Here is a 57,671-nt window from a genome sequence, read left to right as displayed (position 1 = left end):
TTCAACGACCTCGACTTGCACCTACCGGAGGCGAATCTTCAACCCGACAACCATGCGCCGTTAGCGCCGGTGCGTCGTGTCGGATTCAAAAGGAAGACTTCTCGCCTCGCATCGAGTGGCGAGATCATGAGCGATGGACCTTGCTTGAAGATGTGCCTGAGTCGCAAATGAACAGCGACCTTGCGGCGCACCTCTGAGGTGTATGTCGCTTCCGGAGTCGTCACGAGACGTTCGCTAGCGCTCCGCGTCTGTCTGGTCTGATTCGCACTCGGCCGGATGCAGCCGGATCGACGACGCGGTCCATCGCCGGTTCAGCAGCATCGGGCCGGGTTCGGCCACAACCTGCCGTTGAGCAGGCGGTCGACCTGCCATTGGCGCGGCTGCACTACTGCGCTAACGGCCATTGCCAGCGTGCAGCAACGAACGGGTGTGATAGGTCGCGCTCAGACGGTTGTCCTGCTTCGATACCTTCTTGATTCATACAAATTGGATGAATCGGCGATCGGCCAGAATGCGCCACTAAACGCGGCCTCACTACCGACGTCCGACAGACAGTTGCCCCGCCGGAATCGGACATTCACCAACCGCTGCGTGAATCCGCCATCAGTGCAAGCGGACCCACGGGAATTCAATCACGCGTTATCGCGTGACCTGAGATACCGCTGCGGACTCGCTCCGAGCGCCTTCCTGAACATCGAGGTAAATGCGCTCGGGCTTTGGTAGCCAAGTTCAGTTGCAACCGTCGCGACCGGTGTGCCCAGCGCAAGCCGCGCGACCGCCTCAACCAGCCTGAGCTGCTGCCGCCATTGACCAAAGCTAAGTCCAGTTTCGTCACGGAAGAGCCGCGCCAGCGTTCGCGTGCTGGCACCAACCCGTGCACCCCAAACGTCAATCGTCTCGTTGTTTTCGGGACGCAGCAGCAGTTGTTCGCAGACAGCGCGCAGCCTGCGATCGTCCGGTAGCGGAAGGGTCCCGCTCAACGCTGGCAAAGCCCGGTGCAGCTCGAACAGGAAGAGCGGAAGAGCGAGCTCGGTGCGCCGCGTATCGCTGTCACCGGTGGCCACGGCCAGGGCCACCAGCAACGCGTCCAGCAGATGGCCGATCTGCACCACCTTGCACTGCGTCCAGGACCTGAACTGCGTCGCGCCTGCCACGTCGATGTATGCCGTGCGCACCGTCACATCGCCGATTGCGTGAAGCTCGTGGAGCATACCGGCGGGCATCCAGATCGCCTGAAACGGCGCCAGGGTCCAGATGCCATTCGGCGTCAGTGCCCGCGCCACGCCGCGCGTGACATAGATGAGTTGCGCTTCCTCATGGGCGTGCCATGGATCCCGAAAGCCGTCCTCGAGATCCCACATGCGAGCGACCACAGGATTTTCCGCATCGGTGCGGATCGGCAGAAACCGTTGTCGCCAGACCGGTTCCAGATTTTCAGACTTTTCCGTTTTCATCGAGTTTCAGCAACAAATTGGCACGATCGCGATAGAAGTTGTCATTACGTCGGGTATCGGTCGCATGTAAGCTTTCATTCATTGGACCGGGTAGTAAGTCCGGCATTTGGATCGTAATGATTCGCATTCTTGCATAAAATGTTGCCCGGCCCGGCAGCCTGGTAACGGACACCGCACGGGCGCGAACAGAGACAGGTCCATCCACAAGCCGGCAGGCCACTGGCCGCCGCGCATGAAATCCCCCTCGCAATACAGTCCGCCGTGCGACGCACGCGTCGCGGCAGCGCGCTTGCGCCTTGCCGACGCGCTGAAGCGGGGGATGCATGCAGTCATTGGGTACCGATGAGACGGCCTCATAGCGGGCGACTCATTGGGCTCGCGAGCAACCGAAATGGGCGATTTCACGGCCAACTGGTCGCCGGAACGCCCCACAACAAGGCACGTCCGACGGGCGGCCACACGCTATTGGAGAGCAAGCAAGGATGGAATGGGCAACCAGCACGCGCATGCGCGCGATTTCTGCCGCTGCGGGCATAACGTTCTACGTGGCGTCGGGTCACGCGTGGGCGCAGATGGATGCGCGGCAAGACGCAAGTCCGGACAAGAAGTCCCTGCCGCAGGCATCGGGTGAGGCCAACCCCAGCAGCGAGACCCTGCCCGCAGTTTCGGTTTCGGCCAATGCCGGCAAGGACGCGGCCGTCGGCCTGGTCGGCCGCCGCAGCGCATCCGGGACGAAAACGGACACGCCCATCAACGAAATCCCGCAGACGATCAACATCGTCACGGCCGAGCAGATCGAGATGACGCGCGCCACCGACATCAATCAGGCGCTGCGCTACGTGCCGGGTTTTTCCACCTATAGTTCGGACAACCGTTCCGACTGGTATTCCGCCCTGCGCGGCTTCACGCCCACGCTCTTCGTCGACGGTCTCTCGGTGCCCAACACGATCAACCTCGCGAGCTGGCGCGTCGACCCGTACATGATCGAAAGCCTGAGCGTGCTTCGCGGACCCACCTCGGTCCTTTACGGGCAAGGCGATCCAGGCGCTATCGTCGATGTACAAAGCAAGCTCGCCAATGGCGAGCGCATTCGCGAAATGGAAGTGCAGATCGGCAATTTCGCGCGCAAGCAGATCGCTTTCGATATCGGCGACAAGATCGACAAGGACGGCACGCTCTCCTGGCGCGTGGTCGGCGTCGCCCGTGACGGCAACGCGCAGATGGGGCCGAACGCCGATCAGCGAGTGGCGCTCTCGCCCTCCATCAAATGGCAGCCGGATGCCGCCACGTCATTCACGCTCTACGCGACCTACCTGCAGGACTGGACCGATACGGCAAGCAATTTCCTGCCCGCGAGTGGCACAGTGCAGCCCAATCCGAACGGCGTGATCTCGAACAATCTCTACGTGGGGGATCCGGACTTCGACCGCTACGGCAAGCGCCAGGCATCAATCGGCTACCAGTTCGAGCATCAGTTCAACAGCGTGTGGACGGTGCGCCAGAATGCGCGCTTCATGCATCTTTCTACCGACGACTGGTCGGTGTACGGCGGCGGCCTGGACGATGCCGACCCGACCATGGCATCGCTCACGCGCTACGCCGGCATCTTCCAGTTCAACTACAACCGTTTTGACATTGATAATCAGGCGCAGGCGAAATTCAGAACCGGCGAACTTGACCACACCGTGCTGGCCGGTTTCGAATACAACCGGCAGACGACGACCGACAGCGAGCAGCTCGCACTCGCGCCGGACCTGAATCTGTTCAATCCCGTCTACACACCGGTTACCGCCGCGATCTTCTCTTCACCCAACGCGTATCCACGGACCGACGTCAAAAGTTCAATGGACGCGTTCGGTGTCTACCTGCAGGATCAGATCAAATGGCGACGCTGGGTGTTCACGCTCGGCGGCCGCCAGGACTGGTCGATCGCGACGCAAAACGACCTGATCGGCGGCACCCGGCAAACGCAGGCCGATCACGCGTTCAGCGGGCGCGTCGGCGTGACGTTCCTCGGCGACTACGGTCTCTCGCCGTATGTCAGCTACTCGACCTCGTTCAACCCGCTGCTCGGCGTGAATATGGCTAACGGTTCGCTTCCCGAGCCCACGCGCGGACGTCAGGTTGAACTCGGCCTGCGTTGGCAGCCGCCCGGCAAGAATCTGATGCTCAACGCCGCGATCTATCAGATCAACCAGACCAACGTCGCCACGCCGAACCTCAACGACCCGACGCTGAGCACCTATGTGCAGACTGGCGAAGTGCGTTCGCGTGGGTTCGAGTTCAGCGCCGTGGGCAAGCTGACGAACAACCTGTCGATCATTGCGGCTTACGTCTATCAGGACGTGAAGAACGTAAAGGCCAACGATGAAACGCTGAACAAATGGCCGGTGGATATTCCGCGGCCGCGGCAGATGGCATCGCTCTGGGCGGACTGGACCTGGCATACCGGCGTGATCGCCGGGCTGGGCTTTGGCATGGGCGTGCGCTATCAAAGCTCGGTTGCGGGCGCAGCGGATAATTCCATCACTGTGCCGAGCTATACGCTCTACGACGCAGCCGTTCACTACGATACGCGCGACTGGCGCTTCGCGATCAACGCGACGAACATCTTCGATCGCCGCTACGTCGGTGGCTGTCAGTCGTCCGCCGTGTGCATCTACGGCAATCCGCGCACGGTCATCGCCTCAGCACGCTATAACTGGTAAGAACGGTCCGGTGATCTGGCGCAGTGCGGCCGGATCACCGTCACTCAGAAGCTGTTGCGAACCTGGTTAAACAAAGGCTTGAGACGCGTCCCGCAAATCAAGGCACACGGTCGTTCAAGCCGGTGCGAAAGTGACTGTCACCGACTGGCCGTCAACGAGACCACAAAATCCAGGAAGGCCCGCGTTTTTGCAGGCGGATGGTGCCGCGACGGGTACAGCGCATACAGCGGGAAGCGCTCGTCGGGCCAGTCCGGAAAGAGGTCCACCAGCTGCCCCTCGGCTAGCATCGCTTCAGCTCCAAGTTCCATGATCTGCGCAATTCCATAACCGGCCAGGCAAGCGCTCTGCATCGTGCCCACATCGTTGACGATGAGTCTGCCGACGGTTTTCACGGCGAGCTTCCTGCGTTTACGATGAAACTCCCATGTGAACGGCCGCCCCGTCTCCGGATCCCGGAATTCAATGCAGGTGTGGGTATCGCCAGCGAGCTCGGTGGGTTTCAGCGGCCGACCGATCCGTTTGATGTATGACGGCGAGGCTACTGTCACTATGCGCGTGTCCAGCAAGCGCCGCGCGACGAGGCTGGAGGCTTGAGGCTCGCCAAAGCGGACCGCAAGATCAAACCCATCGGCCACCATGTCGCCCAGCTGATCGCGCGTGATCAGGTCGAGTTGCAGATCCGGGTAGCTTTCGAGGAACGCTCCCAGGCCCGGCCCCAGAATGAGCCGCGAAAAGAACGGGTCGATGTTGACCCGCAGCCGCCCACGCACCGCGGTTGCTCCGGCGGACGCGGTGGCAGCCGCATCTTCCAGGCCAGCCAACAGCGGCATCACCCGCTCGTAGAAACGGCGCCCCTCGTCGGTGAGGGACACAGCGCGCGTCGTCCGGTCAAACAGGCGAATTCCGAGTCTTGCCTCCAGGCGCGCTACGGCGCGGCTCACGCCCGATTGCGACATGCCGAGCACCTCGCCCGCCGCGGCGAAACTGCCTGCATCGACAATGGTCGCGAATACGCTAGTGCCGTTGAGTATGCGTTCGTCAAACCTTTGCATACATGCTCTTTTGTCATTAATTAAATGATATTCATGATATCGCTTAATTTTCTTCGCATCCACACAATGGCATCCATTGCGGCAGTCGCTGCTTCCAATCAGGAGTCTTCATGTTTGCCATTACGGGAATCACAGGTCAGGTAGGCGGTGTCGTCGCACGCACACTGCTGGCCGCCGGTAAGGATGTGCGCGCGGTACTGCGCGACGCCGGCAAGGCGCAGAGTTGGGCGACGCAGGGCTGTGAGCCTGCGCTCGCGCGCATGGACGACACCGACGCGCTGCAGCGCGCGTTCGCCGGCGCCGAAGCTGCATTCGTGGTCCTGCCGCCGAATTTCGATCCCTCACCCGGCTTCACGGAAACCCGCAAGGTCATCACCGCCGTGCGCATCGCATTGGAGCGCGCGCGGCCGGGCCGGCTTGTCTGCATCTCGACCGTCGGCGCGCAAGCGCGCCAGCAGAATCTGCTCAGTCAGCTCGGTATCCTGGAGCAGGAACTGGGCGGTCTGGCGATGCCCGTCACTTTCCTGCGCCCGGCATGGTTCATGGAAAACGCCGCATGGGACGTGGCGGCTGCGCGCGATACGGGTGTCATCCAGGCCTTTCTCCAACCGCTGGATCGGCGGATTCCTATGGTCGCCACGGCCGATGTCGGTCGGGTGGCTGCTGAACTGCTTCAGGAGTCGTGGATCGGCAAGCGCGTCGTCGAACTCGAAGGGCCGCGCCGGGTTTCACCCAACGACATTGCGGCAGCGTTCACGCATCTGCTGGGCCGCTGCGTGCGCGCCGAGGCCGTGCCGCGCGAAACGTGGGAAGCGCTGTTTCGCGCCCAGGGCATGCGCAATCCGCTGCCGCGCATCCAGATGCTCGACGGATTCAATGCTGGCTGGCTCACGTTCGCTCACGAAAGCCGCAAGGGGCGGGTCGAACTCGATACGGTGTTGCGTGCGCTCGTCGAGCGGATGTGATGGACCGGGGCGCAAAGTCTGCACGCTTGCGACTACGAGCGTCTCCGCGATATCGGAAGCATCAAGGCTAGCGATTGCTCGCCGGAGAATTCCAATGTCCAGCCGAGTGGCTTCTCATGGCCGAACGTCGACTCACGCGTATCGCATGATTACGCTGGGGTGCGGCTGTGGGCGTACGACTCGGTGCGCCACGGATCGTGGCGTATGCGTGAGACCCGTTACCGGAGAGCGGTCGCTCGATTCTCTGGCAGGATGTCGAGCTCAATGCCGTGCTCGTCGATTGCACGCTACAGCACGCACGGTTCGCCACGCAGCGTCACGAACATCTCGTCTTGGCGCCACGTTGAACCGGGCTTGCGACGGGCGGCCTTGAACTGAAGGGCGAACCCTCGCGCTGAGTCAGCTTTCGCAAGAACGCGCACTTTGAAACCGCGGCACCACGACCGGCTCAGCGCGCCGCCCCGGGCGCGACCAGACCGCGACGCGCAATCGGCGTCGAAAAGACGATCGAGGTGCGCGTCTCCCCGTAGCCGTTAATCGAGCCGAGGAAGTGCTCCAGCTGTGCGAGGCTGCGCGACACCACGGTCACGATATATGAATCGGCGCCCGCCACATGATGGCATTCCAGCACTTCGGGCGCGCGGCGCAGCTTGTCCAGAAACGCTTTCTTACCCGGCTGCTGCACGGTAACGCCAATGATCGCGCGCACCGGATAGCCAGCCTGCGCCGGATCCAGCTCCGCGCCCACCGAACGGATCACCCCGGCATCCTTCAGGCGCTTGAGACGCTCCACCGTCGCGGGCACCGACAAGCCGGCGGCAAGCGCCAGCGTCTTCAGCGGCGCGCGGCCATCTTCCTGCAGCGCCATGAGCAGCGCCCAGGCTTTGGTATCGAGTTGCAAAGATTCGGTCATGACGCGCTTCAACCTGAAAAATCGAAAACAAAACCGATTTTCGCTGCGGGTTTTGTTCTGTGCAAGCAGGCGTGCTGGCCGGAAAATGTTCGACATGAATATCCTGCCGCCCTCCACTACCCTCGTGCTGTTCGGGCAATCGCTGCTGATCGGGCTGTCGATCGCCGCGCCGGTCGGCCAGATCGGCCTGCTCGCCATTCAGCGCACGCTGGATCATGGCCGCCTTGCCGGGCTGGCCACGGGACTGGGCGCGGCATTCGCCGACGCGGTCTACGGCGCGGTCGGCGCTTATGGCGTCAGCGGTCTGATCGCCTGGCTGCTGCGACTGAAGCCCTGGTTCGGTCTGTTGGGCGGTGCCTTCCTGCTTTGGCTGGCCTGGCGCATCGCCACCCAGCCCGCAGCGCGAAGCGGCGGCGAGCAACCGCCCGCAGGCACGTTGCTGCGCTACGTGGGCAGCACCTTCTTGCTGACGCTGTCGAACCCCACCACCATCCTGTCTTTCATGGCCGTGTTCGGCGCGCTGGCGGGCCACGCGCCGGCGGCATCGCCGTGGGTCATGGTGGCGGGCGTACTAAGCGGATCGGCGCTATGGTGGCTGATCCTGTCCATCGGCGTGGGGCGGCTGCGCCATTGTTTCGACGCCACCTGGCACCGCGCCATCAATCTCTGCTCGGCGGCGCTGCTGGCCGGGCTGGGCGTGTGGCAACTCGGCCAGTTCATCAGATAACCCATCAGGCAAGAGGCAACAGATAACGCATCAGGCGATTGAAGGCTAATTTGAACGAAGCCCTTTTCTCTTTTCCAATCCTCTGTTACGATCACGGCCCTACGTAGGGGAGTCGCCAAGCTGGCCTAAGGCACCGGATTTTGATTCCGGCATTCGAAGGTTCGAATCCTTCTTCCCCTGCCATCACATTCTCCCGGTCCACGGATCGAGCAGCCCGCTTCGGCCTTCGCCGAACATCGCTTTCCCAAGTGCATCAACCGCGAAATACGCTCCGCGATCCGGACCCTGTGGACACGGCACGCCGCCTGCCGCGAGTTGGTACACAATGCCGTCCATGAACTTGCAATCTGCGGATATTCCGATGCTCAATGAAACCGAACTGCGCGAACAGTATGCGCAACTCCAGCAGCGCGCATTGCGCGTGGGCTCGCACGGACAGTCGCGGATCGACCAACTGGCTGCGGCGATGCAGTCGCCTCCGAACGATCGCGCCGACGACTATCTGCGCCCGCTGAAAGGAGCGACTGACGATGCCATGGCGGCCGTCCTCAGCTACCACCGCGCGCTGCCCTTTCTCGAAACGGCGAACTCGCTGATCGAAAGCCTCGCGCAACCGTCCCCCAGCGCCGATGACGAAGAATGGCGCGACCAGTTGCTGTTCCGTCTAGCCGAGGTGCTGGAGGTCGCTGCCGATTTGATCTCGGAAGGCGAAGCGCAACTGGAGCACGGCGCGGGCGTCGAGCTGCCTGGCAGTTTCCTGTAATCGCGACAGAGTTCCATGGAGTCGTTGCGCGTGATCGGCGCGAGCACCACCTGACCTCGCAGATCGCCTCATGGCCGCGTTCGCGTCGCGTGATATTATTCACACGCGAACTAAATATCGAAGCTATCTGCTCTATCGACCCTATCGCCCCCTCCGGCACGCGCTCATGAAGCACCGCCTCGTCTATTTGCTGAACGTTGGACAGCGCCGGCTGCAACGCTGGTCCCAGGAACGCGCGGAGGGCAGCGGTGTGACTGCCGCCCAGGCCGGGCTGCTGTTTTTTCTCGGCGAACACAACGGCGCGTTGATGAGCGAGGCCGCAGCGGCGCTGGATCTGGGTGCGCCGGGCATGAGCGGCCTTGCTGCCCGCACGGAAAAATTGGGCTTGATCGAGCGGCGCGCCGACGAAACCGATGGGCGCGTCTCGCGCCTGTGGCTCACAGAAGCAGGAAGGTCTGCCCGCCAGCGTTCGAAGCTGCGTATGAAAGACCTGAACGCCACGCTGACCGATGGTTTCACGGAAGCGGAAATCGCGATCGTGGCGCGCTGGCTGAGCAGTCTGCAAACAAAATTCCCTCTCGCCGACGATCGCGACGCTTAAGCGCCGCTGCCGCTCACACGTTATCGATCAATGCGCTGAGATGCGCGAAAAATCCGGCTTGCGCTTTTCTGCAAAAGCCGAGAAGGCTTCCCTCGCTTCAGCGCTGCTCAAGCGCTCCTCGAACTTCTCCGTTTCACTGTCCATTTTCGCAATCAGCGTTTGCGCGTTGCGCATGAGCGATTTCATTGCGCCAAGCGAGCCCGCGGGCCTGGTGGCGATTTTTTCGGCAATACGACGCGCTTCGGCGCGTAGCTGATCGCTCGCGCAGATCCTGTTCGCCAGCCCCCAGGCAAGCGCGCTATTGGCATCGATCGGCTCGCCCAGCGCGAACATTTCGAAGGCGCGCACATGGCCCACACGCAGCGGCAGCAGGTAGCTCGACGCCGCCTCGGGTACGAGCGCGAGGTTGGCGAACGGCGTCATCAATTGCGCGTCCGGCGCGAGCAGCACGTAGTCGCAGTGCAGCAGCATGGTTGTGCCGATTCCCACGGCCTTGCCATGAACCGCCGCAACGAGCGGGACCGTCGATTTCGCCAGCGCGCGCAGGAAACGATGCACATGCCGCTCCTCAGGACCCTTTCCCATGGCAATCGCCGCGAACTCGCCCACATCGTTGCCTGCGGTAAAGATGTCGCCGTCCCCTTGCACGAGCAGCACACGGATTGCGCGGTCAGCTTCGGCGCGCTCGATCAGGTCGGCCAGCGTGCCGTACATGCTATTCGTCAGGGCATTCTTTTTGTCCGCCCGGCTCAACGTAATCGTCAACACGCCATTGGCCTGCTCGGCGAGGATTTCCGCATTCATTGCTCTCTCCTGATGGTTTAGTTCGCATGTGAAGTATATAGATGATTCGCATGCGAAGTAAACCGACGAGCAAGTCCGGAGTGAAACCGGGGAACGCTCATCCTGAACACTCCCCGCTACAATCGAAGGCTGTGCCCGCTTATGGAATCCTCATGTACATCGTTTCGCTGACCTATACCGCATCGCTCGAACGTATCGACGACGCGCTGCCCGCCCATCGCGATTTTCTCGATGCGCAGTTCGCGGCCGGACTATTCATCGCGGCAGGTCCCAGGATGCCGCGCGATGGCGGCGTCATCGTCGCGTCGAACATGGAGCGCGAGCGCCTCGATGCGATTCTCGCGAGCGACCCGTTTGCCCAGCAAGGACTCGCCGACTACACCGTCACGCAATTCAAGGCCACGCGTCTCGCGCCAGGCCTCAACCTGCCGCGCCCCGAAGCGCAGTGAGGCTAGCTGAAGGCCGCCTCGAAGGTGGCCTCGAAGGTGGCCTCGAAGGTGGTCTTGAAGGTGGCCTTGACGGCTGCCTGTTACGCCCGCCCGGAGCGTAACGCCACTCAGGATCACGTAACGTAACGCACGCGCATCACACACGGCGCGCGTTACGTAACCCACACTTGCTTACGCTGTCTTTCAAGTCCGTTGCGCACGCATCGGATATGGCATGGCTCCTGCTTCGTCGCTGGCTATAACGACAAGGCGACACGCGCCGCTACGCCCGGCGGCGCGCGGGTTCGCCATGCCATACCATGCGCACAGGACTTCGATGAGCACGCCAAGCGTCTATGAATCGGCCTTTCTCGCCGCGCCGTTTGGCGCTTTCCTGTGCCGGCCCGACGGCGTGTTCGCGCGCGTCAACGCGGCCTACGAGCAGCTGACGGGCTACCGCGAGCAGGATCTGATCGGCCAGTGCAAATTCCTGGCTCTGCACGACCCGGCCGAGCTCGTGCGGCGCGTCGGCCCCTCGCCTGCCACCGGCGCCGGCGCACTCGCCCAGTTTCGCGGCGAGTGGGCCTACGTGCGCCGCAACGGCACGCGCGTGCCGGTCTCGCTCGCCATGGCGCCGCTCACGGGCGCGCTCGAAGCGCGCTATGCAGGGCACTACATCGGCATCGCGGTGGACACCACGCGCCACGCGCGCGCCGAGGCGCGGCTCTGGTACGTCTCGCATCACGACAGCGCGACGCGTCTGCCCAATCGCGAGCTGTTCCTCGAACGGCTCGATCTCTCGCTCGCGCGCGCCCGCCGCAGCGGCGAGCCGCTCACGGTGCTCGTGATCGAAATCGACGATCTGCAGAAGACGCGCGAAGCGCTCGGTCCCGAAGGCGCCGATCTCGCGCTCGAATATGCGGGCGCGCGGCTGCGGCGGCTGGCGCACGCGCAATGCGGCGGCGTGCCCATGGGCTTCATCGGCGGCGACCAGTTCGCGCTGGCCTTGCCGGGCCGCGGCGACGACGCCCCGGAGGTGGCCGAAGCGCTGATCGAAGCCTTCGCACAAGGCGAACAATCGGAGCAGGCACAGCACAACGCGAGCGTGCAGGCACGGCACGGCGCGAAGGTCAATCTGAACATCGGAACAGCGCGGCATCCCGACGACGGCGACGATGCCGCGACGCTCGTGCGGCGCGCGGGGGTGGCCGTTTCCGAGGCGCGCCGCACGGGGCGCGGTCAGGTGTGCCGCTTCGCGCGGGCGCAGGAGCAACGCGCCACCCGGCAACTGGAACTGGAAAACGCACTGCGTCACGCTATCGGTGCGCGCGAGCTATTTCTGCTGTATCAGCCGCGCGTGTCGCTGCAAACGGGCGCGATCATGCAATCCGAAGCGCTGCTGCGCTGGCGCCATCCCGTACATGGTCTCGTGAGTCCGGGCGAATTCATCCCGATCGCCGAAGAGGCGGCGCTGATCGACACCATTGGCGCGTGGGTCATGAACACGGCCTGCCGCGAGACCGGCCAGTTGCAGCGCCTCGCGCACACGCTGCCGAAGGTGGCCGTGAACGTCTCGCCGCAACAGTTCGTCAATCCGCAATTCGCCGGGCAGATCGAAGCGGCGCTGGAGCGCGCCGCGCTCGCACCCGATCAACTGGAGATCGAAATCACGGAAAGCATGCTGTTTGCCGATGCGGGCCGCACCGTGCGGACGCTGCAGGCGCTGCGCGCGCTAGGTATCGAGGTGGCGGTGGACGATTTCGGTACGGGTTATTCGAATCTCGCATGGCTCGCGAGCCTGCCGCTCAATCGGCTCAAGATCGACCGCTCTTTCGTGGCGAAGATGGAAACGGATCCGCGCAGCGAAGCACTGGTCGGTGCAATCATTTCGATGGCGCACGCGCTGGAACTGAAGGTCACGGCCGAAGGCATCGAGACCGCTGCGCAGGCCCGACGTCTGCGCGAACTGGGTTGTGACGAGGCCCAGGGCTTCTGGTTTTCAAGGCCGGTTTCGTTGCAGACCTTGCGTACGCTGATTGCGCCCGTGCCCTACCTGCTCACGGGCGGGACTTACGGGACTTGCGAAGCTTGAGCGGCATCGAAACGCAATGCGCCACTCACTGCGACTGCATCATCCCCGACCAGACGATTTCCAGTTCCACCGCAATCGAGCGTGCAAGACCGTCCAGCCCCGGAAACAGCGAGGCATTGGTGATATTCATCCGATACAGCCATTTCATCGCGTCCATGCGCAGGCTCGCGGGCAGCACGATCTGGTGCAGCAGTTCCTCGTGGGTGTCGTAGCCGTCCAGGATCGCCTGCAGGGGTTTGTCGATCACGCCCGGCACCACGAAGGTGCCCGACTGCGCGACCAGACGGTCGTCCATCTCGGAGGGCTCGCCGGACCAGAGAATTTCATTCGTATTGCAGAAGAAATAGCGTTCGAAGTGACCGGGCGCGCGTGGGTCGATCACATCGCGCGTCAGCGCGGGATCGGTTTTCGGGCGTGCGCGATTGTTCCATAGCGCAGGCGTGTTGAGCGCGTAGACGGCGGCGTCGCCGGTCGCGCGTTCGAGTGCGAAAAACGCCGCCACAAATGGGCTCTTGGTGAAATCGAGCAGACGCGTGGGCGCGCCGTGGTGCTGCATCAGCGCGAGGCAGCGCAGGTCGTCGGCGAGGATGTCGGGATGGGCGAGGAAGTTGTGCGCCTTGCGACGGAACACGCGGATCGCGCGCTCCTCGCGTGCGCGCCACTGGCTATGATCGTCCACATAATCGCGCATATAACGCGAGAGCGAGCTTTCCAGCCGCCATTGGGCGTTTTGCTGCCCGCGAAACGCCCAGCCGTCGAGCTGAGTCGTCAGCTCCATGAACTGGTTCCAGTCGGTGAGTCGGGTGGTCTGCATGCGTAGGTCTCCTGGCTGCGGCACGCGGGCGTTGTTGCGCCCCGCGCGCCGCATTTACGTCAGACAAACTATCACACCGACCGTTACGCCGTGAAGTCCACGCTTACGGTCCCGTGCGCAACCCGCTTCAGGCAGCGACGCGGCGCGCGCGCGCCTCGACCGGCACACGGCTCACCCACGCCAGCGCCGCGAGGCTGATCATCGCCGTGAGGATGAGGTAGTAGCTGGGCGCGCTCTTGTCTCCGGTTGCGCCCAGCAGCCAGGTGACGATGGCGGGCGTGAACCCGCCGAACACCGTCACGCCCACGTTGTAGCCAATCGCCATGCCCGTGGCTCGCGTGGCGGCGGGAAAGATTTCCGCCATCAAGGCCGGCAGCGCGCCAAAGTAGATCGACTTGAGCAGCGCAAGCCATGCGATCAGCACGAACAGCGGCATCGCGCCAGCCTGCGAAGTCTGCGAGCTCACCCACACGAAGCCGGGGTACGCCGTGAGCGCGAACAGCAGCGCGACCCACGTCATCTGGCGGCGGCGTCCGATGCGATCGGAGAGATGGCCCGCGAACGGCGTGACCACGGTGAGGATCACGCCGCCCACCATCGTCGCGGCGAAGCCGGTGGCCGCGCCCAGATGCAGGTCGCGCATCGCGAAGGTCGGCACGTATTGCAGCAGATAATTCACGGCGGTCGAAACCGTCAGCAGTCCGATCGATGTGAGCACGAGCTGCTTCTGGCGGACGAATACCTCGCGCACGGGCGAATCGGTGCGCGCAGCCAGCGTGAAGTCTTCCGCGTCTTCGATAAAGCGGCGCAGATAGAGGCCCACCGGACCGATCAGCAAGCCGAAGAAGAACGGCAGACGCCAGCCCCAAGCGGCCAGATCGGCGGCCGGCATGGCTTTGGCAAGACCGTAGCCGAACGAAGCCGCAAGCAGCGTGGCCAGCCCTTGCGTCGCGAACTGCCAGCTTGCGATAAAGCCGCGCCGGTGCGGGGCGTGTTCGATCAGCATCGCCGTCGATGCGCCAAACTCGCCGCCCGCCGAAAAACCCTGGATCAGGCGTGCCGCCAGCACGGCCAGCGGTGCCGCCATGCCGATACTCGCGTAGTCGGGCACCAGCGCGATGATCGCCGTGCCTAGCATCATCAGGCTCACGGAAAGCATCAACGCCGCCTTGCGGCCGCGCTTGTCGGCATACGCTCCCAGCACCATGCCGCCGAGCGGACGCACCAGATACGACGCGCCGAACGCGCCGAAGGTCAGCAGCAGCGAGGCCGTTTCGCTTGCGGCCGGAAAGAAGTGCTTGCCGATAAACACCGCGAAAAAGCCGTAAATCGCGATGTCGAACCATTCGAGCGCGTTGCCCGCCGACGTGGCGACGACGATCTGCGTCAGGCTGGGCCGCGGCTTCTTATGCTGCGCTGGGGTGGCCGGAGGGGTGGCCGGTGTCGTGGTCATAGTGGTCTTCCTCGCAGGCGTGTTGTACCGGCGTGCGTGATTAACGTTGGGCGGCAAGGCGCGCGGCATCGGCGCCCAGGTCGTACCAGAGGCCCGCCATCACGGCGAGCGCTTCGCGCGCCACGCTGCCCAGCAGATGCTCGTTGGGCGCGTGCTGCGCGCAGGCCGGATACGAATGCGGCACCCACAGCGTGGGCAGGCCCAGTGTGTGGGCGAACACGTCGTTGGGTACGGTGCCGCCCAGATTCGGCAGCAGCGCGGGCTTCTTGCCCGTGGTGTCGCGCAGCGAGGCGAGCGCCCAGCGCACCCAGGCGTCGTCGGGGTCGAGGCGCGTGGCGGCTGCGGTCTGCTTCACCTGCACCTGCACTTCCTTGAAGCCGTGCTGCGCGAAGTGCGCCTGCAGATGCTCGCCCACGCGCGTGTAGTCGGTGCCCACCACGAAACGCAGCTGGCAGGTCGCCTGCGCGCGCGGCGGGATCGCGTTGACGGGCGCATCGGGATTGCCGGCCTTGAACGCCAGCACTTCCAGCGTGTTCCAGCCGATCACGCGCTCCGTGGGTGTGAGACCCGGCTCGCCCCAATCGGCATCGATTTCGGGCGCGCTTTCGTCGCCGCCCAGTTCGATATCGGCGAGCGCGGCGCGCACGCTTGCGGGGATCGGCGGCGGACGCAGACCTTGGACGGCAATCGCGCCGTGGCGGTCCACGAGGCTGGCGATCGCGTGCGAAAGCACGATGGCCGGATTACGCAGCGCGCCGCCCCAGTTGCCCGAATGATGCGCGCCTTCGCGCAAGTCGACGCGTAGTTCGAACGTCACGCCGCCGCGCGAGCCAAGAAAGAGCGTCGGGCGCTGAGCGCTCACGCGCGGGCCGTCGGAGGCGATAAAGACGTCGGCGGCAAGCGCCTCGCGCTGCGCCGCACACACTTCGTTCAGGCCCGGCGAGCCGATTTCCTCGCCGGTCTCGAAGATCACCTTGACGTTGTAGCCCAGCTTGCCATCGCGCTGCGCCAGCACCGCCGCGAGCGCCGCGAAATTCACCGAATGCTGGCCCTTGTTGTCCGCCGTGCCGCGGCCGTACCAGCGGTCGCCCTCCACGCGCACTTCCCAGGGCTTGAGGCCGTCGCGCCATTGCTCGTCATAGCCGCGCACCACGTCGCCGTGGCCATAGGTCAGCACGGTCGGCAGCGCGGGATCTTCGATGCGTTCGGCGATCAGGAACGGCGCGCGTGCGTTGACCGGATTCGCGGCCACGCGGCTCGTAAAACCCAGCGCCGCGAGGGCGGGCGCGATCTCGTCGCTGAGATAGGCGGCGAGTGCATCGGCCTGCGCCGGGTTCTGGCTTTCCGAGCGAAACGCCACGCGGCGTTCGAGCTCGCGCAGGAAGTCGCCGCTATCGAAGTGTGCAAGCGCGGCGGCGATGGCCTGCCGGCGCGGCGCGGCGTCAGCCTGAGGGCCGGGTCGTACGGGGGTTTCAGTGGTTTCAGGCGCGCTCATCCAGGGCTCCATTCGTCTTGTGATTCGTCTTGTGTCGTGCAGATGCTGCGGAATGAACCCAGTCTAGGAACGCCAAAAATTCGCAACAATTTCAAATTTTGCGGATAGCATTGCCAAAATGGCAACGCACCGGCACCACTTCCAGGAGTGTTCAACACCATGCTGCACGGCATCGCCCTGCGTTATTTCATCGAAGTCGCGCGCACCGGCTCGCTCGCCGCGGCCTCGCAAACGCTACATGTAGCGGTTTCGGCCATCAGCCGGCAGATCGCCAAGCTGGAAGAGGACGTGGGCACGCCGCTGTTCGAGCGCATGCCGCGCGGCATGGTGCTGACCGAATCGGGCGAGCGCCTGGCCGCTCACGCGCGCCGCTCGCTGTTGGAAGGCGATGCGGTGCTCGCGGAAATCGCCGCCAGCAAGGCGCTGGGGCGCGGCATCGTGCGCGTGGGCTGCACCGAGGGCTTCACGCGCTCGTTCCTGCCAGGCGTGCTCGCGCGCCATCACGCCGCCGTGCCGCACGTGCATTTCATGCTGCGCTCGGGCACGCCAGCGCAGGTCGAGCATTGGGTGGCGTCCGGCGAAGTCGATCTGGGACTGTCGTTCTCGGGCGGAGACCCGGCTAAGGTGAGCGTGGAATACAGCGCCGAGGCGAGCGTCTGCGCCCTGCTCGACGCGGCGCATCCACTCGCCGGGCACGACGCACTCACGCTTGCGGATCTGGCCGCTTATCCGGTCGCGCTGCTCGAACCCGGCAACACGGCGCGGCAGTTGATCGACGCGTGTTGCGCGCGCCAGGGGATCGAGTTGAACGCGATTCTCACCAGCAATAATTCGAGCGCGCTGCATGCGTTCGCCGCCCTCGCGGGGGCGATCACGCTGGGCAGCAGGCTCTCGCTCGCGGGACTGGTCGCACGCGCCGATGATTTCGCCCTGGTCGCTCGCCCCATCGACGAACCGGAGTTGCGGCAGCGCCGCCTCTTTGTGACGACGATGCGCGAGCGGCGTTTGTCTTCGGCCATCGAGAGTGTGCTGAAGGCGCTAATCGAAGCGATTGAAGCGTCGGCGCTGGGCGGCGACGAGGGTTGAACCGGGGCGCACAATAGGTCCGTCGTTGTGTGCGCAACGATCTTGGCCAATTCATCCGACGAATCCAGCGAAATACCTGCGCAATTAATCCTGACCGATTGCGCCACCCACACCTTCAGTTCCCCTCGTCACGCGCCGATAAACATGGCAGCAAAGGTGGCAACGTCGCGCCTTGCGCCATCAAACGTGGCTTGCCGCACACGGCTGCCTGCTCGGAGGAAACGAAGAACGTGAAGCGACTGTCGTTGAATCAAAAGGCGTGGAGCATCGTCGCGCTGGTGTGGATCGCCCTCGTGGTGCTGGTCGTGGTCAATGCGGCGATGACGCGCCTGGGCATGCTCGACGATCGAAAGAGCATGCTCGCGCAGGAAACGCAAACCGCGCTGGGTATGATTGGCTTTTATCAGAAGGAGGCTTCGCAAGGTCATCTTTCCGCCGACGATGCGAAGCGTCAGGCCATCGCCGCGCTGCGCGGCCTGCGTTATGGCGCGGACCAGAGCGGCTATTTCGGCATTTACGACAGCGCCGCCACCGCGCTGCTGGTGCCGCCCAAGCCCGAGCTCGAAGGCAAGAGTCAGGCAGGCATGGTCGACTCGAACGGCACGCATATCGCGCTGGAAATCGTCAAGAGTTCGTCGCCGGGCGGCAATCACTTCAGCAGCTATGTATGGCCGAAGCCGGGCCACAGCAGCCCGGTCGAGAAGATCAGCTACGCCGATGCCGTGCCCGACTGGGACTGGCACCTCTTCACTGGCGTCTATGTAGACGATATCGACGCGGCCTTCTACGGCGCGCTGATGCGCAATCTCGCGCTGGTCGCGCTGGTGGGCGCGGCGATCACGCTCGGCATGTTCTGGCTGATTCGCAGCATCCGCACGAGTCTTGGCGGCGAGCCCGACTATGCGGCCGATATCTGCGAGCGCATCGCGGCAGGCGATCTCACCGCGCAGGTGCGCGTCGGCGCTGGCGACGGCCGCAGCCTGCTCCATGCGATGAGCCAGATGCAGCGGCAGCTTGTCGATACGGTGCAGCGTATCCAGACCTCGGCGGAATCGATCACGACGGGCGCGCATCAGATTGCCGCGGGCAATCGCGATCTGTCGCAACGCACCGAAGAACAGGCCGCCTCGCTCGAAGAAACCGCCGCGAGCATGGAGCAGTTCACCGCCGCCGTGAAGCACAACACCGACAACGCGCGCCAGGGCAATACGCTGGCCGTCAATGCGTCGGATGTGGCCGCGCGCGGCGGCGAAGTGGTGCGCCGCGTGGTGACGACGATGCATGGCATTGCTCAGACCTCGGAGCGCGTCGAGCAGATCATCGGCGTAATCGACGGCATCGCGTTCCAGACCAATATTCTGGCGCTCAACGCGGCGGTCGAAGCCGCGCGCGCAGGCGAACAGGGCCGTGGCTTCGCGGTGGTGGCAGGCGAGGTACGCACGCTCGCGCAACGCAGCGCAAGCGCCGCCAAGGAGATCAAGGATCTGATCGGGCAATCGGTAACGCAGGTGGCGGAAGGCTCGAAACTCGTCGACGAAGCGGGCGCGACCATCGACGAAGTGGTGCAATCCGCGCGGCGCGTGGCCGATCTGATGGGTGAGATCGCCGCCGCATCGGAAGAGCAGCACACGGGCATCGAACAGGTCAACCGCGCCGTCGCGCAGATGGATGAGGTGACGCAGCAGAATGCGGCGCTGGTGGAAGAAGCGTCGGCGGCAGCTCAGTCGATGGCGACGCAGTCGGGTGGTCTGCGCGAGGTGGTGTCGGTGTTCCGTATCGGCTCCCAGCAGCCCACGCCCGTGCAGACCGACACGTTGCGTCAGGCGCGGGCGCTAAAGCCCGCAGCGCTCAAGCAGGAAAAGCGCGCTGCACCCGCCCGACAATCCACGCTGAAATCCGCGTCGAAATCCACGCCAGGATCGGCACCCAGGCCCGTTCCGAAGTCGGCCGCGCAAGCGCCCTCGCCCGCACTCGCGACGGCAGGCGGCGATCAGGATTGGGAAACGTTCTGACGCGCGAAATGAGCGAATGAGCGAATCAAAAAAGGGCGCCCTCGGGTGCCCGCGGGTGCCTTTTCCTGCTTCGACGAACGGATCCGGCTTGAGAAAATATCAGGCCGCTTGTTGCGAGCGCAACCACTGCGCATAGGTGACGAATTCCGGCGCGAGTTCGACGCCTTCGATGCGCGTCCAGCTCGTATAGATATCCTGCGAACCCGGCACCTGCTGCGGCACCGCAAATTCCACGCGCGCCATGCCGGGCCGGTACGCTTCGTTGGGCCAGAACACCGGCATGATGCGGCGTCCTTCCATCTCGTCGCGCAAGGCGGCGGGGCCGCCCTCGTCGGTCACCACATCGCACTGTGCGTCCCAGTCATGCGCGTCCCAGGCGAGGAACACGCCGGCATGGCCTTGCGCGTCGAAGGTCAGCACCGCGTTCTGCTCGGGCCGCCAGTAGTATTCGACGATGCGCTCGCGCTGCGCGAGCGTTTGCAGCACGTCGATCGTGCGGCGGTCCGCGTAGACCGCGCCCACTCCATGCACGCCGATATGGCCATGCTGCGCGCAGAACTTCTGCTGCGCGTTGGCGAGCGCCTGCGCAAGCTTGCGCGTCATGGCCGGGTCCGACTTCTTGACATAGAAGTGAATCAGCCCGGCGTTGAAGGCGTCCACCGCGTGCGACTCATCGGCGGTGCCGGTGAGCAGGATGCGCGTGCAATTGGCGTCCTTTACCGTTGCGAGAAACTCCAGTCCATCCTGGCCGGGCATGTCGTAGTCCACCACGATGGCGGCCACATCCTCGAAGCGCGCGGCGTTGGCCAGCGCATCCTGGCCGAGCGCATTGCCGCCCTTCTTTTCGAATTCCGACCACGCCGCGCCCGACATGGGGCTATGGCGCGCGCCGCGCTGGCTCGCGCTTTCAATGAACGCGCGCGCCTCGTCCTGCGCGGTGAAGAAATGGTGCGTGGGCGCATTCGGGAAAAGGCCGCGCAATGCGTGAAGAAAATCCGCACTGTCGTCGAGAAAAACCACGGATACGGGGTAGAAAACCGGCTGCCTGACGATCGAACTCATGTATATGCCTCGGTGCTAGCGACTGCCTGCAAAACGATTGACCCTCTAGGGCGACGAATGACCCGCCTGGCGGGTTCCAGCAAGGGTTCACACAAACCGCATCGCAACGCCATCGCTGCCAGATTATGCGGCCTCATGCCAGGCTCGGCAACCGGTGCGCCACGGCTGTTGTATGCGCCTGAACGCTTCGCGCACGGCCCGCGAACGCGTGAACCCCATGCGAATTTCATACGCGATCTGCGTTCAATTTATGCGCAATACATGCGCATTTCACGCGAAATCGTTTGCGCGCACGTCTTGTGCCGATAACTGCCGAGCACGATTCTGGCGGCCAGGCAACACGCACAGAATTGGGGGCATGTCTTCGTCCACAGAAGGCATGCGCGGCCCCGCCAGCGGCCACTTTCATCTGGAGTTCAGGCAATGAACGCACGTGAATCGATCCCCGCAGTTCTCTCCCGTGGCGCCAACGGCTTTTCCGACGAAATCCTGGAAGCCACGCCTTCCAAAACTTTTCATCACGTTATCGACATCTATCTCAAGGACTCCAATGCCTTCATGAATACGTATTTCGCCCGTTATTTCGAGTGGCAGGGCATTTGCCGCGAGCGCTGGTTCCACGAATGTATTCATAACAATCTGCTCGCGGCAGGCGGCGTCTTCGTCACGAAGCGCGCGCATCAGGAATATGTGCAAGAGACGTTTCCGTTCCAGCGCGTCGATTGCTATCTGAACACTTTCCAGGTGCGGCAATGCTCGGCCTATCTCCTGTTCCGTTTTTGCGTGGATGGGCGTCCCGTCTCGCTCGGTTACCAGCAGATTCTTTTTGCCGGTACCGACAAGCGGATTCGCCGCTTCCCGCCGGGAATCATCGAGCGCGTCAAGGAATACGAAATCGTGCTGCCTGCCGCCGCCCGTTAAAGCGGCCATGGGTACGCCAATCAAAGGGGTGATAGCGATTAACCGAGGGCCGTAGCCGGCACCGCTTCAACCCGCGTAGTCCTGCCCCGCCGTCCAGCGGCGGGGCTTAGCCTGCCCATCGTGCAGCGCGCGATCCGCCGATGAACCCGGCTCCGGCAGATAGAGCGTAAAGGTCGTGGCCACGTCCGGCACCGATTCACACGCGATCGCCCCGCCCAGCGCATCGGCCACGCGGCGGCAGAACGCCAGCCCCATGCCCGAGCCCTTGCCATGCGACTTGGTCGAATAGAACGGCTCGAAGATGCGCGGCAGCACATTGGGCGCGATGCCAGGCCCGGTGTCGGTGAAGCGCAGCACGCAATAGCCGCCCTCGCTCGCCGTATCGATTTTCACGCGTCCGCCACCGCCCGCGTGAATCGCATAGAGCGCATTCTTCAGCAGGTTGAACAGCACGAACACCACCAGCGAATCCGAGCCGGAAAAGCACAGTTGAGGATCGATCGGCTGCACCTGAACCAGTTCGCGCTCGCCGGTGCGAAACGGAAAGCGTTCGAGCGCCGCATTCACGCACGAGCGGATCGGATAGGCCTCGAAGCTGCGCCGGTCGAGACGGTCGAGCGTAAACGACGCAAGCGACATTTCGACCACGGTGCTGGTGCTGTCGACCTGACGCCGGATCGAGGTGGCCAGCGACGACAGCCGCTCCGACTGGCCCGGATAAAGCCCGTCCACGCAAAGCTGGTGCTGCACGGCAAGCTGGTATCCGCGCATGAGTTCGGGCAGCACGTTGCCGATCTCCTCGGCGTGCATGCCGATGGCGGCGAGCGGCGTGGCAACCTCGTGCGCCACGGTCGCGGCGATCAGGTACGGGCGCATCAGGCCATAGCGCACGACGGTGACGGCGAGAATCCCCAGGCTCACGGCGATGAACGCGGCGCCCACGGGATAGAACGCAACGCCATAGTTGACCGCGTAATCGGTGGCGGAGACGCTGTAGATCGCGAGACTCAACAGACATAGATCGAGCAGACGGCGGCGGTCGCGCGCCTGGGTCTGGCCGCGCGCCACGAACAGCAGCCAGCCGCTGCGCAGGGCGAGCAGCACCGTCTGCGCGACGTGCACGGGATGCAGCAATCCCGCGTGCGGATATTTGCCAAAGAAGAACGAGCCGTAGCCTGACACCACCTCGTCGCTTGCGATCAGCAGCATGGCGAGCACGGCGCTCACGCCGTACGACGCCAGCAGAAAAGGCCGCTCGCTGCGCCGCGCGGAGACTTCGATATTGAAGTGATAGTAGGTGGTGGGCAGAAACAGGATGAACAGATAGCCGAACTTGACGAGTATCCCGGCCAGCTCCGTATCGTTGGTCTGGAACAGAAATGCCCAGGTGCCCTGCCAGACGAAGGTGGTCGCGCACATGAGCGCGAACGGCACCGAAAGGCGCGAGACGCCTTCCGTCAGGAGTACGTACACGCCAAATCCAAGAAACAAGGCGGATACGAACGCGGGCAAGATCGAATACATAGTGTGTCGCGTGGATTCTTGTTTTCACGGCCCGGCGCGTGGCGGCGGCGCGGCGGCTCTCCCTGCTGGTCTGCGGCGAATCTGCGGCACCCGTGCGCCGGACCGCCGGACCGCCGGATCGCCTGCGCAACCTTCGCGCCCATGCGGCGCGGGCTACGGTGTCACGCGCCGCGCGCCCCAAACCAGGGCATCCCCGTGCGGCCTTCACTTCGTTTCGTCGCTTTTTGCTTCGGCTTTACTTCGACGTTTTTTGCTCAGAGGTTGGACTACGCATGCCGTCTGCATCGTGTGAACGGACGTGCGAATCCATGGGCGCGATTATCGCCGGGATCGACGTTGGCTGTTCGGAAATCTGCCCACTAATTACGCTTTCATGCGCAACGAATCTGGGGCACGGCAATCGCAAGACGCAATCCGCATACCGCGGCTAGGCAGGCGTTTGCGCCGCGCCGCCAAAACGCCGCCGATACTCGGCCGGCGACACGCCAACGTGCTTGAGAAAAGCGCGCCGCAAGGTATCCGCGTTTGCAAACCCGCAGCGCGCCGCCACGCGTTTGGGCGCTTCGGCCTCGGTCTCCAGCAGCGCGCGCGCCGCATCGACGCGCACGGCCTCCACCCAGGCCGCAGGCGTGAGGCCCACTTCGGCCTGAAAGAGGCGCGCGAAATGGCGCGGGCTCAAGCCCACGCGTTCGGCCAGATCCGGCACCCGATGCGCGAGCGCCGGATTGGCGGCCACCCAGCGCTGTACCTCCTGGAGCGCCGAGCGCCCCGCCGGGCGCGTTTCGCCCTTGCGGCTGAACTGCAACTGGCCGCCGGGGCGCTTGAAAAACATCACCAGCTGGCTCGCCACCTGCATGGCGATCTCGCGGCCCAGATCTTCCTCGACGAGCGCCAGCGCCAGATCGAGCCCCGCCGTCACGCCCGCCGCCGTGCGCAGCTTGCCGTCGCGCACATAAAGCGAATCCGCTTCGATCGAGACCGTCGGGCAGGCCTGCGCCAGCGCCTCCACCGATGCCCAGTGCGTAGTGAGCCTGCGCCGGTCCAGCAGGCCGCTGGCGGCCAGCGCGAATGCACCCGTGCAGACCGAGCCGAAGCGCCGCGCGCGCCCCGCCGTGGCGCGCAGCCAGTCGATCACGCGCGGCGTCAGCTGGCTGGTGGCTGCGTCCGGCGCGCCCGCCACCAGCAGCGTGTCGATGCGCTCCTGGGCGCGCTCGGGCGACGGCTTGCCGGCCACCTCGTCGGGCAGCAGACGCACGCCGGACGAACTGCGGATCGGCCCCGGGCGGCAGGCGATCACGCGCAAGTCGTAGACGGTGCGCCCGGCTTCGATATTCGCCTGCGCAAACACGTCGAGCGGACCGCTGACATCGAGCAGTTGCACGCCCGGCAGCGCAAGGATGGCGATGATTTTTGGCATGGGGTCAGGCTCCGGCGGGTGCTCGATCGCGTGCATCACGGCATGCGTCCGGATCACGCGCGAAATGGCAGAATTCGACGTACTCAGTCAATAGTAGACAATGCTAGCACAGGCCAGAATGGATTCATTCCCCCCCGACGGAGTCCTTCCATGAGCCTCGATCTTTCCGCCATCGCCCCCCGCATTCCCGATAGCCAGCTCGCCCGCGAGATCACCGAATTCGTGCGCGATACTGAATCGCCGCTGCTGTTCCATCATTCGAGCCGCGTCTATTATTTCGGCGCGCTGGCCGGTCAGCATCGCGGCCTGAAGTTCGATCCCGAACTGCTCTACGCGGGCGCGATGTTCCATGATGTCGGCCTGATGCATTCGCACAGCAGCGAGCACGAACGCTTCGAAGTGGACGGCGCCAACGCCGCTCGCGACTTCCTGCGCGCACGCGGCATCGCCCAGCATGACCTCGACCTCGTATGGACGGCGATTGCGCTTCACACCACACCTGGTATTCCTCAGCATATGCATCCCGTGATCGCGTTGGTGACGGCGGGCGTGGAGATGGATGTGCTGGGCCTGACGTATCACGAGTATAGCGACGCGGAACGCGAGGCTGTGGTGCACGCGCACCCTCGCTCGGAGCATTTCAAGGAAGACATCATTCAGGCCTTCTACGACGGCATCCACCATAAGCCCGCCACGACCTTCGGCAACGTCAAGGCCGATGTGCTCGCCGACAAGGATCCGCATTTCCACGCCGGCAACTTCTGCAGCGTGATTCGCCATTCGGCGTGGAAGGCTTGAGCGCAGGCTTGAGCACTGATGCGCAGGCAACGTAAAAAGCGCGCCGGCTCTTGCCTGGCGCGAAAAGAACCGCCTGCCGACGTTGAGCGAGTGCGTCGCGCTCGCGTGGAGCGGGCCAGCCCGCGCTCGCCTCATGACGCGCAATGCTATTCTTGCGCCGATACCCGGACGCCGCGCAGCGGCATCACCTGGAGGCTCTGCCGAAACCATGCAGCGCAGCGTAAAGGGCACGGCGGCCCACACGCGCCCCGACCGTTTTTCCGGCATCGTCATGAAGCGGCCGCGTCTGGTGGTGACGCTATGCTTTATCGGCGCGATGCTGCTGTTGATCGCAGTGGGCCTGCGCCAGTTGTACAACATGACGCGCAACGACCTGCACAGCCGTCAGCGCGATCTCGAAGTGCGCGCCGTGGGCGTGGATGCGCTGATCGAAGCCGAACGCCGCCGTCTGATGTTTCTGCGTAATTTCGCCGAGCATCAACTCAGCGCTCACGAGCAGCCTTCGCCCGCCGAACAAACCGCCGTCATGAAGGCGCTGGCCGCCTCGACCCAACCGGTCTGGCACATTGCCGGCGCGCTCGACGGCCCGAACGTGTACGGCACCAACGCCGCGGGTCTCGCAGGACTCGAAGGCTTTCAGCGCGACAGCGCCACGCTGCCCGGCGACATCGCACTCGCCCGCGCGATCAGCCCGCTGGTGCAGATCAGCCAGCACGCCGACGCCGTGCAGAGCACGGTCGCTTTCATCTCGTCCAACGGTCTTTTCGTGATCGCCCCGGAAAATCAAGGCCGCACGGTGCCCGAACTGCTGCGTCGCTTCAGCACCATGAATTACTATCGCGGCCAGTTGCCCGCAAGCAATCCCGCGCGCGACGTGCTCTGGACGCCGGTTTATACGGGCTTGCAGAAGGGAGAATCGATCTCGACGCTCAGCGCACCCATCTATGCCGGCAATCATTTTCGCGGCGCGGTGGTGATGGACATTACGCAGTCGCGTCTGCTGTCGCTGCAGCTGTCTTCCGGCCAAACCGACGACGACGACGAAAACAACGTCATTGAATTCGGGCTTCTGAACAGTAATGGCCACGTCGTCTATTTCCGCAACGGCGCGCTCACCGAACAGCCTCCGGCTGGCTTCAACGCCGCTCTGCTTCGGATCGCGCAAACCTCGGCCGACCGCTGGATGCAGAAGGGCTCCGGCTATGTCGAGCATCGCGGCACCTATCTGCTCTACCAGCGCGTGGGTCAGACGCACTGGATGCTGCTCGCGCCTACCGACAACACGGAACTCACGCTCGCCGCCGCGCGGCGCGTCTTCAACAGTCCCGTAATTGCGGCGTGGGTCGTGCTGATCCTGCTGCTGATGGGCACGCTGCGCATCGTGACAAATATCTTCAGCCATTATGTCGAGGCGAGCGAACGGCTCGAAATGCTTGCACGCAGCGACCCGCTCACGGGTCTCGCGAACCGGCGGCGTTTCAAGGAGGCCTTCGCGCAGGCGCTCGAACGCGCTGAACGTGCTGAACGTGCCGACCACAATTCGAACGATGAAGGCACGCAAGCCACGCCCGCCCGCATGGCCGTGCTGATGCTCGACATCGACTTCTTCAAGCGCGTGAACGACCGCTACGGTCATGCAGCCGGCGACCGCGTGCTGTCGATCTTCGCGCATCTGCTGCATGCCAACCTGCGCAGCGTGGATCTGCCCGCGCGCGTGGGCGGCGAGGAATTCGCGGCGCTGTTGCCCGATGCCGATCTCGCGAGCGCCGCCGCCGTGGCAGAGCGCGTGCGCAGCGCCGTAGAAGCGCACGCGCGCGACAGCCGTGCGAGCGCAGGCAGCGCGGATGCGATTGCATTCACCGTGTCGATCGGCGTGGCCGCCAGCCCCGAAGACGGCGCGGCCGACTATGAAGCGCTCATGCAGGTTGCCGACCGGCGTCTCTACCTTGCCAAGGAAAGCGGGCGCAATCGCGTGGTGCATGCCGATCCGCAGAAGCACTGAGTCCATCGCGCGTGGTTTCATGCGCAACGGATGACGCCGCCTTCGCCGCTGCACACCCCCGGCCCGACGCAGCGCCAAAGGCGTTAACATCGGCGTGCCCTTCACCTGCGCGCGCCCTTAACTATCGTCAATCACCGCCTGAATAGCGGCATGAAAAGCCGATTGTCCCTGCTGGCCACCTTCTGCCTCGTCGCGCCAGTCGTTTGCGCGGCGCTTGCGGCGATCGTCTGGGCCGCCGACACCGTGGTCGAGCAACACCAGCGCGCGCAGATCGACGAATTTTCGCGCCGTGCACTCGTACGTGCCGAACTCGTGACCGCCGATGCCGAAGCCGCCCTGCGCACGCTCACGACCGACAACAATACGCCCTGCACGCCCGACCATCTGCAGGCGATGCGGCACGTGGAAGAGCAATACCGCTATGTCCGCAACGTTGCGTGGACAGACGGCGAAACGATTCGCTGCTCGACGTTGCACGGCCTGACTGCGAGCGCACTGCCGCCTGCGCAATGGAACTACAACAACGGCTTCAGCGCGTGGTCCACGGAAAGCGGCAAACGCGGCAATGAAACGCGCATGCTCAATATCCGCTACGGCAGCCATATCGTCGTGGTCGATCCGCGTTTCTATCTGGATATCGTGCCGCTCGACGACACCATCGAACTCGCGCTGTTCGAATCGCTCGAAGGCGCGATCGTCACCAGCTGGCCGCGCGCGGACGCGGCGCTCATGCGCGCCGCGCTTTACCGCGAGCCCGCCGTGAGTTTCCACGAGCAGCGCTATTACGTGGTGATTCGCTCGCAACGCTATCCGCTTGCCGTGGTCGCCTACGAACCTTCGGATCGCGTACGTCCCGACTTCGCCGCGCAGTTCAGATTTTTCCTCGCGCCCGCGCTGCTTGCGAGCGCGCTGGGCACCTGGCTCATCCTGCGCTGGCGCCGCAAGTTGCGCACGCCGCGCCATGTCTTGCTCGAAGGCATCCGCCAGCGCCAGTTCACCGCGTGGTTCCAGCCGCTCGTCGATTTGCGCACGGGCCGCTGCGTCGGCGCGGAAGCGCTGGTGCGCTGGACGCTCGCGGACGGCACCGTGATCGCGCCCGACACCTTCATTCCGATGGCGGAATTGCTCGGCATGATCCAGCCGATCACCGATCTCGTGATCGAGTCCGTGTTCGCGGGCGCGGGCAACCTGCTCGTGCGGCGCCGCGATCTGCACATCTCGATCAACCTCACGCGCGACGATTTGATTTCCTCGCGCTTCCTGCACACGCTAAAGGCCTGCTTCGCGAAGCATGATGTGCGCGCGGAACAGATCTGGTTCGAATGCATCGAGCGCGCATTTATCGACGCCCAGCAACTCGGGCCGGTTTTGCAGAGCTATCGCGACGCGGGCCACAAGGTCTTCATCGACGATTTCGGTACGGGATATTCGAGCCTCGCCTATCTGCACGCGCTGCCCGTGGACGGCATCAAGATCGACAAGTCCTTTATCAATGCGCTGACCTCGGGTTCGGAGGTCAATGCGATCGTGCCGCACATCATCGGCATCGCGCACGAACTGAAGCTGGCGATGGTCGCGGAGGGCGTGGAGATCGAGGCGCAGGCCGCGTATCTGCGCGAGCATGGCGTGCAGTTCGCGCAGGGCTGGCTCTATGCGAAGGCCATGCCGGCGGCGCAGTTCGTGCGCTGGGTCGAGCAGAATGCCGTAAATGCAGCGTAAAAATCGGGCCTAGCGTCGTGCGTGCTGTGCGCGTGCCGGGTACGCATAAGCAGGCTGCAGCGTTGCAAACGCAGGGCTCGCGCCCGCCGCCTTGCTCAGGATCGCGCTATCGTAAGCGCGCCCCGCGAAGCGCACCACATCGACCAGACTGAATCCCTGCGAACGATAGAACGCCACCAGATGCGAGGCCGGAAACGGCGTATCGAGCGCCACCTGCGTAAAGCCGCGCGCGGCGGCCCATTGGCTCGCAAACGAAAGCAGCGCACGACCGATGCCCCGGCTTTGCCACGCCGGTTCCACGCCAAACTGGTGCAACGACACCACGCCGCGCTGCCGATAATGCTCGCAAGGCGATTCGCCGTCGCGGCCTTCGAGCGTCATGGTGCCGACGATACGGCCATTGCAGACCGCCACGAAGCAGTCTCCCGCCAGCGCTCGCGCCCGCGTGGCGCTCGCCGCCTGATCGACACACGCGCAATGTATGCCCAGCGAGGCAAGACGCGCGAAGGCGCGATGCAGCAGTTGCGTGAGGAACTCCCACGAATCGCGCTGCGGATCGAAGCGTCGCAACACCAGACGGCCAATGCCCGGCTGGTTGCAGATGATCCGATCATGCGGGCTTTGCGTTGCGCGCTGCGTCGACATGGCTTCTCCTGTCGTTTCCATGCAGGCCAGTCTAGATTTGCGCGCCGGGGGTCACAAGAAAAAATGTCGTAAAGAACGGCGCGGTTCGCATTGCAGGAAAGGCTTCGAAATTGCGCGTACTCTGAGCGCGCAATGCCCGGATAATGACGAGACCCACGACAGCATGGAGAGCTTGAGATGGCGCACAAGGAACACGGTAAGGAACGCGACAAGGAACACCGCCACGAACACCACTACGCAGTGACGGTGCGATGGACCGGCAATCGCGGCACGGGCACCTCGGGTTATCGCGACTATGGACGCGATCACATCGTCGAAGCGGCGGGCAAGCCTGCCATCCCCGGATCGGCGGACCCGGCATTTCGCGGCGACGCGGCGCGCTGGAACCCCGAAGATCTGCTGGTGGCCTCCGCCAGCGCCTGTCACAAGCTCTGGTATCTGCATCTTTGCGCCGACGCGGGCGTTGCCGTGCTCGACTATGTGGACGAGGCGCAAGGCACGATGATCGACAACGCTCAGGCGGGGCGCTTCAAGGAAATCGTGCTGCGTCCGCGCGTGACGATCCGTGCGGGCGACAATCGCAGTCTCGCGGAGCAACTGCATCACAACGCGCATGAGCAGTGCTATATCGCGAATTCGGTCAACTTTCCGATCCGCTGCGAGCCTGTGGTTGTAGTGGCCGAAGCAGCTTAAGGCTCACCCTGCGGCCTGCGCGATATACGCCTGCATGCCACTCGCCAGCGCATCGAACACCGCCTTGCAGCGCTTGTTGCTGCGCAGGTCCTGATGCATGGCGATCCAGGTCGTCAGCTTGACGGCGCATTCGCGCGGCAGCACGCGCTGCAAACGCGCATCGCGCCGCGCCACCCCCAACTGGCACACGCCGATGCCGCAGCCCGCACGGATCATCGCCAGTTGCGCGACGTCGCTATCGGTGCGCAGTGCGAAGCTCTCGCGCCTCCAGTACGGCACGCTGGCCGACGCCGCGCGCACGAAGGGCGTGACGGTGTCATAGCCGATCAGCGTGTGCTGCGCGAGATCGGCGAGCGTTTGCGGCGTGCCGTATTGCGCCAGATAGTCGTCGCGCGCGTGCAGCCCGATCTCGATCTCGCCGATATGACGCGCAATCAGCAGGTCCTGTTGCGGCGGCGTCATGCGCACGGCGATGTCCACTTCGCGTTGCAGCAGGTCCTGCAGGCGGTTGCTGGGCACCAGTTCCACGACGATCTGCGGATGCGCGCGGCGCAGCGCGGCGAGGATCGGCGGCAGCACTTCCACGCTCACCACTTCGCTCGCGCAAACCCGCACCACGCCGCGCATGGCGTTGCCGTGGCCCGAGGCCGCGCGCTCCAGCGCCGCCGCCGTGCTGCGCATCGATTCGGCGTAACCCCGCAGCGCCTGCGCCGCTTCCGTCGGCAGGAAGCCCGTTGGCGAGCGGGTGAAGAGCGGCTGGCCAAACGCGCTTTCGAGCGCCGCCACGTGCCGCCCCGCCGTGGGCTGCGTGATGCCGAGCGCGCGCGCCGCGCCCGAGAGCGAGCCTTCCGTCAGCACGGCGAGGAAGGTCCGGTAGAGTTCCCAGTTGAGGTTCGAGGTCATACATAAATGTATAGCGGCTCGGCGATTCCAGGCAATTTTTTATGAATCGGCAGACGCGCAGAATGCAGCCATCGACACTTCATTCAGGCGAGAACGATCATGGCGGCAAACATCGGCGAAACGGCGGCGCAACAGTCACAACAGGCGCAACAGGCACGAGGCACGGCGCTCGTGCTGGGCGTGAGCGGGGGCATCGGCGGCGAAGTCGCGCGGCAGTTGAGCGGCGCAGGCTGGCGCGTGCGGGCCTTGCAGCGCAAGCCGGGCGGCGATGCGGTCCGGGCTGGCGGCATCGAAACCGTGCAAGGCGATGTCATGGACCGCGACGCCGTGATGCGCGCCGCCCAGGGCTGCGAGGTGATCGTCCACGCCGTGAACCCGCCGGGCTACCGCCGCTGGGCCGAACTCGTGCTGCCGATGATCGACAACACGCTGGCCGCCGCGCAGGCCGCGCGCGCCACCGTGGTGCTGCCCGGCACGGTCTACAACTACGGTCCCGCTGCGCTGCCTCTCGTCGCGGAGGACGCGCCACAGCAGCCGCGCACCCGCAAGGGCGCGATCCGCGTGGAGCTGGAGCGGCGCATCGAGGCCGCCACCGCCCGCGAGGTGCGCGCAATCGTGCTGCGCGCGGGCGACTTTTTCGGGCCGCGCGTGGGCAATAGCTGGCTCGCGCAGGGGTTTCTCACGCCCGGCCAGCCTTTGCGTGCGGTGCGCGAGCCGGGCACGCCGGGCGTGGGCCACTGCTGGGGCTATGTGCCCGATGTCGCGCGCGCCATGCTCGAACTGATCGAGCAACGCGCCGCGCTGGCGCCCTTTGCGCGCTTTCACATGGCCGGCCACTGGGACGCCGACGGCACCCAGATGGTTGCCGCGATCTGCCGCGTGGCCGCCCGGCACGGTCTGACGATCAAGCGCGGCGCCTTTCCGTGGCCGTTGATCTACGTGGCGGCGCTCTTTTCCACCACGCCTCGCGAAATGCTGGAGATGCGCTATCTCTGGCGCGAGACGCTCGAACTCGACAATACGCGCCTTGTTCAGACGCTTGGCCGCGAACCCCATACGCCGCTCGATACGGCCGTGGAGGCCACGCTGGCGGGGCTTGGCTGCCTGCCGTCGGGGCAAGGCCGGATGGCTGCCGCGCACTGAAACCGCTTTGCCGGCGCCCCGCCGCGGCTCGCAAAACGCAGACCCGACAGCCTTAACCCGGCCCCAAAAACGCTCGCAAAAACCGTCATCGATGGCCCGCAAGGCGGGCTCGCGCTAAAATGCGCCCCGTTCCTGCAAGCAACATGCGACTTACGGAGAAGTCTGATGATTATCGAACCGCGCGTCCGCGGCTTCATTTGCGTGACGGCCCATCCGGCGGGATGCGAAGCCAACGTCGCCCAGCAAATCGAATACGTTAAACAAAACGGCCCTGTCGCCAATGGCCCGAAGCGCGTCCTCGTGCTCGGCTCCTCGACGGGCTATGGTCTGGCGGCGCGCATTTCGGCGGCTTTCGGCTCGGATGCGGCCACGCTTGGCGTGTGCTTCGAGCGCGCCGGCACCGACACGCGCCCGGCCACGGCCGGCTGGTACAACACGGCGGCGTTCGAAAAGTTCGCCACCCAGAAGGGTCTGTACGCGAAGACCATCAACGGCGATGCATTCTCGAACGCCGTCAAGCAGGAAACCATCGACACGATCAAGCGCGATCTCGGCCAGGTCGACCTCGTGGTCTATAGCCTCGCCGCGCCGCGCCGCACGCACCCGGTCACGGGCGTCGTGCACAACTCGACGCTCAAGCCGGTCGGCAAGCAGCTGCGCATGCGCGGCATCGACACCGACAAGGAAATCGTCAAGGAGACCGTGCTCGAAGCGGCCAGCCAGGACGAGATCGACGGCACCATTGCGGTGATGGGCGGCGAAGACTGGCAGATGTGGATCGACGCACTGGCGGCGGCCGGCGCGCTGGCCGATGGCGCGAAGACCACGGCCTTCACGTACCTGGGCGCGGAAGTCACGCACGACATCTACTGGAACGGCTCGATTGGCCAGGCCAAGAAGGATCTGGACCAGAAGGTGCTGGATATTCGCGCGAAGCTCGCGGCCAGCGGCGGCGACGCGCGCGTGGCGGTGCTCAAGGCGGTGGTGACGCAGGCCAGCTCGGCGATTCCGATCATGCCGCTGTATCTGTCGCTGCTGTTCCGCGCGATGAAGGCCAACGGCACGCACGAAGGCTGCATCGAGCAGGTCTATCGTCTGTACAAGGACTCGCTTTACAGCGCCACGCCGATCCTCGACGACGAAGGCCGTCTGCGCGCCGACTACAAGGAACTCGATCCCGCCATCCAGGAGCAGGTCAAGGCCTGGTGGAACGACGTCGCCGACGACAACATCTACACGATGACCGATTTCGCGGGCTACAAGGCGGAGTTCCTGCGTCTGTTCGGCTTCGGCATCGAAGGCGTGGACTACACCGCCGACGTCAATCCGAACGTCGCGATTCCGGGTATCGTCGAGAAGGCGTAAATCCGGCTGCGCAACCTGCGAACGCTCGTTGCGCGCACAACTTCATCGGCGCGCTTCGCGGCTTCTGCGTTGCGCGCCGATTAGCATCAGTTAGCATCATCATGGGCCGCCCGAATTCCTCGGCGCGCATTCAATGCGAATGCTTAGGCACCTCCGCGCCGCGGCAGCCCACCAGAAAATCGAAATCGCAGCCTTCGTCGGCTTGCAGCACATGGTCGACGTAAAGCTTGCGATAACCGCTGCCATCCGCTGCCAATGGTTGCTGCTGCGCGCGCCAGTCGTCCAGGCGCGCGCGGATTTCCTCATCGCCGATATCCACGCGCAGCAGGCCCTGATCGCAATCCAGTTCGATCCAGTCGCCGTCGCGCACGATCGCCAGCGGCCCGCCCGCACGCGCTTCGGGTGCGACGTGCAACACCACCGTGCCGTAGGCCGTCCCGCTCATGCGCGCATCCGACACGCGCACCATGTCGGTCACGCCTTGCGCGAGCAGTTTGGGCGGCAAACCCATATTCCCGACCTCGGCCATCCCAGGATAACCCTTCGGGCCGCAGTTCTTCAGCACGAGCACCGAATCGGCGCTGACGTCCAGATCCGCATCGCCAATGCGCGCCTTATAGTCCTCGAAATTCTCGAACACCACCGCGCGGCCGCGATGCTTGAGGAGCCTCGCCGTGGCCGCCGAAGGCTTGAGCACCGCGCCATTGGGCGCGAGATTGCCGCGCAGCACGCACAGCGCGCCATCCTGCACGAGCGGCCGCTCGAGCGGGCGGATCACTTCGTCGTTATAGTTCGGCGCCTCGCGCACGTTCTCCCATAGCGTGCGCCCGTTCGCTGTGAGCGCATCGGGATGCGGCAGCAGATTCGCTTCACCCAGGCGACGCAGCACGGCGGGCAGACCGCCCGCGTAATAAAACTCCTCCATCAGGAAGCGCCCCGACGGTTGCAGATCGACCAGCGTCGGCGTGCCACGCCCAATGCGGGTCCAGTCGTCGAGTTCCAGCGGCACGCCAATGCGCCCCGCAATCGCCTTCAAATGGATCGCCGCATTGGTCGAGCCGCCAATCGCTGCGTTGGCGCGAATCGCATTTTCAAAGGCCTCGCGCGTCAGCAGCTTCGACAAGCGCAAATCTTCCAGCGCCATTTCGACGATTCGCATTCCTGACATTTGTGCGAGCACATAGCGCCGTGCATCCACGGCGGGAATCGCTGCGTTATGCGGCAGCGTCACGCCCAATGCTTCCGCCATGCAGGCCATCGTCGAAGCCGTTCCCATCGTGTTGCACGTCCCCGCCGAGCGCGACATGCCAGCTTCCGCCGACATGAAATCGTGGATCGAAATCTTGCCCGCCTTGACCTGCTCGCTCAGTTGCCACACCACCGTGCCCGAGCCGATATCGCGGCCTTCGTGCTTGCCGTTGAGCATCGGGCCGCCGCTCACCACGATGGCGGGCACATCGCAACTGGCCGCGCCCATCAACAGCGCGGGTGTGGTCTTGTCGCAGCCCACCAGCAGCACCACGGCATCGACGGGATTGCCGCGAATCGACTCCTCCACGTCCATCGAGGCGAGATTGCGCGTGAACATCGCCGTGGGCCGCAGGTTCGATTCGCCGTTGGAAAACACCGGGAATTCCACCGGAAAGCCACCCGCCTCGTAGACGCCGCGCTTCACGTGCTCGGCAAGCTTGCGGAAGTGCGCATTGCAGGGCGTGAGTTCCGACCAGGTATTGCAGATGCCGATGATCGGCTTGCCCGCGAACTCGTGATCGGGAATGCCCTGATTCTTCATCCAGCTGCGGTACATGAAACCGTTCTTGTCGGTGGTGCCGAACCACTGGGCCGATCGGAGTTTGGGCTTACGGGTGTCCATGGCTTTGCCCACTTTGTGAGAAAGACCCATAAATAGCATGACTATATGAGTCTGGATGATCGGGAAAACGCTAATAAAAACGGTCGAACCTGTTGCATATAGTTTGGCTATTCAGAAAGGCAAGGCAAACGACCCGAAGGCGACCGAGGGTCCGGGATGGCGCGATTTTCTCGTGATTCTGTCCGGCCGTGGCGGACGCGGGTGTTGCGTCGTGAATTAAAAAACTACAGAGCAACATCGGAGACACGCATGAAACTGGCAACTCGCATGGTGAGCGGGTTCGTCGCTGCGGCGGCGGCCTTTTCGGCCTTTACCCTCGCGGCGGGCGTCGCGCACGCCGAAGACAAGCAGATTACGCTGGGCTTCGCCCAGGTCGGCGCCGAAAGCGCCTGGCGCACCGCCAACACCGTATCGGTGAAATCGGCCGCCAAAGACGCTGGCATCAACCTCAAGTTCTCGGACGCCCAGCAAAAGCAGGAAAACCAGATCAAGGCGATCCGCTCGTATATCGCGCAGAAGGTCGACGTGATCGCGTTCTCGCCGGTGGTCGAATCGGGCTGGGAACCGGTGCTGCAGGAAGCGAAGCGCGCGAAGATTCCCGTGATCCTCACCGACCGCAACATCGACGTGAAGGATCAATCGCTCTACGTCACGATGATCGGCTCGGACTTCCTGGAAGAAGGCCGCCGCGCGGGCAAATGGCTCGAAGACCACTACAAGAACAATCCCGGCCCGATCAATATCGTCGAGTTGCAGGGCACGGTGGGTTCCGCACCGGCCAACGACCGCCACGCAGGCCTGATCGAGGTAATCAAGAACGATCCGAAGTTCAAGATCATCGCTTCGCAAAGCGGCGATTTCACGCTCGCGGGCGGCAAGCAGGTCATGGAAGCCTTCGCCAAGACCTACGGCAACAAGATCAACGTGGTCTACGCCCATAACGACGACATGGCGCTTGGCGCGATCCAGGCAATGGAAGAAGCCGGCATGAAGCCGGGCAAGGATCAGAGCGTGGTGTCGTTCGACGCCACCAAGGGCGGCTTCGAGGCGATGATCGCCGGCAAGATGAACGTGGACGTGGAATGCAGCCCGCTGCTCGGGCCGCAACTGATGAGCGCCGTGAAGGACGTGGTTGCGGGCAAGCAGTTGCCCAAGCGCATCGTCACCAATGAGACCGTGTTCCCGATGGACGTCGCGGCCCAGACGCTGCCGTCGCGCAAGTATTGAGTGGCAGGTAGGGGGAGTAGGGAGTGGCGCGTGTCGCGGTCTCCAGACGTGACGCGCGCCATGTAGTTTTCAACACAATTAGTTAGCACATCGTTCTTTTCCGGTGCCTGCCCATGAGCGCAACGCCGCTACTTGAAACCGTTGGCCTGTCGCGAACCTTCCCCGGCGTGCGTGCGCTCGACCGGGTCGATTTTCGTCTGTTCCCTGGCGAGATTCACACGCTGATGGGCCAGAATGGCGCGGGCAAATCCACGCTCATCAACGTGCTGACCGGCGTGCACGAACCGGAGGCGGGCGAGATCCGCCTGGCCGGTCAGAGCGTGCGCTTTTCGACGCCGCAGGAAGCCGAAGCCGCGGGCATCCAGACGCTCTATCAGGAGGTCAATCTCTGCCCCAACCTCTCGGTGGCCGAGAATATCTTCGCGGGGCGCCAGCCACGCAAGCGCGGCCTGATCGACTGGAAAACGATCCACCGCCGCGCCGCCGAGGCGCTCGCGCAACTCAATCTCTCGCTCGACGTGACGCAGTCGCTCGACACCTATCCGATTGCGATGCAGCAGATGGTGGCGATCGCGCGTGCGGTGTCCGTCGATGCACGCATTCTGATTCTCGACGAACCCACTTCAAGCCTGGACGAGGGCGAAGTCGCGCGACTATTCGAGGTGCTGCGCAAGCTCAAGGCGTGCGGCATCGCGATTCTCTTCGTCACGCATTTTCTGGAACAGACTTACGCGATCTCCGATCGCATCACGGTGATGCGCAACGGCGAGCGCGAAGGCGAATATCTCGCGGCGGATCTGCCGGTGCAAACGCTGGTCGCGAAGATGGTGGGACTCCAGAACGCGGGCGAACAGCTCGCGCAGGCCGAAGCGCCGCGCGACACTGAGGCCGAAGCCGCCGCCGGCACACAGGAGCCCTATCTCGCGGCGCAAGGCGTCGCACGGCGCGGCGTGCTCAATCCACTCGATCTGGAAGTGCAGCCGGGCAAGATCCTGGGCCTCGCGGGGCTGCTGGGTTCGGGACGCACGGAAACGGCGCGGCTGCTCTTTGGCGCCGATAAAGCCGATGCGGGCGCGGTGCGCATCAACGGCAAGACCGTCAAGCTCTCGTCGCCGCGCGATGCGGTGAAGCACGGCATGGCCTATTGCCCCGAAGATCGCAAGAAGGAAGGCATCGTAGCCGATCTGTCGATCCGCGAAAACATCGTGCTCGCGCTGCAGGCACAGCGTGGCTGGTGGCGCATGATCGGCCGCGCGCGCCAGCGCGAACTCGCCAATCAGTACATTGCGCAACTGGGCATCAAGGCGCGCGATGCGGAGCAACCCATCGGCCTGCTGTCGGGCGGCAACCAGCAGAAGGTGCTGCTTGCTCGCTGGCTTGCCACCGAACCGCGCCTGCTGATTCTCGATGAACCCACGCGCGGCATCGACGTCGCCGCCAAGTTCGAGATCATGGACCGCGTGCGTGCGCTCTGCGCGAAAGGCCTGGGCATCCTGTTCATCTCGTCGGAAATCAGTGAAGTGGTGCGGGTGAGCGATCGCATCGCCGTGCTGCGCGACCGCCGCAAAGTGGCCGAACTGGCGGGCGCGTCGCGCTCGGAACACGAGGTCTACAACCTGATCGCCGGAGACCGCCGATGAACACCCGTCCGCCTTCTGGCTTGCCCTCGGGCCTGCCCGCCTCGCTTGCCCTGCTGCTGCGGCATCCGCTCGTGTGGCCCGTCGTCACGCTGGTGGCGCTGTTCGCCGTGGACGTCGCGCACCGCGCGAACTTCCTGTCGATCACGCTGCTTGGCGGCCATCTGTTCGGCGCGCCCGTCGACATCCTGATGCGCGCGGCGCCGCTCGTGGTGGTGTCGCTCGGCATGACGCTCGTGATCGCCACGCGCGGCATCGATATTTCCGTGGGCGCGGTGGTCGCCATCGCGGGCGCAGCGGCCGCCACGGTGCTCGCCGACGACCCCTCGCGCGTGGGCGCGGCGTTCGGCGCGGCGCTCGCCGTTGGGCTGCTCGCCGGCATGTGGAACGGCCTGCTGGTCGCGTTTATCGGCATGCAGCCGATCATCGCCACGCTGATCCTGATGGTGGCCGGGCGCGGCGTCGCGCAATTGCTCACGGGCGGGCAGATCATTCCGATTGGCGCGAAGGGCTATCTCTACGCAGGCGGCGGCTATCTGGCGCTGGTGCCGTGCGCCGTGTGGATCGCCATCGCCGTGACCGTGCTGACCGTGCTGATCGTCAACCGCACGGCACTGGGACTCTTTATCCGCTCGATTGGGGTGAATCCGGTGGCCGCGCGCCTCGCCGGGCTGTCTTCGCAGGCCGTGGTGTTTGGCGCCTATGCGTTCTGCGGCCTCATGGCGTCGATTGCGGGCATCCTGATCAGCTCGAACGTGCGTAGCGCCGACGGCAACAACGCGGGCCTGCTGCTGGAACTCGATGCGATTCTGGCCGTGACGCTGGGCGGCACCTCGCTATCGGGCGGTCGCTTCAGCCTGGCGGGCACCGTGCTGGGCGCGCTCATCATCCAGACGCTCACCTACACGACCTATTCGATCGGCGTGCCGCCTGAAGCCACGCTGGTGGTCAAGGCCGTGGTGGTACTGGTAGTGAGCGTGATCCAGTCGCCTGCCGCGCGCGCGTTCCTGGCCGCGCAACTGCGCCGCCTCGCGACGAGCCGCCGGGCGCGTGCATAAACGCAAAGGCGCATAAACGTACAAACGCCTAAACGCCCGCCATTCAAGGGCTTTTCCGGAACTTGCCGCATGAACCGTCCATCCCGCAATGTCGTCGATACCCCCAACGCCTGGCGACGCGGCGTCGCGCGCTTTGTCGATCCACGCGTCCTGCCGATTGTCGTCACCGTGCTGCTGTTCGCTGCGCTGTTCGGCTTTGGCTCGGTCATGTATGCGGGCTTTTTCTCGCTTCAAGTCTTGTTTGGACTCCTTGTCGACAATGCGTTTTTGCTGATCGTCGCCATCGGCATGACTTTTGTGATCATCTCGGGCGGCATCGATCTTTCGGTGGGCGCGGTGGTTGCGCTCACCACGATTCTCTGCGCCGTGGGCACCGAGAAGCTGCACTGGTCCGTGGCCGTGGTGGTGCCGCTCGTGCTGATCCTCGGCACGCTCTATGGCGCGGCGATGGGCGCACTGATCCACTTCTTCCGCTTGCAGCCGTTCATCATCACGCTCGCGGGCATGTTCCTCGCGCGCGGTGCGTGCTTTCTCATCACCACCGAATCCATCCAGATCAACGATGCCGGTTTTCACGCGCTGTCCGAATTCAGCATTCCGATAGGAAGCGGCTCGCTCACAACCGGCTCGCTCACTGCGATCGCCATGCTGGCCGCGGGCATCGTGATCGCGCATTTCACGCGCTTCGGCCGCAACGTCTATGCGATCGGCGGCAATGAGCGTTCCGCGCTGCTGATGGGTCTGCCGGTCGCGCGCACCAAGATCGGCGTCTATGCGCTCTCGGGCTTTTGCTCGGCGCTGGGCGGCGTGGTGTTCACGCTGTACGTGCTTTCGGGCTATGGGCTGCAGGCGCAGGGCATGGAACTCGATGCGATCGCCGCCACCGTGATCGGCGGCACGCTGCTCACGGGCGGCGTGGGGTACGTGATCGGCTCGGTGTTCGGCGTGGGGATTCTCGGCACGATCCAGACGCTCATCACTTTCGACGGTACGCTGAGTTCGTGGTGGACGCGCATCGTGATCGGCGCCCTGCTCTGCGCGTTCTGTCTGTTGCAGCGCGCAACCGAGCGTCACGCCGCGCGCCGGAAATCGACTGGCAGCGGCAGGGGCGCGCCGCGTACGAAGCGCGCGCTCACGCAAACCGAAACGCCGCTCGATCCCAGGCAACAGGCGAGGCTGGCCGCACCGCCGCGCGAGGCATGACGAATAGTCCGACTAGTTAGGGGTATACATGGATTAGGAGCCGCAACGGCCCTGCACTAAGCTCTTTGCGGTACCGCACGGCGCGTCTGTCGACATCGCCGCGATTCCGAACCTGGTCCCGCGCCCGCGGCAAAAGCGGCGCGCCGGTCCATGCCTTCCCGGTGCCGTCCAGCATCCGCACGCACCCGACGCAACGTCGGGGTAAATCGATCCACTAGAACTCACGAGAATGAGAATCGGAGGAAGACATGGCGCAGCAACGGGATGACGACAAGGACACGAACCAGCACGACAACAGCCATAGCGGCAATAGCAGCCATAGCGGCAATGGCGGCACCGGCACGGGCCTGAACGCCGCGCGGCGCGGCCTGATGCAGGGCGCGGGTGTGGGCGCGGCGCTTTCGCTGATGGGCGCGTTGGGCTCGATCGGCGGTGGCGCGGGTGGCCTGATCTCCTCGGCGCAGGCTGCCGAAATGGCCTTCCCCTCGCACAAGAAATGGAAGATCGTGTTCGTCAATCATGTCACCACGAACCCCTTCTTCGTGCCCACGCAGTACGGCATTCAGGACGCCTGCTCGATGTTTGGCATGGACTACCAGTGGACCGGTTCGGCCACTTCGGATGCGGGCGAAATGGTGCGCGCGGTCAATTCCGCCATCGCCGCCAAGGCCGACGCCATCGCGGTGCCGATCGTCGATCCCAGCGCCTTCGACAAACCGATCCAGGCCGCACTGGACGCGGGCATTCCCGTGTTCGCCTATAACGCCGATGCGCCGCGCGGCAAGAGCAATCCACGCCTCGCCTATATCGGCCAGGATCTGTATCTCTCCGGTTACCAGATGGGCGAGCGCATCGTCAGCCTGATCGACAGCGGCATGGTGGCGCTCTTCATCGCCACGCCTGGCCAGTTGAACATCCAGCCGCGCCTCGATGGCGCGAGCGACGCCATCAAGAAGTCCGGCAAGAAAATCGACATCCAGACCGTGGCCACGGGCGCGACTGTCAACGAAGAGCTATCCAAGATCAAGTCCTTCTATCTGGGTCACCAGGACCTCAAGGGCATGTTCGCCGTCGATGCGGGCAGCACGCAGGGCGTCGCGCAGGTGATGAAGGAATCTAACCTGCCTGCCAAGGGCGTGCACGGCGGCGGCTTCGATCTGCTGCCCACCACCATCCAGCTCATTCACGAAGGCTTCCTCGACTTCACCATCGACCAGCAGCCCTACGTGCAAGGCTTTTACACGGTGATGGAAGCGTTCGTGTTCCTCGCCTCGGGCGGTCTGGTGGGACCGGCCAACATCAACACGGGTCTGAAGTTCGTGACGAAGTCGACGGTCGAGCCGTATCTGAACACCTCGACGCGCTATGAAGGCAAGACCACCAAGCCGCAAATCGTGCCGATGAGCGGTGCAATCAAGTCGTGATGGACACAGTGGACGAATCCGGCAAGGTTGAAGCCCGCGCGCCCCGGCGCGCGGGTGTGGCATGGACCTCCCACTGGGCAGCCGAACTGCGCATCCTGCTCGTGGCCGTGCTGCTGGCCGCGTACTTTGAATTCGCGAACCACGATTTCCTGCTGACCGACGCCAGCCTCGTCAATCTCTCGCAGTTCATCGCGCCGGTCGCGATCATCGCGTTCGGCGAAATCATGCTGATGATAGGCGGCGATATCGATCTGTCCGCGGGCATGGTGTTCGCGTTCGCGCCTTTCATGATGGTGTTCGCCAACGACGCGGGCGCGCCGATGTGGCTCGCGGTGATCGCGGGCCTCGTGGCGGCCGCGATCATCGGCTTCGTGAATGGCGCAGTGACCGTGTGGCTGCGTCTGCCCTCCTTCGTCACCACGCTCGGCACACTGTTCTTGATCAACGGCATCACTCTGACCGTGTCGCGCGGCACGCCCGCGCCCACGCCCGGTTCACCGACGTTTTCGGGCTTCATGGGCGCGTGGGGTTATAGCGAGATCCTCTGGACCATCGCCATCGCCGTGGTCATGCACACCCTGTTGCGCCATACGCGCTGGGGACTTCACACCCAGGCGGCGGGCGCGAACCCGCTGGGCGCAAGCGAAGCGGGTATTCATGTGAACCGGCTGCGCCTCGGCAACTTCGTACTGGCAGCGGTGCTTGCGGGCCTGACCGGCATCCTCGAAGGTTTTCGCATCACTTCGATCGATCCACAGGCGGGCGGCAACCAGATCATGTTTCTGGCGGTGGCCGCCGCCGTGATCGGCGGCACGCCACTCACGGGCGGATCGGGCACCATCGTGGGCGGGCTGATCGGCGCGGCGGTGCTCGGCATCCTCAACGACGGCTTCACGCTCATCGGCATCAACGCCTTTACGTTCAACATCATCCTGGGCGCGGCCATTCTCGCGGCGATGATTTTCAATATCCATGTTGGCCGCATCCGCCGCCGGGGAGTCCGCTGATGGACGAATCGCAGGCTTTCTCGCCCCCGGCGAACGCCAGCCCCGAAGCGCCGCTCGCGCTGCGCGGCGAAAAGCTCGTCAAGCGCTTCGGCGCGGTGACGGCGCTCGACGGCGTCTCGCTCACACTCGGCAAAGGGGAAATTCTCGGCATTCTGGGCGATAACGGCGCCGGCAAATCCACCCTCGTGAAAATCCTCACGGGCTTTCATCAGCAAACCGACGGCATCCTCTATATCGACGGCCAGCAAACGCTGCTACGCTCCGTCGATCACGCGCGCTCGCTAGGCATCGAATGCGTTTATCAGGATCTCGCGCTGGCAAATTCGCTGTCGATTTATCACAACATGTTCTTGAATCGCGAGATCGTGCGGCGCGGTCCGTTCAAGCTGCTCGATCACAAGCAGATGCGCGAGCGCGCGGCGCAATGTCTGGACGATATCGGCGTGCATGTGCCTTCCGTGGATCTGCCGGTGGAGCGGCTTTCGGGCGGTCAGCGCCAGGCCATCGCGGTGGCGCGCGCGGTGCATTCGAACGCGAAAATCCTGCTGCTCGACGAACCGCTCGCGGCCATGGGCGCGCGCGAAGCCGGGCTGATTATCGACCTCGTCATGCGTCTTAAGGAAAAAGGCGGGCTATCCATTATCATGATCATGCACAACTATGCGCAGACGCTCGATATCGCGGATCGCATCATGTTGATGCAGCGGGGCCGCGTGACGTATGAACAAAAGAGCGCGCTCACTTCAGTGGCGGAGCTCATGGACATCGTGCGGCGAGAATACCGGGCGATGCGCGCCACCAGCGCGTAATCGTCAAATCAAGGGGGCACGCCTGACCGGCAAGCCCGGTCGGATCATCTATGGATTACCGCAATCTAGAGAAACGCAAGAGCATGCACGCGCGCATCGTGCAGGAGCTCGGCATGCAGATCGTCGGCGGCACACTGCCGCCGGGCCAGCGCCTGCCGCCCGAACCCAGCCTGTGCGAGACCTACGGCGTGAGCCGCCCGGTGCTGCGCGAGGCAACGCGCGTGCTGGTGGCCAAGGGCCTCGTGGTGTCGAAGCCGCGCGTGGGCAGCGTGGTGCGCCCGCGCGACGAATGGCACATGCTCGACCCCGACGTGCTGTTCTGGACCGTCAACAGCCTGCCCGAAGGCGAATTCTTCCGCTCGCTCATGACGGTGCGCCAGATCATCGAGCCGGCAGCCGCCGCGCTTGCCGCGATTTCCGCCACCGACGAAGACCGCGCGCGCATCGCCGCCGCCTACGCGCGCATGGAAAGCGCCCCAACCGCCGATGATCTGCTCGAACCCGATCTGGAGTTCCACCGCGCGATCATGGCGGCCACGCATAACGACATGCTCGGCTACATCGGCAATATGCTGTCGCTGGCGCTGGGCGAGTCGATCAAGCTCACCAGCCGCCATCCCAACACGCACGCGCTTTCGCTGCCGCGCCACAAGGCGATCCTCACGGCGATCGAACATGGCGATGCACTGGCGGCAAGGCAGGCGAGCCTGGTGCAACTCGACAATGCGCGCGCCGATGCGAAGTCGATTCTGGGCGGCGCGGCGCTGGACAACTGAGCGCTTCACGCGGCTTCGCACATGTGCACGTATTGCCGCGCGTGCGCTTCGCCCACACCGGCGCGTATCAGCGCTTCGACGATCTCCTGCGCGCTCCACAGGCTGCGATAGCGCGCGTACATCGCTTTCACACAGGCGAATTTTCTGGCGTTGCAATAGGCGATGAGCAGGTACAGCGTTTCGCGCGAGGCGAAGGTGCGCACGTCGATATCGCGAATGATCGCCATCATTTCGCTGTCGTCCACGTGACGCCACATGTTGAACACGGCGTGAAAGCCGAAGCTCGGCTGCATGCCTGGAAAAGCCTCGTAAGAGAATTGCGCCGCCACTTCGCGCGGCGCAAAGCGAATGCCGTACTCGCGCTCCAGCACCGGCCGCCATTGCTGGCGGATGGCTTCGTCCTCCACGGTATCGGGCATGACGACGAAGCGCGCTTCGGCCAGTGCGCGCAACAGGCGCGCCGAACGCAGCGAAAAGCCGCCATTGCCGATATCCATGCCGGGCGGCCGATGTGGCCAATGCGCGCCGATATAGTCGTACTCGTAGAACGTCTCGCTCCAGCGCGAAGCGTCCAGCACGTAACCGTCCCATTGCGCGACCAGCACCCATGGCGTCCGGATGTATTGGCCAAGCTCCTTGAGCATGAACGCCGAATAGGCCTCGCGCGAGCGCAGCGGATCGATCTTCTCGATCCGCGCGCGGGTGGGCACGTCCTCGTGCGTGAACAGCACGGCGTCGTTGAATGCGCATTGCGCGATGCAAAGGTCGAGTGCGCGGGCCGCCAGCGCAGGGTTGATCGTATCGGCCGCGCAGAGTGTGACCTCGTGCAGGGCCAGCAGTTGACTGTCACGCATGATGGAGTCCGGGAGGGTCGAGTGCCCGATGGTAATCAAGCCCTCAACTCAAAAAAGCGCGCTCCGCGAACTCCCAGGTCCGGTCTGGCCGACCTTTGCCTCAGGTCAAAACCTGTAAGGGCTCAAGCCGATGCCGACCGAACAAACTTCGACGTCCAAAGAAAAGAAAACCGTCACACTGCACGCTTGCTGCGGCGAAACTGGTCGAACAGCACGGCCAGCAGCAGAATGCCGCCGCGAATCAGGTATTGATAGAACGTCGGCACGTTCATGAGGCTCATGGCGTCCTGCACCGCGCCCATGATGAGCACGCCCACCAGCACGCCGGAGATCGTCGCCACGCCGCCCGTGAGCGACACGCCGCCCAGCACGCAGGCCGAGATCACACCCAGCTCCAGGCCCACCGAGGTCTTCGGATCGCCCAGGCTCATGCGCGAGGCCAGCATCACGCCCGCGAAGCCTGTCACCAGCCCTTGCAGCACGAACACGGTGATCTTGATGCGCGTGACCGGCAGACCCGCGAGACGCGCGGCCTCGCCATTGCCGCCCACCGCCAGCACGTTCTTGCCGAACACGGTTTTCTTGAGCAGAAAGCCGAACACCACGAAGCCGATGATGTTGCTCCAGATCGGGAACGAGATGCCCAGGAACGAGCCGCCGCCCAGATCGAAGAAGCGCTCTTCCGAGATCATCACGGCGTCGCCGTTCGAGGTGAGGAAGGCGAGGCCGCGCACCGCTTCCATCATCGCGAGCGTGGCGATCAGCGAGTTGATCTTGAAGCGCGCGATCAGCACGCCGTTGACGAGCCCGACCGCGCCGCCCGCGAGAATGCCCGCGGCGATGCCGAGCATCACGCTATGCGACTGCGTGATGACGGTCGAGGCCACCACGCCCGAAAACGCGACGATCGACGCCACGGAGAGATCGACCTCGCCCAGCGCGAGCACGAACATCATGGTCACGGCAATCGAGCCGATCAGCGTGACGGAGAGCAAAAGGCCCTGAATATTGCGGGTCGTGAGGAAGTCGGGCACCGTTGCGCTAAGCACCGCGAACAGCACCACGAACACCACCACGATGCCCGATTTGTTGATCATGTCCCACGCGCGCGCCCGCGAGGGCGTGATCGGCGCGGCGGCTTCGTTGACGGTAGGCGTGCCCTGTGGCTGCATGGCTTGACTCATCTGTGGTTTCGTTTCGGTTACGGTTACTGCGGCCTGGCGTGGCTGAAAGCGTCTTATCGCGGCAGCGCCAGCTTGATCAGTTCGTCGGGCGAGGCTTCGGCTTTCGGCACGCTGCCCGCGATGCGCCCTTCGCGCATCACGATGATGCGGTCGGCCACGCCGATCACTTCGGCCAGATCGCTCGACACCATGATCACGGTGCGGCCCGCTTCGGCCAACTCGTAGAGCAGGTTGTAGATTTCGGCGCGCGCGCCCACGTCGATGCCGCGCGTGGGTTCGTCCATCAGGAACACTTCGATGCGTTCGGCCAGCCACCGCGACAAAATCACCTTCTGCTGGTTGCCGCCCGAGAGCGTGCCGATGGCGGTGTCGCCGTTGCGCGTCTTGATCGCGAGCTTCTTGATGTAGTCGTCGGTCAGATCGCGCTCGCGTTTCGCATCGAGCAGAAAGCGCGCGGGACTGAAATGACGCCGCGCGCTGATGTTGAGGTTGTCCGCCACCGAAGCGATCGCGACGATGCCTTCCTGCTTGCGGTCCTCAGGGCACAGCGCGATGCCTGCGCGCACGGCGTCGCGCGGACTGGCGAAATTCACGCGCTTGCCGTTCAGCTCGACATGGCCCGCGCTCGCACGCGTCGCGCCGTAAATCAGCTTCATCAACTCGGAGCGGCCCGCGCCCACCAGCCCGAAGAAGCCGACGATCTCGCCACGCCGCGCCGTGAACGAAACAGGTTCGGCCAGACCCGGCCCAAGCAGTCCCTTCGCTTCGAGCAGCACGTCGCCGGCCGGGCGTGAGCGATAGCCGTAGACGTCCTCGATCGAGCGGCCCACCATCGCCGCGATCAGGCGATTGCGGTCGAGATCGGCGACCGATTCGAAGGTCTCGATGCGCTTGCCGTCGCGGAACACGGTCACGCGGCCGCACAACTCGTAGACCTCGTCCATGCGGTGCGTGACGTAGATGATCGCGCGGCCATCGGCACGCAGCGCATTGATGATGCGAAACAGGTTCTCCGTTTCGCGCGCCGAAAGCGAACTGGTCGGCTCATCAAACGCGATCACGCGCGCGTCGCGCATCAACGCCTTGCCGATCTCGATCATCTGGCGCTGGCCGATGGAAAGATTCTTCACCGGCGTACGCGGATCGATGCGCTCGCCCAGGCGCTTGAGTTCGTCCATCGCGCGCTGAACGAGTGTGCGCTCGTCCAGCACGCCCAGGCGATTGGGCAATTGCCCGAGCATCAGGTTATCGGCCACCGTCAGTTCGGGAACGAGATGCAACTCCTGATAAATGATCGCGATGCCCGCGTCGAGCGCCGCTTTGGTGGTCGTGAAGCGCTGCTCCACGCCGCCCAGCTTGAGCGAGCCTTCCTGCGCCTGGTTCACGCCCGAGAGCACCTTGAGCAGCGTGGATTTGCCCGCGCCGTTCTCGCCCATCAGGCCGTGCACCTCGCCCGCGCGCACTTCCAGCGAGACGCGGTCGAGCGCCTTCACGCCCGGAAAACTCACGGTGATGCCGTCGAGTTCCAGATACGCGCGGCTCCCCTGTTGAGCCTTTAGAACTGCTTCGCTCGCGCTCGCCGCATCGGCATATGTCATGGTTTCAGTCATTGCATCCCTGCCCTTAAACACGCGTCAAAACGACCTTAAATACCCAGCTCGCTACGCACGGCCGTCCAGTTGTCGCGCGTCATCAGCTTGCCGGTGGTCTGCGTATCGGCGGGCGGCTGCTTGCCGTTGCGGATCCACTCGACGAGGTTTTCGGCGCTGTCCTTGCCGTGATTGGTCGAACTCACGGCGATCGTGCCGTAGAAGCCGGTGGGCTGCTTCTTCTGGAACTCGGCGAAGGCTTCGCCCGCGCCGTTGATGCCCACGCCGATCACGTCCGAGGCCGGCAGATGCAGCTGTTCCGTCGCACGCACGGCGCCCAGCACGCTTTCTTCGTTGAGCGCGAAGATCACCCACTTTTTGATGTTCGGATGCTGCGCGAGCACGGGCGAAGCCGCGTTGAAACCGCCTTCGTCATCGGTGGTCTTTTGCGGCGCGTCGAAGATGTTTTCCTTCTTGAAGCCGCCTGCTATCAGCGATTGCGTCGCGCCATCGGTACGCAGTTTTGCCGTGGGCAGTTCGTAGTCGGTGATGCGCAGCGCGCCCACTTCTTCCGGCTTCCAGCCGCGACGCTTCATTTCCTCGGCGATGGCGGTGCCCACCTGATTGCCGATCTTGAACGCCGACATGCCCAGATGCGGCACGCTCGCCAGCGGCTTGCCCGACGAATCCACCAGTTGATCGTCCACCGTCACGAACTTCATGTTGTAGCGCTTGGCGCGCGCCTGGATCGCCGGTCCAAGGCGCACGTCCGGTGCGCAGATCACGAAGCCCTGCGCGCCTTGCGCACCGAGGTTATCGATCGCGGCCAGCACCTTCTCGCCATCCGGCGTGCCGATATTGACGACCGAGAAGTTCTCCTTCTGGCCCAGCGCCGTAGCGGCCTTCTGTTCGTTGATGAACCAGGCCTGTTCCGGCATCTTCACGAGAAAGCCGATCTTGGTGGGCGAATCGGCGTGCGCCGCGATATTCATGCCGAGCGGCGCGACGCACAGGGCCGCGAACACGGCGCGAAGGGTAAAGCGGCGGATGTTGCTGGTCATGCTCCTGTCTCCTTGGGTGTGGTGCTGCGTTTATTTGTTACGTGATCCGAACGGTTAATGGCCGAAGGCTTCGACTTCGACATGCCTGCCAAGCAGGAATGCGTCTGCAACGAGGCGCAGCGGCCGCACGTCCACGTCTTCGGTGCCGTGCGCGATGAGCCAGTGAAAACGCTCGTAGAGCGCCGCGTATTCGCGCTCGGCGTCGAGTTGAACCGGCTCGCCCTTGATCGACAGACGCTTGCCGCCTTCGGAGATCGACAGCAGACCGTCGGTGGTTTCCACGTCGATTTCCCACTGCTCGATCGGGCCGTGACGCCAGTCGAATTCGGCGCGTACCGGCACGCCGTCGGTATCGATGCAATCGAGTTCGGCGGCAATCGGCGTCGCGCAGTCGCTGGGCACATGCAGCGTCGCGCTGCGCAACAGCACTTCGCGCGGCAGGATGCGCGTGACGATGGAGAGCGCGTTGATGCCCGGATCGAAGACGCCCAGACCGCCTGGTTCCCAGATCCATTGCTGGCCCGGATGCCAGCGGCGCACGTCCTCCTTCCAGCGCACATGCACGGCGCGCAGCGTGCGGGTGGCGAGCCACGCGCGCGCCGGTTCGACTGCGCTCGCGCAGCGCGAATGCCAGGTGGCGAACAGCGTGCGCTTGTGCTGCTTTGCGAGTTCGCGCAGCGCTTCCACTTCGCTCACACTCGCGCCGGGCGGTTTTTCGAGCATCACATGCTTGCCCGCTTCCAGCGCGGCGCGCGCCTGCGCATAACGCACCTGCGGCGGCGCGCACAGCGACACGGCATCGAGTTCGCGCTCCGCGCCCAGCAATTCGCCGATATCGCTGTAATTGCGCACGCTCTCCACCTGCGCATTGCGGCTCGCAGCAGCGACGAGTTCGAAGCCGGGGTTGCCCGCGATGGCGGGCAAATGCTGGTCGCGCGCGATCTTGCCGACGCCGACGATAGCCAGGGTATACGACGCATTCATGGCGATCTCCAATCCTTTATCCACGTTTTCCGAGGGAAAATTATTTTATTCTGGATATCGAATGATTTATTTCCCCCAACGCAGCACCAGCGGATCGAGCTTGCGCGCAATCGCAATCAGTTCTGCGCGCGTCTCGGGATGCATCGCGGGCAGCGGATGGCGCGGCAGTTCGCAGTCGATCACGCCGCCTTCCTTCATCAGCGATTTGCACGCGAGCAGGCCCGCCTGGCGGTTTTCGTGATTGATGAGCGGCAGCCACTTCTGGTACAGCGTGAACGCATCGTCGGCGCGGCCTTCGCGGTGCGCCACGATGATCGGGCGAATACCGTCGGGAAAACCGCCGCCCGTCATCGCGCCCGTCGCACCCGCGTGAAGGTCCGCCAGCAGCGTGATGCCTTCTTCGCCATCCCACGGACCTTCGACCGCGTCGCCCGCGAGGCGGATCAGTTCGCGCAGCTTGTTGGCCGCGCCCGGCGTTTCGATCTTGAAGTACGACACCTGTTCGATTTCGCGGGCCATGCGCGCGAGGAACGGCGCGGACAGCGCCGTGCCGGCCGCAGGCGCGTCCTGGATCATGATCGGAATGTCGATGGCATCGGACACGCGTGCGTAGAACTCATAGATCTGCGCTTCCGGCACGCGGAAGGTCGCGCCGTGATACGGCGGCATCACCATCACCATCGCCGCGCCCATGTCCTGCGCACGCTTGCTGCGGGCAGCGCACACATTCGTGCCGTAATGCGTGGTCGTGACGATCACCGGCACGCGGCCCGCCACGTGTTCGAGCACGGTGCGCGTGAGGATTTCGCGCTCGTCGTCGGACAGCGAAAACTGCTCGGAGAAGTTGGCGAGGATGGCCAGGCCGTCCACGCCCGCGTCAATCATGAAATCGACGGCGCGCTTCTGGCTTGCCAGATCGAGTTCGCCGCTTACGGTGAAGGTAGTCGGCACCACTGGAAAGATGCCCGAGTAGCGGGCCGTGCTGCTGGTCGTCATAGCTTCAATCCTGCTTGTTCAAAGGGGTCAATCACGATTCGCGTGCGAGTTTTACGTCCGCGCTAGCGCCAGGAGCCGGCGCGCGCAGCGCCGCGCGCACGGCGAAGGTCGCGAGCACCGCGACCACCAGCGTGGCGGCTAGAAAATACAGTCCGGCCGCGAGGCTGCCCGTCGCGTCCTTGATCAGTCCGATGCCATAGGGGCCGAGATAGCCGCCCAGATTCGCGAGCGAGTTGATCGTCGCAATCCCCACGGCCGCGCTCGTGCCGGTCAGGAACTCGCCCGGCAGTGCCCAGACCACGGCCTGAATCGAATAGAGCGAAAACGCCGTCAGGCTGATGAACAGCAGTTGCAGCACTGGCGCGTGAACCCACGCGCTCGCGGCCATCGTGAGCGCCGCAAGCACCGAGACCACGACGATATGGCCGTAGCGCTCGCGATGTTTGTCCGAGTGACGCGGCACGATCAGCAGACCCGCCACCGCGAACAGATACGGCACCGCGGAAAGCAGCCCGGCAGTGGAATCGCTCACGCCGAACGCCTTGATAATGGTAGGCAGCCAGAGTGACAAACCGTAGATGCACAGCGGAAACGGCAGAAACAGCAGCGCGAGCAGCAACACGCGGCGGTCCTTGAGCGCGCTGAACGGATTGCGATGCGCGTCGAGCGCATAGCTGCGGCGGTCGGAAGTGAGTTCGCGCTCGATCCAGCGGCGCGCTTCAGGCTTGAGCCAGCGCGCATGCGCTGGCGACTCAGGCAGCAGGCGCAGCGTGGGCAGGCAAAGCAGCACGGCGGGCAGGCCGCTGACGACAAACAGCGCTTGCCAGTTCGAGAGCCCCAAAAACCCGTGCGTTTCGAGCAACGCGCCGGCAATCGGGCCGGTCACGATGCCCGCGATGGGCTGCGCGAGCACGAGCAGGCCAATCACGCGAGCGCGATGGCGCAGCGGGAACCATTGCGTAAGGAAGAAGAGAATGCCGGGATAAAGGCCCGCCTCGGCCGCGCCCAGCAGAAAGCGCAACAGATAAAAGCTCTTCGGACCGCTGACGAAGGCCATCGCCATCGTGATGGCGCCCCAGGTGAAGAGAATGCGGGCGAACCACACACGCGCGCCGAAACGCGCGAGCGCGAGATTGCTCGGCACTTCACACAGGAAGTAGCCGACGAAAAAGAGGCCCGCGCCCAGACCGTAGGCGGCGTCGCTCAGGCCCACAGCCGCGTTCATATGCAGCTTTGCAAAGCCCACGACCGTGCGGTCGATATAGGCCACTACATAGATCAGCGCGAGAAACGGCACGAGGCGGCGCGCGATATGGCCGACGATGTGCTTTTCCTCGGCGCCCGACTCGCTTCTGCCCGGTTGCTGCACCTGCGGATTCGTCATCCTGTCTGTCTCCTTGCTGTTGCACCAGCGTATCGCCGGTCCGCGTTGGACGCGGATCTCGTGGGCGACATATCCGTTTATCGGTCTAGTTCACGCTCTCAGGTTTGCCTGCGAAACGCCGCTTGATAGCTAACGGGTTGCCATCGCGCAGCGCATCGGGCAGCAGGCTATCGGCCAGATTCTGGTAGCAGACCGGGCGCAGGAAGCGTTCGATCGCCGCCGTGCCCACCGACGTGCTGCGCACATCGGACGTTGCCGGGAAGGGGCCGCCGTGGACCATCGCGTCGCACACTTCCACGCCGGTCGGGAAGCCGTTGGCGAGCACGCGGCCTGCCTTGCGCTCGATGAGCGGCAAGAGCGTGCGCACGAGATCGGCGTCAGCGGCTTCCATATGCAGCGTGATGGTCAGTTGGCCTTCGATGCCGCGCAGCACGGCGCGCAATTCGGCTTCGTCGGCGCATTCCACCAGCACACTGCTCGGGCCGAACACTTCCTCGCCGATCGTTGCGTCCGCAAGCAACTCGCGCGCGCCGACCTTGAACAAGGCGCTTTGCGCACGGCCTGGTGCTGCCGCACCGCGTGCGAGCGTTGTCACGTTTGCGTGCTGGGCGAGGCGCTCAACGCCCTTTTCATAGGCGCGCAAAATGCCGCCGGTCAGCATCACGCCCGCATTCACGGCGCCGAATTCGCGCGCGGCATTCGCTGCGAAGGCATCGAACTCCGCGCCCGCGAGACCCAGCATCAAACCAGGATTGGTGCAGAACTGCCCGCAGCCCAGCGTCGCCGATGCCGCGAATTCTCGCGCCAGCGCTTCGCCGCGAGCGGCCAGTGCGCCTGGCAGCAGCAGGTTGGGATTCACGCTGCTCATTTCGGCGTAGACGGGAATCGGTTCGGGGCGCGCCGCCGCCAGCTTCACGAGCGCGAGGCCGCCCGCGCGCGAGCCGGTAAAACCCACCGCGCGAATCGCCGGATGCTGCACCAGCGCCGCGCCCACTTCATGACCCGCATCGAACAGCAGCGAGAACACGCCTTCAGGCAGGCCCGCCGCCGCGACCGCCTGCTGGATCGCACGGCCCACCAGTTCGGACGTGCCGGGATGCGCCGGATGCGCCTTCACCACCACCGGGCAACCGGCGGCCAAAGCCGAAGCCGTATCGCCCCCCGCCACCGAAAACGCCAGCGGGAAATTGCTCGCGCCGAATACCGCGACCGGACCCACGCCGATGCGCCAGAAGCGCAGATCGGTGCGCGGCGGCTGGCGCTCGGGCAAGGCCGGTTCGATGCGCGCGTCGAGCGCGTCGCCGCTGCGCACGAGCGTGGCGAACATGCGCAACTGGTTGGCCGTGCGGGCGCGTTCGCCCTCCAGACGTGCGCGCGGCAAGCCGCTTTCCGCCATCGCGCGTTCGATCAGTTGATCGCCGAGCGCTTCGACGCGCGCCGCACAATCGTCGAGGAATTGCGCGCGTTGTTCGGCGGCCAGCGCGCGATAACTATCGAACGCTTCATCGGCGATCCTGCAGGCTTTCTCGACGTCGCCTTGCAACGCGCCGTGGAAGACCGGCTGCGCGATGGCTTGCTGGCTCGCTGCATCGATCGATTGAAACGCCGCGCCTTCGCCGCGTTTCGACTGCGAACCGATCAACAGTTCGCCTGTGAGTGCAATCGTCATGATGTAACCCCTGGGCGCGTCAATGCGAGTGCCGCGGCACGTCGGAGCCGCGCTTGCCGACGAGGAAGTCCAGATCGCAGCCTTCGTCGGCCTGCAGGACGTGATCGACATAAAGGCGCGCATAGCCGCCCCGGCCGAGTTGTTCGGCCACGCCCGGCGCGGCGGCGGGATCGACATCGCTCAAACGGCGCTGCAGTTCCTCGTCGCTGATATCGAGGTGCAGACGGCCGCTCTCACAATCGAGTTCGATCCAGTCGCCGTTGCGCACCGCGGCTAGCGGGCCGCCCGCCGCCGCTTCGGGCGCGACGTGCAGCACCACCGTGCCGTAAGCCGTGCCGCTCATGCGCGCATCGGAAATACGCACCATGTCTTTCACGCCCTGGCGCAGCAGCTTGGGCGGCAGGCCCATGTTGCCCACTTCGGCCATGCCGGGATAGCCGCGCGGGCCGCAGTTCTTCATCACGAGGATCGAGTCCTTATCGACATCGAGCGATTCGTCGCCGATGGTCGCCTTGTAATGGTCGAAGTTCTCGAACACCACTGCGCGACCGCGATGCTTGAGCAGTTCGGGCGTGGCCGCCGAGGGCTTGAGCACCGCGCCGCGCGGCGCGAGATTGCCGCGCAGGATGCAGATGCCGCCGTCCGCGATCAGCGGATTGTCGATCTGGCGAATCACCTCATCGTTGTAGTTCGGTGCTTCGCGCACGTTGTCCCACAGCGACTTGCCGTTGACCGTGAGCGCGCCCGGATGCGGCAGCAGATTCGCTTCGCCCAGACGGCGCAGCACCGCCGGCAAACCGCCCGCGTAATAAAACTCTTCCATCAGGAAGCGGCCCGAAGGCTGCAGATCGACGATGGTGGGCGTGCTGCGGCCAATGCGCTGCCAGTCTTCCAGTTCGAGCGGCACGCCGATGCGCCCCGCAATCGCCTTCAGATGGATCACCGCATTGGTCGAGCCGCCGATCGCCGCATTGGTGCGGATCGCGTTCTCGAACGCCTCGCGCGTGAGGATCTTCGAGAGCTTCAGGTCCTCCAGCGCCATTTGCACGATGCGCATGCCGGACATATGCGCGAGCACGTAGCGGCGCGCGTCCACTGCCGGAATCGCCGCGTTGTGCGGCAGCGAAACGCCCAGCGATTCGGCCATGCAGGCCATCGTCGACGCCGTGCCCATGGTGTTGCAGGTGCCCGCCGAGCGCGACATGCCGCCTTCGGCTGCGAGGAAATGATGCAGGTCGATCTCGCCCGCCTTGAGCGATTCGTGCAGACGCCAGACCGCCGTGCCCGAGCCGATGTCGCGGCCTTCGAGCTTGCCGTTGAGCATCGGGCCGCCCGTCACGACGATGGCGGGCACGTCCACGCTCGCCGCGCCCATCAGCAGCGCGGGCGTGGTCTTGTCGCAGCCGCACAGCAGCACGACGGCGTCGATCGGATTGCCGCGAATCGCCTCTTCCACGTCCATCGAGGCGAGATTGCGCGTGAGCATCGCCGAGGGACGCAGATTCGATTCGCCGTTCGAGAACACCGGGAATTCGACCGGAAAGCCGCCCGCTTCATAGATGCCGCGTTTGACGTGCTCCGCGAGCTTGCGGAAGTGGGCGTTGCAGGGCGTGAGTTCCGACCACGTATTGCAGATGCCGATGACAGGGCGGCCATCGAATTCGTGATCCGGAATCCCCTGGTTCTTCATCCAGCTTCGATACATGAAGCCGTTCTTGTCCGTGGTGCCGAACCACTGTTGGGAGCGCAGTTTGGGTTTCGTTGCCGACATCGTCTGAATGTGGGTAGGGCTGAATTGGCTGAATGTTGCGCATAGTCTAAGGAGAACTCTGATAACCTTCTAATGAAAAAAAGAACGGTTCCGATATCGAAATCGGCATTGGTATAAACGCTTAGAACTATTTGGGATTGAGGCACCGTCATGCTGGAGACAAGCCCCTGGTACGTGCGCACGCGGCTCAAGACGCGGCAGTTGCTGCTGGTGGCCGCGCTTGCCGAAGAAGGCAATATTCACCGCGCCGCTGCTGCGCTCAACATGACGCAGCCCGCCGCGTCCAAGCTGCTGCGCGAGCTGGAAGAGATGCTGGGCGCGCTGCTGTTCGAGCGCATGCCGCGCGGCATGAGACCCACGCTGTACGGCGACGCGCTGATCCGTCATGCGCGCGCGGTGCTGGGCAGCCTCGATCAGGCACAGGAAGAACTGACCGCGCTCAAGGCCGGGCGGCTGGGCCATGTGGCGGTGGGCGCGATCACCTCGCCAGGCGTGCGCGTGCTGCCGGCTGCCGTGGCGGCGGTCAAGCGCACGCACGCGAATATGCGCATATCGGTCGAGATCGACGCGAGCAACGTGCTGCTCGAACATCTGGCACAGGACAAGCTGGACGTGGTGCTGGGGCGGCTTTCTGCCGAACACGACAAGCTCGCGCTACGCTACGAAGCGCTCACGGGCGAGCCGGTGTGCGCCGTGGTGCGGCCGGGGCATCCGTTGCTTGCGGCTTGCGCCAATGCAGCGGACGCAACCGACGCAGCGGACGCAGCCAACAAGCCGCTCGCGCTCGCCGATGTTGCCCGCGCCACCTGGGTCGTGCCGCCGGTGGCGAGCGTGCTGCGCCATCGCTTCGAGCTGATGTTCCAGCGCGCCAGCCTCGCGCCGCCTTCGAACGTGGTGGAAACGCCCGCGCTGCTGTTCATCACGCGCGTGCTGGAGCAAAGCGACATGATCGCCGTACTGACCGGCGACGTGGCGCGCTATTACGCGGCGCACGGCATGGTGGCGATCCTGCCGCTGCCGATGGACTGCCAGATGGACGACTTCGGCATCATCACGCGCTCCGACAAACTCTTGTCGCCTGCTGCTGAAGTGATGATCGAAGCGCTGCGCGCCGTGAGCGTGGAGGTCTATGGCGCGACGCCGCCCGAAGCACAGACGTAATCTTCAAACCAGGTTCATCAGGAGACGCAGATGCCAGACGTCAACCCCGCAGGAACGCCCGATACCACCGCGATCCGCACCGCGCTCTGGCGAGCGCTGCATGTGCAGGTCGATGCCGCGCCGCATGTGCTCGAAGACGAGCTGGGAATGCAGCTCGCCGCGCCCGACGCGCACTGGCGCAAGCGTCCCGATATGGACCCCGAGGGCACTCGCGGTTATCGCGCATCGATCGTGGGCCGCGCGCGCCTGATCGAAGATCTGGTTGCAGCACGGCTTGCAAACGGCGTCGCGCAATACGTGCTGCTGGGCGCCGGCCTCGACACCTTCGCGCAACGGCGGCCCGAAATCGCCTCGCGCATGGATGTCTATGAAGTCGATCACCCGGACACGCAGCCCTGGAAGCGCCAGCGTCTCGCCGATCTGGGGTTTCGCGAGCAGGAATGGC

47 protein-coding genes, 1 tRNA gene and 1 pseudogene (1 of these 49 only partly in view) are annotated in these 57,671 nt (G+C 64.4%); 27 read left to right on the top strand and 22 right to left on the bottom strand.

Annotated elements, in window-relative coordinates; all coding sequences use genetic code 11:
- Positions 1-632: 632 nt before the first annotated feature.
- Positions 633-1,454 (bottom strand): helix-turn-helix domain-containing protein, encoded by an 822-nt coding sequence (locus tag F4827_RS10305; RefSeq protein ID WP_183723946.1) that lies wholly within the window; start codon positions 1,452-1,454, stop codon positions 633-635.
- Positions 1,455-1,936: 482 nt separating this feature from the next.
- On the opposite strand from F4827_RS10305, the gene F4827_RS10300 reads away from it, so the two are divergent.
- The gene (locus tag F4827_RS10300) at positions 1,937-4,162 is read left to right on the top strand and encodes a TonB-dependent siderophore receptor (protein ID WP_183723947.1); all 2,226 of its coding nucleotides are present in this window, start codon (positions 1,937-1,939) and stop codon (positions 4,160-4,162) included.
- Positions 4,163-4,299: 137 nt separating this feature from the next.
- Here F4827_RS10300 and F4827_RS10295 read toward each other — a convergent pair whose 3' ends face one another.
- On the bottom strand, positions 4,300-5,214 hold the full coding sequence (locus tag F4827_RS10295; protein ID WP_183724045.1) for a LysR family transcriptional regulator: 915 nt from the start codon (positions 5,212-5,214) through the stop codon (positions 4,300-4,302).
- A gap of 110 nt (positions 5,215-5,324) precedes the next feature.
- Between F4827_RS10295 and F4827_RS10290 the strand changes: the two genes are divergently transcribed.
- Positions 5,325-6,179, top strand: coding sequence for an NmrA family NAD(P)-binding protein (locus F4827_RS10290; RefSeq protein WP_183723948.1), 855 nt, complete (start codon positions 5,325-5,327; stop codon positions 6,177-6,179).
- Positions 6,180-6,627: 448 nt separating this feature from the next.
- Here the strand turns inward: F4827_RS10290 and F4827_RS10285 are convergent, their stop codons facing one another.
- Positions 6,628-7,092, bottom strand: coding sequence for an Lrp/AsnC family transcriptional regulator (locus tag F4827_RS10285; protein WP_183723949.1), 465 nt, complete (start codon positions 7,090-7,092; stop codon positions 6,628-6,630).
- 94 nt (positions 7,093-7,186) lie between these two features.
- Here F4827_RS10285 and F4827_RS10280 point away from each other — a divergent pair, with 94 nt between their 5' ends.
- From F4827_RS10280 to F4827_RS10265, 4 genes are all read left to right on the top strand, one after another.
- Entirely contained in the window at positions 7,187-7,819 is a 633-nt protein-coding gene (locus tag F4827_RS10280) for a LysE/ArgO family amino acid transporter (protein WP_183723950.1), read from the top strand.
- A 105-nt stretch (positions 7,820-7,924) separates the two neighbouring features.
- Positions 7,925-8,002, top strand: a tRNA-Gln gene (locus F4827_RS10275).
- Between the two features lie 151 nt (positions 8,003-8,153).
- A complete protein-coding gene (locus F4827_RS10270) occupies positions 8,154-8,582 on the top strand; it encodes a hypothetical protein (protein ID WP_184123804.1) in 429 nt (142 codons plus the stop codon).
- 166 nt (positions 8,583-8,748) lie between these two features.
- Positions 8,749-9,183: a MarR family winged helix-turn-helix transcriptional regulator gene (locus F4827_RS10265; RefSeq protein WP_183724046.1), complete on the top strand. Its 435-nt coding sequence runs from the start codon at positions 8,749-8,751 to the stop codon at positions 9,181-9,183.
- A 27-nt stretch (positions 9,184-9,210) separates the two neighbouring features.
- Here the strand turns inward: F4827_RS10265 and F4827_RS10260 are convergent, their stop codons facing one another.
- Positions 9,211-9,987, bottom strand: a complete 777-nt coding sequence (locus F4827_RS10260) for an enoyl-CoA hydratase (protein WP_183723952.1) — start codon at positions 9,985-9,987, stop codon at positions 9,211-9,213.
- A gap of 152 nt (positions 9,988-10,139) precedes the next feature.
- Between F4827_RS10260 and F4827_RS10255 the strand changes: the two genes are divergently transcribed.
- Both F4827_RS10255 and F4827_RS10250 read left to right on the top strand, forming a co-directional pair.
- The gene (locus tag F4827_RS10255) at positions 10,140-10,436 is read left to right on the top strand and encodes a YciI family protein (protein WP_183723953.1); all 297 of its coding nucleotides are present in this window, start codon (positions 10,140-10,142) and stop codon (positions 10,434-10,436) included.
- A gap of 316 nt (positions 10,437-10,752) precedes the next feature.
- Positions 10,753-12,507, top strand: a complete 1,755-nt coding sequence (locus F4827_RS10250; protein ID WP_260175107.1) for a bifunctional diguanylate cyclase/phosphodiesterase — start codon at positions 10,753-10,755, stop codon at positions 12,505-12,507.
- Between the two features lie 25 nt (positions 12,508-12,532).
- Here the strand turns inward: F4827_RS10250 and F4827_RS10245 are convergent, their stop codons facing one another.
- From F4827_RS10245 to F4827_RS10235, 3 genes are all read right to left on the bottom strand, one after another.
- Positions 12,533-13,321 (bottom strand): FRG domain-containing protein, encoded by a 789-nt coding sequence (locus F4827_RS10245; protein WP_183723955.1) that lies wholly within the window; start codon positions 13,319-13,321, stop codon positions 12,533-12,535.
- 127 nt (positions 13,322-13,448) lie between these two features.
- Positions 13,449-14,774 (bottom strand): MFS transporter, encoded by a 1,326-nt coding sequence (locus F4827_RS10240; RefSeq protein WP_183723956.1) that lies wholly within the window; start codon positions 14,772-14,774, stop codon positions 13,449-13,451.
- A gap of 40 nt (positions 14,775-14,814) precedes the next feature.
- Entirely contained in the window at positions 14,815-16,269 is a 1,455-nt protein-coding gene (locus F4827_RS10235) for a M20 family metallopeptidase (protein ID WP_183723957.1), read from the bottom strand.
- Positions 16,270-16,428: 159 nt separating this feature from the next.
- Here F4827_RS10235 and F4827_RS10230 point away from each other — a divergent pair, with 159 nt between their 5' ends.
- Together F4827_RS10230 and F4827_RS10225 are read left to right on the top strand one after the other, a co-directional pair.
- Complete coding sequence (locus F4827_RS10230) at positions 16,429-17,355, top strand: LysR family transcriptional regulator (protein WP_183723958.1); 927 nt, start codon at positions 16,429-16,431, stop codon at positions 17,353-17,355.
- 230 nt (positions 17,356-17,585) lie between these two features.
- Complete coding sequence (locus F4827_RS10225) at positions 17,586-19,367, top strand: methyl-accepting chemotaxis protein (protein ID WP_183723959.1); 1,782 nt, start codon at positions 17,586-17,588, stop codon at positions 19,365-19,367.
- Positions 19,368-19,466: 99 nt separating this feature from the next.
- On the opposite strand, the gene F4827_RS10220 is transcribed toward F4827_RS10225, so the two are convergent.
- Entirely contained in the window at positions 19,467-20,429 is a 963-nt protein-coding gene (locus F4827_RS10220; RefSeq protein ID WP_183723960.1) for a response regulator, read from the bottom strand.
- A 423-nt stretch (positions 20,430-20,852) separates the two neighbouring features.
- On the opposite strand from F4827_RS10220, the gene F4827_RS10215 reads away from it, so the two are divergent.
- Entirely contained in the window at positions 20,853-21,350 is a 498-nt protein-coding gene (locus tag F4827_RS10215) for a thioesterase family protein (RefSeq protein WP_183723961.1), read from the top strand.
- 66 nt (positions 21,351-21,416) lie between these two features.
- Here the strand turns inward: F4827_RS10215 and F4827_RS10210 are convergent, their stop codons facing one another.
- Positions 21,417-22,874: a sensor histidine kinase gene (locus F4827_RS10210; protein WP_183723962.1), complete on the bottom strand. Its 1,458-nt coding sequence runs from the start codon at positions 22,872-22,874 to the stop codon at positions 21,417-21,419.
- Between the two features lie 427 nt (positions 22,875-23,301).
- Complete coding sequence (locus F4827_RS10205; protein ID WP_183723963.1) at positions 23,302-24,291, bottom strand: GlxA family transcriptional regulator; 990 nt, start codon at positions 24,289-24,291, stop codon at positions 23,302-23,304.
- 150 nt (positions 24,292-24,441) lie between these two features.
- Here F4827_RS10205 and F4827_RS10200 point away from each other — a divergent pair, with 150 nt between their 5' ends.
- The 3 genes from F4827_RS10200 (at position 24,442) to F4827_RS10190 (ending at position 28,810) form a co-directional block, all read left to right on the top strand.
- Complete coding sequence (locus F4827_RS10200; protein ID WP_167054682.1) at positions 24,442-25,089, top strand: HD domain-containing protein; 648 nt, start codon at positions 24,442-24,444, stop codon at positions 25,087-25,089.
- A 208-nt stretch (positions 25,090-25,297) separates the two neighbouring features.
- Positions 25,298-27,091: a diguanylate cyclase gene (locus F4827_RS10195; protein WP_183723964.1), complete on the top strand. Its 1,794-nt coding sequence runs from the start codon at positions 25,298-25,300 to the stop codon at positions 27,089-27,091.
- Positions 27,092-27,241: 150 nt separating this feature from the next.
- Positions 27,242-28,810 (top strand): EAL domain-containing protein, encoded by a 1,569-nt coding sequence (locus tag F4827_RS10190; protein WP_183723965.1) that lies wholly within the window; start codon positions 27,242-27,244, stop codon positions 28,808-28,810.
- A gap of 9 nt (positions 28,811-28,819) precedes the next feature.
- Here the strand turns inward: F4827_RS10190 and F4827_RS10185 are convergent, their stop codons facing one another.
- Positions 28,820-29,455 (bottom strand): GNAT family N-acetyltransferase, encoded by a 636-nt coding sequence (locus F4827_RS10185; protein WP_183723966.1) that lies wholly within the window; start codon positions 29,453-29,455, stop codon positions 28,820-28,822.
- Between the two features lie 177 nt (positions 29,456-29,632).
- Between F4827_RS10185 and F4827_RS10180 the strand changes: the two genes are divergently transcribed.
- Positions 29,633-30,148 carry an OsmC family protein gene (locus F4827_RS10180; protein ID WP_183723967.1) on the top strand — a complete coding sequence of 172 codons (516 nt, stop codon included), beginning with the start codon at positions 29,633-29,635 and terminating at the stop codon, positions 30,146-30,148.
- A gap of 3 nt (positions 30,149-30,151) precedes the next feature.
- On the opposite strand, the gene F4827_RS10175 is transcribed toward F4827_RS10180, so the two are convergent.
- Positions 30,152-31,051, bottom strand: a complete 900-nt coding sequence (locus F4827_RS10175; protein WP_183723968.1) for a LysR family transcriptional regulator — start codon at positions 31,049-31,051, stop codon at positions 30,152-30,154.
- A gap of 99 nt (positions 31,052-31,150) precedes the next feature.
- Here F4827_RS10175 and F4827_RS10170 point away from each other — a divergent pair, with 99 nt between their 5' ends.
- Together F4827_RS10170 and fabV are read left to right on the top strand one after the other, a co-directional pair.
- Positions 31,151-32,194, top strand: coding sequence for an NAD-dependent epimerase/dehydratase family protein (locus F4827_RS10170; RefSeq protein WP_183723969.1), 1,044 nt, complete (start codon positions 31,151-31,153; stop codon positions 32,192-32,194).
- A gap of 165 nt (positions 32,195-32,359) precedes the next feature.
- Positions 32,360-33,559, top strand: a complete 1,200-nt coding sequence (gene fabV, locus F4827_RS10165) for an enoyl-ACP reductase FabV (protein WP_183723970.1) — start codon at positions 32,360-32,362, stop codon at positions 33,557-33,559.
- Between the two features lie 130 nt (positions 33,560-33,689).
- Here the strand turns inward: fabV and F4827_RS10160 are convergent, their stop codons facing one another.
- Entirely contained in the window at positions 33,690-35,432 is a 1,743-nt protein-coding gene (locus F4827_RS10160; protein WP_183723971.1) for an IlvD/Edd family dehydratase, read from the bottom strand.
- Between the two features lie 249 nt (positions 35,433-35,681).
- Between F4827_RS10160 and F4827_RS10155 the strand changes: the two genes are divergently transcribed.
- From F4827_RS10155 to F4827_RS10120, 8 genes are all read left to right on the top strand, one after another.
- Positions 35,682-36,659, top strand: a complete 978-nt coding sequence (locus F4827_RS10155) for an ABC transporter substrate-binding protein (RefSeq protein WP_183723972.1) — start codon at positions 35,682-35,684, stop codon at positions 36,657-36,659.
- Between the two features lie 113 nt (positions 36,660-36,772).
- Positions 36,773-38,299, top strand: coding sequence for a sugar ABC transporter ATP-binding protein (locus F4827_RS10150; RefSeq protein WP_183723973.1), 1,527 nt, complete (start codon positions 36,773-36,775; stop codon positions 38,297-38,299).
- Positions 38,296-39,354, top strand: coding sequence for an ABC transporter permease (locus tag F4827_RS10145; RefSeq protein WP_183723974.1), 1,059 nt, complete (start codon positions 38,296-38,298; stop codon positions 39,352-39,354). Before F4827_RS10150 ends, F4827_RS10145 begins: the two co-directional genes overlap by 4 nt.
- Positions 39,355-39,423: 69 nt before the next feature.
- Positions 39,424-40,557, top strand: coding sequence for a galactofuranose ABC transporter, permease protein YjfF (gene yjfF, locus F4827_RS10140; protein ID WP_183723975.1), 1,134 nt, complete (start codon positions 39,424-39,426; stop codon positions 40,555-40,557).
- Between the two features lie 248 nt (positions 40,558-40,805).
- The gene (locus F4827_RS10135) at positions 40,806-41,981 is read left to right on the top strand and encodes a sugar ABC transporter substrate-binding protein (protein ID WP_409258782.1); all 1,176 of its coding nucleotides are present in this window, start codon (positions 40,806-40,808) and stop codon (positions 41,979-41,981) included.
- Complete coding sequence (locus F4827_RS10130) at positions 41,981-42,988, top strand: ABC transporter permease (protein ID WP_183724048.1); 1,008 nt, start codon at positions 41,981-41,983, stop codon at positions 42,986-42,988. The genes F4827_RS10135 and F4827_RS10130 overlap by 1 nt, the downstream gene beginning before the upstream one ends.
- Complete coding sequence (locus F4827_RS10125; RefSeq protein WP_183723976.1) at positions 42,988-43,797, top strand: ATP-binding cassette domain-containing protein; 810 nt, start codon at positions 42,988-42,990, stop codon at positions 43,795-43,797. The genes F4827_RS10130 and F4827_RS10125 overlap by 1 nt, the downstream gene beginning before the upstream one ends.
- Before the next feature lie 50 nt (positions 43,798-43,847).
- Positions 43,848-44,573: a FadR/GntR family transcriptional regulator gene (locus F4827_RS10120; protein ID WP_183723977.1), complete on the top strand. Its 726-nt coding sequence runs from the start codon at positions 43,848-43,850 to the stop codon at positions 44,571-44,573.
- A 5-nt stretch (positions 44,574-44,578) separates the two neighbouring features.
- On the opposite strand, the gene F4827_RS10115 is transcribed toward F4827_RS10120, so the two are convergent.
- From F4827_RS10115 to F4827_RS10075, 9 genes are all read right to left on the bottom strand, one after another.
- On the bottom strand, positions 44,579-45,427 hold the full coding sequence (locus F4827_RS10115) for a DUF5672 family protein (protein ID WP_183723978.1): 849 nt from the start codon (positions 45,425-45,427) through the stop codon (positions 44,579-44,581).
- A 173-nt stretch (positions 45,428-45,600) separates the two neighbouring features.
- Positions 45,601-46,611 (bottom strand): L-arabinose ABC transporter permease AraH, encoded by a 1,011-nt coding sequence (gene araH / locus F4827_RS10110; RefSeq protein WP_167054643.1) that lies wholly within the window; start codon positions 46,609-46,611, stop codon positions 45,601-45,603.
- Between the two features lie 53 nt (positions 46,612-46,664).
- Positions 46,665-48,209: an L-arabinose ABC transporter ATP-binding protein AraG gene (araG, locus tag F4827_RS10105; protein ID WP_260184511.1), complete on the bottom strand. Its 1,545-nt coding sequence runs from the start codon at positions 48,207-48,209 to the stop codon at positions 46,665-46,667.
- A 47-nt stretch (positions 48,210-48,256) separates the two neighbouring features.
- Positions 48,257-49,261 carry an arabinose ABC transporter substrate-binding protein gene (locus F4827_RS10100; RefSeq protein WP_183723980.1) on the bottom strand — a complete coding sequence of 335 codons (1,005 nt, stop codon included), beginning with the start codon at positions 49,259-49,261 and terminating at the stop codon, positions 48,257-48,259.
- Positions 49,262-49,315: 54 nt separating this feature from the next.
- Positions 49,316-50,245 (bottom strand): Gfo/Idh/MocA family protein, encoded by a 930-nt coding sequence (locus tag F4827_RS10095; protein WP_183723981.1) that lies wholly within the window; start codon positions 50,243-50,245, stop codon positions 49,316-49,318.
- Positions 50,246-50,311: 66 nt separating this feature from the next.
- Positions 50,312-51,241 (bottom strand): dihydrodipicolinate synthase family protein, encoded by a 930-nt coding sequence (locus F4827_RS10090; RefSeq protein WP_183723982.1) that lies wholly within the window; start codon positions 51,239-51,241, stop codon positions 50,312-50,314.
- 31 nt (positions 51,242-51,272) lie between these two features.
- On the bottom strand, positions 51,273-52,625 hold the full coding sequence (locus F4827_RS10085; RefSeq protein WP_183723983.1) for an MFS transporter: 1,353 nt from the start codon (positions 52,623-52,625) through the stop codon (positions 51,273-51,275).
- An 85-nt stretch (positions 52,626-52,710) separates the two neighbouring features.
- Positions 52,711-54,294 (bottom strand): aldehyde dehydrogenase (NADP(+)), encoded by a 1,584-nt coding sequence (locus tag F4827_RS10080; RefSeq protein ID WP_183723984.1) that lies wholly within the window; start codon positions 54,292-54,294, stop codon positions 52,711-52,713.
- 19 nt (positions 54,295-54,313) lie between these two features.
- A complete protein-coding gene (locus F4827_RS10075; protein ID WP_183723985.1) occupies positions 54,314-56,065 on the bottom strand; it encodes an IlvD/Edd family dehydratase in 1,752 nt (583 codons plus the stop codon).
- Between the two features lie 150 nt (positions 56,066-56,215).
- Here F4827_RS10075 and F4827_RS10070 point away from each other — a divergent pair, with 150 nt between their 5' ends.
- Positions 56,216-57,226 carry a LysR substrate-binding domain-containing protein gene (locus F4827_RS10070; RefSeq protein WP_183723986.1) on the top strand — a complete coding sequence of 337 codons (1,011 nt, stop codon included), beginning with the start codon at positions 56,216-56,218 and terminating at the stop codon, positions 57,224-57,226.
- A gap of 30 nt (positions 57,227-57,256) precedes the next feature.
- A pseudogene (locus F4827_RS10065) lies at positions 57,257-57,671 on the top strand (class I SAM-dependent methyltransferase) (its annotated part continues 104 nt past the right edge of the window); the annotation flags it as partial.

Origin of the sequence: Paraburkholderia bannensis, from assembly GCF_014200455.1 — a bacterium.
In the GTDB taxonomy this organism is placed as follows: Bacteria; Pseudomonadota; Gammaproteobacteria; order Burkholderiales; family Burkholderiaceae; genus Paraburkholderia; species Paraburkholderia bannensis_A.
The sequence above is the reverse complement of the archived record's forward strand: the minus strand, read 5'-3'. Positions and strand labels throughout refer to the sequence as shown.

Coding starts and splice junctions, on each gene's coding strand:
- F4827_RS10305 (WP_183723946.1), bottom strand. CDS start 1,454: ATGAAAACGGAAAAGTCTGAAAATCTGGAACCGGTCTGGCGACAACGG.
- F4827_RS10300 (WP_183723947.1), top strand. CDS start 1,937: ATGGAATGGGCAACCAGCACGCGCATGCGCGCGATTTCTGCCGCTGCG.
- F4827_RS10295 (WP_183724045.1), bottom strand. CDS start 5,214: ATGCAAAGGTTTGACGAACGCATACTCAACGGCACTAGCGTATTCGCG.
- F4827_RS10290 (WP_183723948.1), top strand. CDS start 5,325: ATGTTTGCCATTACGGGAATCACAGGTCAGGTAGGCGGTGTCGTCGCA.
- F4827_RS10285 (WP_183723949.1), bottom strand. CDS start 7,092: ATGACCGAATCTTTGCAACTCGATACCAAAGCCTGGGCGCTGCTCATG.
- F4827_RS10280 (WP_183723950.1), top strand. CDS start 7,187: ATGAATATCCTGCCGCCCTCCACTACCCTCGTGCTGTTCGGGCAATCG.
- F4827_RS10270 (WP_184123804.1), top strand. CDS start 8,154: ATGAACTTGCAATCTGCGGATATTCCGATGCTCAATGAAACCGAACTG.
- F4827_RS10265 (WP_183724046.1), top strand. CDS start 8,749: ATGAAGCACCGCCTCGTCTATTTGCTGAACGTTGGACAGCGCCGGCTG.
- F4827_RS10260 (WP_183723952.1), bottom strand. CDS start 9,987: ATGAATGCGGAAATCCTCGCCGAGCAGGCCAATGGCGTGTTGACGATT.
- F4827_RS10255 (WP_183723953.1), top strand. CDS start 10,140: ATGTACATCGTTTCGCTGACCTATACCGCATCGCTCGAACGTATCGAC.
- F4827_RS10250 (WP_260175107.1), top strand. CDS start 10,753: ATGAGCACGCCAAGCGTCTATGAATCGGCCTTTCTCGCCGCGCCGTTT.
- F4827_RS10245 (WP_183723955.1), bottom strand. CDS start 13,321: ATGCAGACCACCCGACTCACCGACTGGAACCAGTTCATGGAGCTGACG.
- F4827_RS10240 (WP_183723956.1), bottom strand. CDS start 14,774: ATGACCACGACACCGGCCACCCCTCCGGCCACCCCAGCGCAGCATAAG.
- F4827_RS10235 (WP_183723957.1), bottom strand. CDS start 16,269: ATGAGCGCGCCTGAAACCACTGAAACCCCCGTACGACCCGGCCCTCAG.
- F4827_RS10230 (WP_183723958.1), top strand. CDS start 16,429: ATGCTGCACGGCATCGCCCTGCGTTATTTCATCGAAGTCGCGCGCACC.
- F4827_RS10220 (WP_183723960.1), bottom strand. CDS start 20,429: ATGAGTTCGATCGTCAGGCAGCCGGTTTTCTACCCCGTATCCGTGGTT.
- F4827_RS10215 (WP_183723961.1), top strand. CDS start 20,853: ATGAACGCACGTGAATCGATCCCCGCAGTTCTCTCCCGTGGCGCCAAC.
- F4827_RS10210 (WP_183723962.1), bottom strand. CDS start 22,874: ATGTATTCGATCTTGCCCGCGTTCGTATCCGCCTTGTTTCTTGGATTT.
- F4827_RS10205 (WP_183723963.1), bottom strand. CDS start 24,291: ATGCCAAAAATCATCGCCATCCTTGCGCTGCCGGGCGTGCAACTGCTC.
- F4827_RS10200 (WP_167054682.1), top strand. CDS start 24,442: ATGAGCCTCGATCTTTCCGCCATCGCCCCCCGCATTCCCGATAGCCAG.
- F4827_RS10195 (WP_183723964.1), top strand. CDS start 25,298: ATGCAGCGCAGCGTAAAGGGCACGGCGGCCCACACGCGCCCCGACCGT.
- F4827_RS10190 (WP_183723965.1), top strand. CDS start 27,242: ATGAAAAGCCGATTGTCCCTGCTGGCCACCTTCTGCCTCGTCGCGCCA.
- F4827_RS10185 (WP_183723966.1), bottom strand. CDS start 29,455: ATGTCGACGCAGCGCGCAACGCAAAGCCCGCATGATCGGATCATCTGC.
- F4827_RS10180 (WP_183723967.1), top strand. CDS start 29,633: ATGGCGCACAAGGAACACGGTAAGGAACGCGACAAGGAACACCGCCAC.
- F4827_RS10175 (WP_183723968.1), bottom strand. CDS start 31,051: ATGACCTCGAACCTCAACTGGGAACTCTACCGGACCTTCCTCGCCGTG.
- F4827_RS10170 (WP_183723969.1), top strand. CDS start 31,151: ATGGCGGCAAACATCGGCGAAACGGCGGCGCAACAGTCACAACAGGCG.
- fabV (WP_183723970.1), top strand. CDS start 32,360: ATGATTATCGAACCGCGCGTCCGCGGCTTCATTTGCGTGACGGCCCAT.
- F4827_RS10160 (WP_183723971.1), bottom strand. CDS start 35,432: ATGGACACCCGTAAGCCCAAACTCCGATCGGCCCAGTGGTTCGGCACC.
- F4827_RS10155 (WP_183723972.1), top strand. CDS start 35,682: ATGAAACTGGCAACTCGCATGGTGAGCGGGTTCGTCGCTGCGGCGGCG.
- F4827_RS10150 (WP_183723973.1), top strand. CDS start 36,773: ATGAGCGCAACGCCGCTACTTGAAACCGTTGGCCTGTCGCGAACCTTC.
- F4827_RS10145 (WP_183723974.1), top strand. CDS start 38,296: ATGAACACCCGTCCGCCTTCTGGCTTGCCCTCGGGCCTGCCCGCCTCG.
- yjfF (WP_183723975.1), top strand. CDS start 39,424: ATGAACCGTCCATCCCGCAATGTCGTCGATACCCCCAACGCCTGGCGA.
- F4827_RS10135 (WP_409258782.1), top strand. CDS start 40,806: ATGGCGCAGCAACGGGATGACGACAAGGACACGAACCAGCACGACAAC.
- F4827_RS10130 (WP_183724048.1), top strand. CDS start 41,981: ATGGACACAGTGGACGAATCCGGCAAGGTTGAAGCCCGCGCGCCCCGG.
- F4827_RS10125 (WP_183723976.1), top strand. CDS start 42,988: ATGGACGAATCGCAGGCTTTCTCGCCCCCGGCGAACGCCAGCCCCGAA.
- F4827_RS10120 (WP_183723977.1), top strand. CDS start 43,848: ATGGATTACCGCAATCTAGAGAAACGCAAGAGCATGCACGCGCGCATC.
- F4827_RS10115 (WP_183723978.1), bottom strand. CDS start 45,427: ATGCGTGACAGTCAACTGCTGGCCCTGCACGAGGTCACACTCTGCGCG.
- araH (WP_167054643.1), bottom strand. CDS start 46,611: ATGAGTCAAGCCATGCAGCCACAGGGCACGCCTACCGTCAACGAAGCC.
- araG (WP_260184511.1), bottom strand. CDS start 48,209: ATGACATATGCCGATGCGGCGAGCGCGAGCGAAGCAGTTCTAAAGGCT.
- F4827_RS10100 (WP_183723980.1), bottom strand. CDS start 49,261: ATGACCAGCAACATCCGCCGCTTTACCCTTCGCGCCGTGTTCGCGGCC.
- F4827_RS10095 (WP_183723981.1), bottom strand. CDS start 50,245: ATGAATGCGTCGTATACCCTGGCTATCGTCGGCGTCGGCAAGATCGCG.
- F4827_RS10090 (WP_183723982.1), bottom strand. CDS start 51,241: ATGACGACCAGCAGCACGGCCCGCTACTCGGGCATCTTTCCAGTGGTG.
- F4827_RS10085 (WP_183723983.1), bottom strand. CDS start 52,625: ATGACGAATCCGCAGGTGCAGCAACCGGGCAGAAGCGAGTCGGGCGCC.
- F4827_RS10080 (WP_183723984.1), bottom strand. CDS start 54,294: ATGACGATTGCACTCACAGGCGAACTGTTGATCGGTTCGCAGTCGAAA.
- F4827_RS10075 (WP_183723985.1), bottom strand. CDS start 56,065: ATGTCGGCAACGAAACCCAAACTGCGCTCCCAACAGTGGTTCGGCACC.
- F4827_RS10070 (WP_183723986.1), top strand. CDS start 56,216: ATGCTGGAGACAAGCCCCTGGTACGTGCGCACGCGGCTCAAGACGCGG.